Source organism: Kitasatospora sp. NPDC032121, from assembly GCF_055580145.1.
In genome coordinates this window covers 354705-411715 of record NZ_JBVILX010000004.1, presented here as the reverse complement: position 1 = coordinate 411715, position 57011 = coordinate 354705, and the positions used below count along the sequence as shown (strand labels likewise).

The window sequence follows — 57011 nt, the reverse complement described above, 5'->3', positions numbered from 1 at the left end:
GGGCGTAGCGCAGCGCGGTGTCCACGGCCAGCCCGGCCTGGGTGGCGAGGTGCGCCGCGGTCGCGGTGTCCGCGGCGTCGAAGACCGGGCGGCCGCTGCGTTCGGGAGGGCGGCGGATCAGTATCAACAGCCCGAGCACCGCCTTGCGGCCGCGCAGCGGCAGGGCGAGGACGGAGGTGCCGGCGGCCAGCCGGGCCACCCCGCGGGTGCCGTACAGCTCGCGCAGCAGCGTCTCGGCGCGCTCGGCGGAGGGCGTGCCCAGGACGGCGGCCTCGGCGGGGCGGCGGCTCAGCAGGGCATGGGCGAGCGCCCCGCCGCGGGTCACCGGGGTGGCCGGGCCGCCGTCGGCGGTCGAGCGGGCGCCGTAACGGGAGCGGCGCCGGTCGTCCAGGCCGCTCGGGCGGCCGCGGCGGCCGATCCGGGTGCCGGTGCTGTGGTGTATCCGCAGCTCCTCCGGGAATCCGGGTTCGCGTTCGACGTTGGGCAGCGGGTCGCGCAGGTGGACGACGGCGGCGTCGGCGAGCGTCGGGACGAGCACCCGGCCGATGTTGCGCAGCGTCGCGGCGAGGTCGAGGGCGGTGTTGATCCGCCGGGTCGCCGAGTCGAGGTATGCCAGGCGGTCCGCCATCTCGGCGCGCTCCGGCCGTGCGCCCGTCCGTCGGGCCGGGGCCGGGGCCACCGGGGCCGGGGCGGTCGGGGCCGGGGCCGAGGTCGGTGGCGCGGCCGGGACCTGGCGGCGCTGGCCCGGGACGGCGGGCGGCTGCTCCGCCTCGGTCTTGAGCTGGTCGCGCACGGCTGCCTGTCCTGGATTCGGTGTGGTGGGTGAGCTGTTCTGTTGCGCCGGCCGCGGGTACGGCCGGTCCTGTCCCGGTTCGATCAGCCGACGCGTCGACAGCACAGGAACAGCTGTTCCTCCGGCGGCAGCGAGGTACTGGCCGGTGCGTACGGATGCCCCGAGCACTCCTCGACGGCGAAGCCGGCCGAGACCAGAACCCGCTCCAGATCCTCCCTCAGATACCCACTGATCCGCAGCTCTCTGCCAAGGAACGGAAGCGGAACGTGATCCAGGTCCGCCTCGACCATACCGAGCGCCAGCAGTCCCCCCGGACGCAGGAGTTCGCGCAGCCGCCCGAGCACGGTCGGGATCTCGTCCTGCGGCAGCAGGATCAGCGAGAAGAACGCGGTGACCGCGGCGAAGCGGCCCCGCCCGTCCGGCCCCAGTTCGGGGGCGTTCCAGACCCGGTCCGCACGCTCGGTGGCCAGATCGTACAGGTCGATCCGATGGAAGACTGGCGCAAAGACGCCGGGGAGAGCGGTTCGCCGGGCCAGGGTGAGCATCCCGTCGGAGAGGTCCGCGCCGATCACCCGCAGACCGGCCGCGGCCAGCTGCCGGACGGTCGGGTCGCCGGTGCCGCAGCCGACGTCCAGCACCCGGGCACCGGGTTCCAGCCCGGCGAGCAGCCGCCGGACGCAGGCCAGCTGGCCGTCCTTGGCCGGGAAGGCCTCGCCGTACCCGGCGCCGATGGTGTCGAAGGCGACCGCCTGCAGCGCCCGGGCCGCCCGCCGCCGTCGTACCTCGGGATCGTCGTCGCCCGCGTCCTCGCCGACGGGGAACGGGTCGGATATCTGTCCGGTCGTCACGTTGCGAGACACCCTTCCACCCGTGGCCTCCGGTGGCTCCTCCCGCGGCCCAGCGGGCCGCTGCCGGTGGCGGTACGTCACGCTCTGCGCACCACACGGACGGACTGCGCCCCGATGGGCATCCGGCAGACACTCGTGTGCGTACTGGCATCTGAGAATATGCGTGATCACTGCGCCATGGGGTCCCTTTCCGGCCAACTCGCCGTGCTTGGACCGTTGTGGCCCGGGTTGCGGAAGCACGAGGGTGTGGGCGGGGTTGTGCGCGAGGCCCCGCGCGCCGGACCACGCGCCAGGCTGACGTCGGTGACCTGCGGTTTTGCCGATCCGCAGGCTGACTATCGGACGTTTATCGAACGTCAATCGGCGCGGTGCAGAGTGGAGTCCAGCGCCGGGGAAGCGTTGAGGGCGCTCCCGCAGCCGGGGGGCTGCGGGAGCGCCGACGCGCGGAACGGGGGAGGTCTTCCGTGGGGGAGCGGAGGCCTTACGGCGCGGGGGGAGAGAAGGGCTCGGTGTGCTGCTGGGAGATGAGGTCCGCCACGGGGGAGGCCTCGGGCACACCGAGCCGGATGAAGATCGCATGTGCCTCCTGGAGGCAGGCGAGCCCACGGGCCGGCTGGGCGAGCGCCAGCAGCGCCTCGCCGAGCGCGGCGTTCGCCAGGCCCTGGCAGTAGGCGGAGTCCAGCTCCTGGGCGATCGCGAGCGACTCGCCGGCCGCCTCGGCGGCCTCGGTGGGCTGCCCGGCCGCGAGCAGGGCGGTGGCGAGGCGGGCCAGGGTGTAACCCCCCCACAGGGCGTTCTGCTGCGACTGGTACAGCCCGTGCGCCTCCCTCAGGTGCGGGACGGCCTCGGCGCCGGAGAGCACCACACCGAGCTGGTAGAGCGTCTGCGCGAGCAGCGGGCCGTTCTTGGACTCCCGAGCGGCGGCGACACCCTCGCCGGCGGACCGGATCGCCGTCTCCGTCATGCCGAGCCGGTGCTGCGCCCGGGCCATGTTGCTGACCACCCGCGCCTCGGCCGTCGGTGCGCCGACGGCCTGGCTGGTGGCGCGGGCCTGTGCGTAGAACGACAGGGCCTCGGCCGGACGGTTGCCGACGTTCAGCATCACGCCCAGCATGTTGGCCGTGGCGAGGAGCAGGAAGGTCGGGTCGTCCGCCTGGTGGTCCAGGCTCCGGCGGAAGGACTGTTCGGCCCCCTGGAAGTCACTGGTGTCGGACTGCAGGGTGCCGCGGGCGAAGTGCACCCGGGCGAGCGCGGCCGAGTCGTCACGACGACCCGCGTCCGCACCGATGGCCTCCAGGGTCCGGAGTGCTCGGGGGCCGCGGGTCGGGTCCGGGTCGATGCTGATCAGGTAGTTCAACAGGTCGACGGCTGCGCGTTGCAGGGCGCCGGGGCCGCTCGCGGCGGCCTCGACGGTGCTGAGCAACAGGCCGCCCTCGGTACGCAGCCAGTCCTGTGCGGCCTGACTCGTGGGCAGGCCGATTCCCGGCGACGTGGATGCGGTCAGCTGTTCGATCACGGGTTCGTCCGGCTCGATCACCTGGGCCGCGTTCCGCACGGTTGGGATCAGCAGGTCGAGCAGCCGGAGCACCGCCTGCTCCTGCTCGCCGGTGTCTCCTGTCCGCTCGTTCTGCCGCTGGGCGTAGAGCCGGAGCAGGTCGTGGTAGCGGTAGCGGCCGGGGGCGAAGCACTCCAGCATGTTCGCCTCGACCAGGGCCTCGGCGAGGTCCTCGGCGGTGTACTCGTCCACGCCGAGCAGTGCCGCGGCGGCCGCCAGGGGGATGTCGGGGGAGTCGATCAGCGCGAGCAGCCGAAAGGCGCGGGCCTCGGTCGCGGACAGCTGTCCGTAGCCGAGCCCGATGGTGGTCTCCACCGCGAGGTTGCCGAGCTGGAGTTCGTCCAGCCGTCGGCGTTGGTCGGCTAACCGACGGGCCAGGTCGGAGACGCTCCATCGCGGACGGCTGGCCAGTCGGGCGGCGGCGATGCGTACGGCCAGCGGCAGGAAGCCGCAGGCGGTGACCACCTTCATGGCGGCCTCGGGCTCGGCGGCGACCCGCTGCTCGCCGACGACGGCCGAGAACAGCGCCAGCGCCTCGTCGGGGGTCAGCTCCTCGACGTCGAACAGCTGGGCGCCGGGGATGTCGGCCAGCCGGGACCGGCTGGTGGCGAGCACGGCACAGCCGGAGACGCCGGGGATGAGCGGCCGGATCTGCTCCGCGTCGCGCGCGTTGTCCAGCAGGATCAGCATGCGGCGGTTCGCGAGCAGTGAGCGGTAGAGGGCGGCACGCTGTTCGAGCGACTCGGGGTTGTCGGCGACACCGAGCGCGTGCAGGAAGTCGCCCAGGACGACCGCCGGGTCGGCGGGCGAGACGCCGGCTCCGCGCAGGTCGACGTACAGCTGCCCGTCCGGAAACTCGGCGCGGACCCGGTGGGCGACGTGAACCGCGAGGGTGGTCTTGCCGACGCCGCCGATGCCGGCCAGCGAGGTCACGACCACGGCCTGACCGGTGGCGTTCATCAGGGCCGCCGAGAGGTCGACCGCCAGTTCCGACCGTCCGCTGAAGTCGGATACGTCGGCTGGGAGTTGGGCCGGAGCGGGGGGTGCGGCCGGGCCGTCCTCGCGGACGGTGGGGCCGGGGGCGGGGGCGACCGGGACGGCGAGCGCCGGGTCGGCCGCGAGGATGCGGGTGTGCATCGCGGACAGGCCCGCGCCCGGTTCGACCCCGAGCTCCTCGATCAGCAGCTTGCGGGTGTCGGTGTAGACGCCGAGTGCCTCGGCCTGGCGTCCGCAGCGGTACAGCGCCAGCATCAGCAGTTCGCGCAGGCGCTCGCGCAGTGGGTGCTCGGTCGTCAGGTTGTTGAGCTCGCCGACGATCTCGGCGTGCAGGCCGATGTCGAGCGCGGCGGCGCACAGCTCCTCGGTCGCCGCCACCTGGCGCTCGGCCAGCCGCCCGCGCTGGGCGTCGGCGTACGGGCCGGGGACGCCGGTCAGCGGACGTCCGCTGAACAGGTCCAGCGCCTGCGTCAGCAGCCGGTGCGCCGTGTGCTTGTCGCCCGAGGTGCGGGCGGTGGCGGCCTCGGCGGAGAGCCGCTCGAAGACCGTCAGGTCGAGGGCCTCGCCCGGGATGCGCAGCGCGTAGCCGTCGGCGACCGAGACCAGCAGTTCGGCGGGCCGGCGCACCTCGCGCCGGGGCTCGATGACGGAGCGCAGGCGGGAGATGTAGGTGCGCAGCGCGGCCACGGCCTGGGTGGGGGGCCGGTCGCCCCAGAGGGCGTCGACCAGGTCCTGGGTGGTGACCGGGCGTCCGGAGTGCAGCAGGAGGGTGGTGAGCACCGCTTGCTGCTGGGGCGATCCGAGGGAGAGGGGCTTGCCGTCGAGCCAGGCCTGGACCGGACCGAGGACTTGGAAGCGCAGCGCAGGGTTCTGCGGCGTCTCCAGAAACTCCATGAAGTCCCCCGATGGCCTGTGGTGTCGATTCCGTGAAAGGGCGCTCGGCGGTCCGCCGCGAGGCTTCAGCTTAGGCGGACGCCCGACTCTGCCGGACGGCGCCGCAAGTCGCACGATGTTTATCGGACATTTAATCAACCCTACGATACTGTCCGCGCGCCCGCGCCACAGAGGTCGGGCTGAACACATTTGATGACCGAAAGGCGGCCGCCCAATGGCCAATGACCAGAGCGAGACCCCGGTGCTGTCGACGCCCGAGAACGCGGCGCAGACCGGCACCCCGGCCGCCGCTGTGGAGGCGGGCAAGGCTGTGGAGGGCGCGGTGACCGCGGCCTCGGACCCGACGGGGTACACCGCGCCGACCGACGCGGAGAAGAACGCGTTCGAGAACGGCTCCTTCGGTGACGAGGGCCAGTACATCGAGGAGCCCGCCGGCGAGCCGGGCGGCCCGTACCGGCCGGAGAACGCGGTCGGAGGCAACCCGTAAGCCGTTGTGGCCGAGTGCCCCCGCGCCCTGTCCGGGCGCGGGGGCGCCGTCGGTTATGCGCGCCAATTCGTGTGCGAGTGCACCGTGGTGGCCGATTTCGGTCCCTGGTGCACGCATGGTGACCGGTGCTATCCGTAACGTGCCGGTCGTGGGGCGTCCGGCGTTCCGGAATTCCGGATTCACCGGGGGATTGCCGAGTCCTGAATGCTGCGATTTGCGTGGATTTTGCCGCAATTACCGCAAATGATCCCATTCAGTCGAATCGCGGGGCCCGGGAACGGGTGAGACCTGGTGCGGTTCGGCGGTCCATTCCCGGCCGCCGCCCTCGGGGCGCAGGTAGTGCTCGCCGCCGAGGGTGTCCATGTAGATGCCGGTGCGTCCGGTCCTCCGGTCGAGGACGAGTTCACCCGTGTGTGGCCGGTAGGCCGAGGTGTCGCGCTGTCGGGTGCTCACCGCCTGCTCCTTTCGGCGTGTGCCCAGCATCTCTAGAGAAGCTAATATCTCTAGAGATGTCAACGGTCCGTCGTATCTCCTTACCGGCGGCCGCGGGCGCGCCTACGATTTGTCCGAGGCAGAGGGAGAGCGGCGATGACCGGTAGCAGTGGCGACAAGCGGCCCAAGTACCAGCGGATCGCCGAAGCGCTGAAGGCGGCCATCGCCGCCGGCCGGTACCGCGCGGGCGACCGCCTGCCCGGCGAGAACGACCTCATGGACGAGTACGGCGTGGCCCGGATGACGGCACGTCAGGCGCTCGGCGTGCTGCAGAGCGAGGGCATCGCCGAGGCGCGCCGCGGCGCCGGGGTGTTCGTCCGGGACTTCCGGCCGCTGCGCCGGCGCGGCATCCAGCGGCTGGCGCAGGGGCAGTGGGGGTCCGGCCGGTCGATATGGTCGGCGGACATCGACAACCGCAGCCTGGTGGTCGACCAGGTGACCGTCGCCGAGCAGGGCGCGCCCGAGCACGTGGCGCGGGTGCTCGGGGTCGACCCGGGCGCCCCGATGTGCGTGCGGCAGCGCCGCTTCGTGCTGGACGGCAAGCCGGTGCTGCTCTCCACCTCCTACCTGCCCGCCGGGCTGGTCGCGGGCACCGCCATCACCCGCGAGGACACCGGCCCCGGCGGCATCTTCGCCCGGCTCGCCGAGGTCGGCGCCAAGCCCGTGCACTTCCGCGAGGAGGTCCGCTCCCGGATGCCCAGCGCGGAGGAGTCCACCCGCCTGGAACTGTCCGCCGGCACCCCGGTCATCCTGATCTGCCGCACCGCCTTCGCCGACGAGGGGCAGGTCGTCGAACTCAACGAGATGACCCTGGACGCCGCCTCCTACGTCCTGGAGTACGACTTCGACGCCTGAGCGCGGATCGGCCGGTCCGGCGCGGGCACGGACGCGGAACCGCCCCGGCGCGGGCTGGGGTTCCAGCGGCCGGGGCGGTTCGGGGGGTGCTGCGGGGGCGTGCGGGGACGGCCCCGGGCGGGGCTACTCCTTGGAGCGGACGCGCAGGTTGGTGATCAGCGGGCCCTCGGTGGTCTCGCGGAAGAAGTCGTTGCCCTTGTCGTCGACGACGATGAAGGCCGGGAAGTCCTCGACCTCGATGCGCCAGACCGCCTCCATGCCGAGCTCGGCGTACTCCAGCACCTCGACCTTCTTGATGCAGTCCTGGGCGAGACGGGCGGCCGGGCCGCCGATCGAGCCGAGATAGAAGCCGCCGTGCGCGGCGCAGGCGTCGGTGACCTGCTTGCTGCGGTTGCCCTTGGCGAGCATGACCATCGAGCCGCCGGCCGCCTGGAACTGGTCGACGTAGGAGTCCATCCGGCCGGCCGTGGTCGGGCCGAAGGAGCCGGAGGCGTAGCCCTCGGGGGTCTTGGCCGGGCCCGCGTAGTAGACCGGGTGGTCCTGGAGGTACTTGGGCATGCCCTCGCCGGCGTCCAGGCGCTCCTTGATCTTGGCGTGGGCGATGTCGCGGGCGACCACGAGCGTGCCGGTGAGCGACAGTCGGGTCTTCACCGGGTACTTGGACAGCTCGGCGCGGATCGCGGACATCGGCTGGTCGAGGTCGACGCGCACCACGTCGTCGTCGAGGTGCTCGTCGGTGGTGTCCGGCAGGTACTTCGCCGGGTCGGTCTCCAGCTGCTCCAGGAACACGCCCTCGGCGGTGATCTTGCCGAGCGCCTGGCGGTCGGCGGAGCAGGAGACGGCCATCGCGACCGGCAGCGAGGCGCCGTGCCGCGGCAGGCGCACCACGCGCACGTCGTGGCAGAAGTACTTGCCGCCGAACTGGGCGCCGATGCCGATCTTCTGGGTCAGCTCGGTGACCTTGGCCTCCAGCTCCAGGTCGCGGAAGCCGTGGCCGGTCTTGGCGTTGCCCGAGGTCGGCAGGTTGTCCAGGTAGTGCGCCGAGGCGTACTTGGCGGTCTTCAGCGCGAACTCGGCGCTGGTGCCGCCGATCACGATGGCCAGGTGGTACGGCGGGCAGGCCGCGGTGCCCAGCGAGCGGATCTTCTGCTCCAGGAACGAGAGCATGCTCGCCTCGTTCAGGATGGCCTTGGTCTCCTGGTACAGGTACGACTTGTTGGCGGAGCCGCCGCCCTTGGCCATGAACAGGAACTTGTACGCGTCCCCGTCGGTGGCGTACAGCTCGATCTGGGCCGGCAGGTTGTTGCCGGTGTTCTTCTCGTCCCAGGTGGTCACCGGGGCCATCTGGGAGTAGCGCAGGTTGAGCTTGGTGTACGCGTCGAACACGCCGCGCGCGATGGCGGACTCGTCGCCGCCCTCGGTCAGCACGTTCTGACCGCGCTTGCCCATGACGATCGCGGTGCCGGTGTCCTGGCACATCGGGAGGATGCCGCCGGCCGAGATGTTGACGTTCTTCAGCAGGTCGAGCGCGACGAAGCGGTCGTTGGGGCTGGCCTCCGGGTCGTCCAGGATGCGGCGCAGCTGGGCGAGGTGGGCGGGGCGCAGGTAGTGCGAGATGTCGTGCATCGCCTCGGCCGTCAGCAGCCGCAGCGCCTCGGGCTCGACCTGGAGGAAGGTGCGACCGCCGGCCTCGAAGGTGGAGACACCCTCGGAGGTGAGCTTGCGGTACGGGGTCGGGTCAGCGCCCAGGGGGAGCAGGTCGCTGTACTCGAAGTCTGGCGTGGGAGCCATGGGGGCGGTCCTTAGCTGTCCAGTTGGTCCGGCTGCGTCGGCGAAGCACCATCAAGGGTAGGACCCGTCGGAAGTCGGCATGCGGACAGGGCAGCCTTGCGTGACCGGGCTCACTCGCTCGGGAGTGCGAGCGACTAGTCTGATCCCGTGGACAACTCGCCGTCGCACGACGACCCGGGGCAGCCGCCGGTGCCGGCGCCCGTACCGATGACCAAGCCCGAGAGCAGGGCGCAGGCCGCGCCGCGCCCGCACGCGCCGGCCGCAGAAGCGGAGTTGCGCGTCTCCGATGCCGACCGCGAGAAGGTCGCGGAACTGCTGCGGGACGCCTACGCCGAGGGCCGCCTGGACGCGGACGAGCACGCCGAGCGGATCGAGGCCGCCTACGCCGCGAAGACCTTCGGCGACCTCGCGCCGCTGACCCGGGACCTGCCGGCCCGTCCGCTGTCCTTCGAGAAGCCGCCGCCGGCCGCCCCGCAGCCGTCGTCGCCGCCGCAGCCGCCCGCGCGCCTGGAGTCCCCCACGGTGGTGGCCATCTTCGGCGGCGCCGCCCGCAAGGGCCGCTGGCGGGTGGGCTCGCACCTGAGCGCCTTCGCCGCGTTCGGCGGGGTGGACATCGACCTGACCGACGCCGTGTTCGAGTCCCCCGAGGTGGAGATCACCGTGACGGCGATCTTCGGCGGGGTCCAGGTCCGGGTCCCGGAGAACGTCACCCTGCAGGGCTCCGGCATCGGCATCTTCGGCGGTTTCGACGTCCGGGAGACGACCGCGGCGGACCCGTACGCTCCGGTTGTCCGGATCAAGGGCCTTGCGCTGTTCGGCGGTTGTGAGGCGAAGCCGCGCCGGGGCAAGAAGCTGAAGGAGTGGGTGCGCCGCCAACTCGGCGTCGACTGACCGCCATTGACCTGCGAAGCGCCCGGCTGTGGATCAACTCCCGGCCGGGCGCTCGGCGTTGCGGCCAGTGCGCTGCGTAGTCGATTGCGTGCAGTGTGCATGAATCGCGGCCGGGCGGGGTAGTTCCTTCCGCACATCGCTTCTTGGACGGCTGCGCACCGGAGGCGGCCGAGCGGCCGTGCCGGGTTGGACAGCGGGGGCTCGCGGCCGGCGGGGGAGCGAGGGATCCCCGTGTCCGAGAGCCTCGTCAGGAGTACGGCCGTGCTGCATCCGATCGAGTCCCGCACCACCTCGCCAGTCGCCGCCGCGCAGGTCCTGGAGCGCCGCCCCGGTGTCCGGCCGCAGCCGCAGCCCCAGGGCGGCCGGGCGGGTGCCCCCGCGGGCGAGGACAACCCCTGGCACACCGGTGCCGCGTGTCGGCGGGACGAGGCGGGGCTGTTCTTCGCGCCCTCCAAGGAGCCCACGGCGGCCCGGCTGTCGCGCGAGGAGCAGGCCAAGCAGGTGTGCGCCCGCTGTCCGGTGCTGCTGGAGTGCCGCGAGCACGCGCTGGCCCAGCCGGAGCCGTACGGGGTCTGGGGCGGGCTGACGGCCGCCGAGCGGCGGGTGGTGCTGGCCCGGCGCCGCCGCCGGGACGCGGAGCTGCGCGAGGCGGCTCGGGCGACGGCGGCCGCGCGGCGCCGGATAGCCGGGTGACGGCGGGCCCGAGAGCGGGACGGCGACGCGCCGCGGCCCCGGCGGAGGGGGATTCCGCCGGGGCCGCGGTGCCGCGTTCTCCGGGCCTCAGTTGGCGCGGTCGAAGTCGATCGCGCTGTACGCCCGCAGCTTCGAGAGCTTGTGGGTGGAGTTGATCTCGCGGATGGTGCCGCTCTTGGAGCGCATCACCAGCGAGCTGGTGGTGGCGGTCTCCGAGCGGTAGTGCACGCCGCGCAGCAGCTCGCCGTCGGTGATGCCGGTGGCGACGAAGAACACGTTCTCGCCGCTGACGAGGTCGTCCGTGGTGAGCACCCGGTCCAGGTCGTGGCCGGCGTCCAGGGCCTTCTGCCGCTCGGCCTCGTCCTTGGGCCACAGCCGGCCCTGGATCACGCCGCCCATGCACTTCATCGCGCAGGCCGCGATGATGCCCTCGGGGGTGCCGCCGACGCCCATCAGCAGGTCGACGCCGGTGCCCTCGCGGGCGGCCATGATGGCGCCGGCCACGTCGCCGTCCGAGATGAACTTGATCCGGGCGCCCGCCTCGCGGATCTCCCGGACCAGGCCGTCGTGGCGCGGGCGGTCGAGCACGACGACGGTGACGTCCTCGACGGCGCTGCCCTTGGCCTTGGCGACCCGGCGGATGTTGACCGCGGCCGGGGCGGTGATGTCGACGAACTCGGCGGCCTCCGGGCCGGCCACCAGCTTGTCCATGTAGAACACGGCGCTGGGGTCGAACATGGTGCCGCGGTCGGCGACGGCCAGCACGGCCACCGCGTTGTTCATGCCCTTGGCGGTCAGCGTGGTGCCGTCCACCGGGTCGACCGCGACGTCGCACTCGGCGCCGGTGCCGTCGCCGACCCGCTCGCCGTTGTAGAGCATCGGGGCTTCGTCCTTCTCGCCCTCGCCGATGACGACCACGCCGTTCATCGACACGGTCGAGACGAGGGTGCGCATCGCCTTCACGGCGGCACCGTCCGCGCCGTTCTTGTCGCCACGTCCGACCCACCGGCCGGCGGCCATCGCGGCCGCCTCGGTGACCCGGACGAGCTCGAGCGCGAGGTTCCGGTCGGGAGCCTCGGGCGCGACCTCCAGGGCACTGGGAAGGTGGTGCGGGTACTGCGTGGTCATCGTCGTTACCTCTCTGTACGCGACGGCCAGTGAGCGCCCGACTACTGCCAGGTCGAACGCCGTGGTGAGGGTATTGCGATCGTATCTGCCCATGAGATGACTGTCTGTGGCGCGGGTCGCTGCTCTGTGGCGGAAAACACCGGTTCGACCCCTTTCATCCGTACGTGGACACCCCTGGTGGCCGTCCCGGTGTGTGGATGAGTCACCATGTGGGGGTGGCAGCAGACAGCAAGGGCATGAGGGGTCGGCAGACCGTACGGGACATGGTCCTGTCGATGCTGGCGGTCGGTTTCATCGTCTGGATCGGGTACCTGTTCCTCCCGCACGACGCCAACGGCGACCCGGTGCACGTGGTCGAGTACAAGGTCGCGGCGGCCTCCGCCAAGCGCGCCGCGCCGTACCCGCTGCTCGCCCCGGAGGGGCTGCCGGAGAAGTGGCGGGCCACCTCGGTCGCCTACCGGCCGGCCGACCAGAACAACGGCAAGGGCAACGCCTGGCACCTGGGCTTCGTGACTCCCTCCGGCCAGTACGCGGCGGTCGAGCAGAGCGACGTCTCGCGCGACTCCCTGGTGTCGGACTACGTCAAGGGCGCCAAGGCGGACGGCACCTCCGAGGTGGCCGGCCGCACCTGGGACCGGCTGCAGGGCGAGAAGGACCGCGCCCTGGCCGCGCAGACCGGCGTCGGGACCACCCTGCTCACCGGCACCGCCTCCTACGAGGAGCTGGCCGAGCTGGCGCAGGCGCTCAAGTAGTCCGCCCCCGCACCCGCTTCCGCGCACCCGCTTCCGCGCGCACGCCGAAGGGCCCCGCACCGGACGAACCGGTGCGGGGCCCTTCGGCGTGCGCGGGGTGGATCAGACCGTGGTGACGACCTCGTCGTAGGCCAGGCGCGGCGAACGCGGGAACCAGGCGTCCTCGCCCGGCTGGCCGATGTTGACCACGGCCAGCACCGAGTGCTCGCCGTCCTCGAAGAACTCCTTGTTGATGCCGTCGGCGTCGAAGCCGGTCATCGGGCCGGCGGCCAGGCCGGCGGCGCGCACGCCGACGATGAAGTAGGCGGCCTGCAGGGCGCCGTTCAGCGTGGCGGACTGCTCGCGGACGCTGCGCTCCGAGAAGAACAGGTCCTTGGCCTGCGGGAAGTGCGGGAGCTGGGTCGGCAGCTCCTCGTGGAACTCGTTGTCCACGGCCAGGATGGCGACCAGCGGGGCGGCGGCGGTCTTCTCCTTGTTGCCGTCCGCCATCTGCCGGACGAGGCGCTCGCGGCCCTCGGCCGAGCGGACCAGGACGACGCGCAGCGGCTGCTGGTTGAAGGCGGTCGGGCCGAACTTGACCAGCTCGTAGATGGCCCGGATCTGCTCCTCGGAGACCGGCTCGTCGGTGAAGGTGTTCGCGGTGCGGGCCTCGCGGAACAGCAGGTCCTGGGCGGCGGCGTCGAGTACCAGGGCGTCGGTGGTCATGCTTGTGCACCTCATGCGGAAAGGAGTTCGTCGGTGTGACCGGCCGCGGCCGATCACTTCCTCCAACATAGGTGAAGTTTCAACGATTCCCCAAGCAGGTGTGAGCTGCTTCACTCCCGCCCGGTTTCCAGCCGCCGCGCGGCCTCACTCCCCGCCCGGGCTCGCGCCCTCCTCGGCGGCCAGCGCGGCGTCCAGCCGGGCCCGGGCGCCGTCCAACCAGCGCTGGCACACCTTCGCCAGCTGCTCGCCGCGCTCCCACAGGGCCAGCGACTCCTCCAGCGAGGTTCCGCCGTTCTCCAGCTGCCGGACGACGTCCAGCAGCGCGTCCCGGGCGTGCTCGTAGCCCAGCGCGTCGTCCGGGTTCGGCGCCGCCGCGTCCTGCTGTTCCTGCTGCTCTGCCATGCGTGCCAGCGTAGGGGCTCGGGCCGACACTCCCCAGCCTCGTCCGGCCGTGGTCAGGGCCTGCCTACCGGGGGTCCACGGTGACGTCGAGGCCGCCGCCCGCCACCCGGGCGTGCAGCCCCTCGCCGGGCGCGACCTGCGCCGGGTCGGTCACCACCGTGCCGTCCGCCCGCTGGAGCACCGCGTAGCCGCGCTCCAGGGTGGCCGCGGGGGAGAGCGCGACCACCCGGGCCAGGGTGTGCCCGAGGTCGCTCTGCGCGTGGTCCAGCCGGTGCCGCAGGGTGCGCCGGGCCCGCTCCAGCAGGCCGTCCACCTCCTGCCCGCGCCCGTCCAGCATCCGGTGCGGGGCGGCCAGCGCAGGACGGCTGCGGACCCCGTCCAGCCCGTGCTGCTCGCGCTCGACCCGGGACAGCACGTGCCGGCGGGCGCGGTCGCGCAGCTGGCGGATCTTCGCCAGCTCCTCGCCGACGTCCGGAACCACCCGTTTGGCCGCGTCGGTCGGGGTGGAGGCGCGCAGGTCGGCCACGAAGTCCAGCAGCGGCTGGTCCGGCTCGTGCCCGATCGCGCTCACCACCGGCGTACGGGCGGCCGCGACCAGCCGCACCAGCCCCTCGTCCGAGAACGGCAGCAGGTCCTCCACGCTGCCGCCGCCGCGGGCCACGACGATCACGTCGACCTCGGGGTGCTCGTCCAGCTCCCGCACGGCCGCGCACACCCGCTCCACCGCGCTGACCCCCTGCACCGGGACGTTGCGCACCTCGAAGCGGACGGCAGGCCAGCGCCGCCGGGCGTTCTCCAGGACGTCCCGCTCGGCGGCCGAACCGCGCCCGGTGACCAGCCCGACGCACTGCGGCAGGAACGGCAGCGGCTTCTTGCGCTCGGCCGCGAACAGGCCCTCCCCGGCGAGCCGCCGCTTCAGCTGCTCCAGCCGGGCCAGCAGCTCGCCCAGGCCCACCGGCCGGATCTCGGAGGCGCGCATCGACAGCTGCCCGCGCGCCGCGTACCACTCCGGCTTGGCGTGCACGACGACTCGCGCGCCCTCCTGCACCACGTCCGCGACCTGGTCGAACACCGAGCGGAAGCAGGTCACCGTGAGCGACACGTCGGCCTGGGGGTCACGCAGGGTCAGGAACACCACGCCCGCGCCGGGGCGGCGGCTGAGCTGGGTGATCTGCCCCTCCACCCAGACCGCGCCGAGCCGGTCGATCCAGCCGCCGATCAGCGCGGAGACCTTGCCGACCGGGAGCGGCGCTTCGGGGGAGCTGGTGTTGGCCATGCGTACGAGGCTAACGGCGCCGGCCGACACGGCTACGTCCGCCGCAACGGCGACAGTCCGCGTCTACGGCCGTCGGCGCCCGCCGGCCCGGCCGGGGCCGCCGCTTCGGCCGCCCGCCCCCTGGACGGCGAGCACCACCAGGCCGACCGCCAGCCAGACCAGCCCGACCAGCTGCGCGGTGGACGAGGCCTCGTACACCACCGCCCCGATCACCGCGATCCCCAGCACCGGCACGACCAGGTGCCGCAGCCACCGCCGCGAGCGGTGCCGCACCGCGTACCAGCCGATCACCGAGGCGTGCAGCAGCGCGAAGGCGGTCAGCGCGCCCACGTTCACCACCGAGGTGAGCTGGTCCAGCCCGTCGTCCCGGTCGGCCGCCCAGACCGCCGCTGCCATCGTGATCACCGCGGCCGTCAGCAGTGCCCGGCGCGGCACCGCGCTGGCCGGGTCGACCGAGCCGAGCACCCGCGGCAGCCGGCCGTCCCGGGCCATCGCGAAGACCAGCCGGCCGGCCGCGGCCTGCCCGGCCAGGGCGGCGAAGGCCGCGCCGATCGCCTTGCCGGCCGCCACCAGCACGTGCAGCCAGTGCCCGACCCCGTTCTCCACGGTGTCGTAGAAGGCCGAGCCCTGGGCCGCCGGGTCCGCCGCGAGCTGCTGCGGGCCGGTCGGCTCCAGCAGCGCCGCCAGGTAGGTCTGGACGACGAACAGCACCCCGGCCAGCGCCAGGCACCAGAGCACCGCCCTGGCCACCGCCGCGGACGCGCCGACCGCCTCCTCCACGAAGGTGGCGATCGCGTCGAAGCCCAGGTAGGAGAGCACCGCGACGGACACCGCCGAGATCACCGCGGTCGGCGAGAACGCCCCGACGGCGGTGAACGGGGTGTCCCAGCCGCGCCGGGCGCCGTCCTGGGCCAGCGCCACCACGGCCGCGGCCGTGAACACCAGCAGCACCGCGATCTCCATCGCGAGCACCGCGAACCCGACCGCCGCCGCCGTCCGCACCCCGACCAGGTTGAGCGCGGTGGTCACCACCACCGCGAGCGCCGTCCAGACCCAGCGGGAGACGTCCGGCACCAGGGAGTTCAGCGCGATCCCGGAGAACAGGTAGGCCACCGCGGGGATCAGGAGGTAGTCGAGCATCGCCATCCACCCGGCGACGAAGCCCGGGCCCTCGCCCAGGCCGGCCCGCGCGTAGGCGAACACCGAGCCGGTCTGCGGCACCGCGCGCACCATCTCGGCGTACGAGAAGGCGGTGAAGCCCATCGCCACCGTCGCGGCCAGGTACACGGCGGCGACGGCTCCGTGGCTCCTGGCGTCCAGCACGCCGAACACGCCGACCGGGGCCATCGGGGCGATGAACAGCAGTCCGTAGACCATCAGATCGCGCACGCCCAGGCTGCGGCGCAGGCCGCTCGGCGTCGCCTGCTCGCTCACAGAGCTCATAGACACCACATTTTGAGCGGTATCGACCGAGTCCGCACGGAAAGCGTCCACGGTTGGCGCGGCTCCCCGGCCGGGGCGGCGGGACCCGCCACCGCCCGTACGATGGAGCCATGTCCAAGACCGCGCAGCGCCGTGTCCTGCTCGCCGCCCCCCGGGGCTACTGCGCGGGAGTCGACCGCGCCGTGATCGCCGTGGAGAAGGCCCTGGAGCAGTACGGGGCGCCCATCTACGTCCGCAAGCAGATCGTCCACAACAAGTACGTGGTGCAGACCCTGGAGAAGAAGGGCGCGATCTTCGTCGACGAGACGGAGGAGGTGCCGCAGGGCGCGATCGTCGTCTTCTCCGCGCACGGCGTCGCCCCGTCCGTCCACGACGAGGCGCGGGCCGGGAAGCTCGCCACCATCGACGCGACCTGCCCGCTCGTCACCAAGGTGCACAAGGAGGCCGTGCGCTTCGCCGACGAGGGCTTCGACATCCTCCTGGTGGGCCACGAGGGCCACGAGGAGGTCATCGGCACCATGGGCGAGGCCCCGGACCGGATCCACCTGGTGGACGGTGCCGAGGACGTCGCCAACGTGCGGGTCCGGGACGAGTCCAAGGTCGTCTGGCTGTCCCAGACCACCCTGTCCGTGGACGAGACCATGGCCACCGTCGGCGAGCTGAAGAAGCGCTTCCCCGCGCTGGTCAGCCCGCCCAGCGACGACATCTGCTACGCCACCCAGAACCGCCAGGTCGCGGTCAAGCAGCTGGCCGCGGAGACCGACCTGCTGATCGTGGTCGGCTCCAGGAACTCCTCCAACTCCGTCCGCCTGGTCGAGGTCGGCCTGGAGTACGGCGCCAAGGCCGCCCACCTGGTGGACTTCGCCGAGGAGATCCGCGAGGAGTGGCTGGAGGGCGTCACCACGGTCGGCCTGACCAGCGGCGCCTCGGTGCCGGAGATCCTGGTCGACGGCGTGCTGGAGTTCCTGGCCGCGCGCGGTTACGACACGGTCGAGACGGTCAAGACCGCCGAGGAGCACCTGACCTTCTCGCTGCCCAAGGAGCTGCGCCGCGACCTGCGCGCCGAGGCGGCGGGCAAGCTCTGACCCCACCCGGAAGGCCCGGCACCCCCGACTCGGGGCGCCGGGCCTTCCGCTGTGCGTGCCCCGGCGCGCTCTCGTAGCTTTGTGCACAGGGCTGTGGACAATCCACCGGCCGCGGACCGACCCGGTCCGCGGCCGACGGCGGAGGGCGGACGTGATGACGGCGGTATTCGGCGTGGACATCGGCGGCTCGGGGATCAAGGGGGCGCCCGTCGACCTCGCCCGGGGCGAGCTCGTCGAGGAGCGCCACAAGGTGCTCACCCCGCAGCCGTCCGCGCCCGAGGCCGTGGTCGCCGCCGTCTGCGAGGTGGTCCGCCACTTCGACCACCACGGCCCGGTCGGGCTGACCTTCCCCGGCGTGGTGGTCGACGGCCGCACCAGAACGGCGGCCAACGTGGACAAGGGCTGGATCGGCCTGGACGCGGCGGGCCTCTTCCGCGAGGCACTGGGGATGCCCGCGACCGTCCTGAACGACGCGGACGCGGCCGGCCTGGCCGAGCTGACGCACGGCGCCGGCCGGGGCGAGCCGGGCGTGGTCCTGGTGCTCACCTTCGGCACCGGCATCGGCAGCGCCCTGTTCGTGGACGGCACGCTGGTGCCCAACACCGAGCTGGGCCACCTGGAGCTGCGCGGCAAGGACGCCGAGCGCCGGGCCTCCTCGGCCGCCAAGGATCGGCACGGGCTGAGCTGGGAGCAGTGGGCCGGGCGGGTGGACGACTACCTGGACCTGGTGGAGAGGCTGTTCTCGCCGCACCTGATCGTGATCGGCGGCGGGGTGAGCCGCAAGCACGAGAGGTTCCTGCCGCTGCTGAGGGACCGCGAGGCGCGCGTGGTGCCGGCGGAGCTGCGCAACGACGCGGGCATCGTCGGGGCCGCCATGGCGGCGGCCCGGGCGGAGGGCTGAGCGGGCCGGGCCCCGGGCTCGGCACTCGGTCCTCGGCTCAGGCCTCGGTGGGCGTCAGCGGGAGCGGTGGATCCGGCGCTGGGCGACGAACCGCGCGAGCACGACCAGCGCGGCCAGCCCGGTGCCGGAGAACAGCCAGCCGGCCCGCAGCGCCAGCCCGGTCGCCAGCGAGACCACCTGGGCGGTGACGCCCGGGGAGCTCACCGGCTCGAGCAGCAGCAGCGCGAGGGCGAAGGCGATCGGCCCGCTGATCGGTGCGGCCAGCAGGTCGACGTAGCGCACCCGGACGGCCAGCTGGAAGCAGACCACCAGGTAGCCGAGGCCGAACACCCAGCCCAGGCCGTCGAACAGCAGCCGGTCCACGCCGGCCACCGCGAGCGTCGCCAGGACGGCGACCACCCCGGTGCCGACGGCCGTCAGCCGGGCCCGCCGGCCGGTGCGCCGCCGCCCGTCCGACGGTTCGTCGCCGCGCTGCCCGCCCAACGGCACGCGCAGGCGCAGCCGGGGGCCGGCCGGGCTCTCGGTGGCCACCGGGCGCGGCCGGGAGCCGCGCCCGGCGGGGGCCCCGGCGCTCTCGGGGGCCCGGCCCGGGCCGGGGACGGCGGCTGTGGCCCGGCCGGTCGGCGGACGGCGTCTGGGCCCTGGCGGCTGGGTACGGATGCTCTGCTCCACCCGCCCAACGTACGGTCCGATCATCGCCACACTGTGTAATGGACCGTTCAGGTCTTGCCCCGTGTCTTTGGACGGAGTAGTGATGTGATCGTCATTCAGGTCGGCTGACCTGCTCGGACGAGCCGACGAGCGGTGACCACCGGATCCGTACACGGGCTTCCCGCGGGGGGACAACATGACCGATTTCACGTTCGAACGGCTCGATCACGTCCAGCTCGACATCCCGGCCGGCGCCGAGGACGAGTGCAGGGCGTTCTGGTCCGGCGTGCTCGGCATGACCGAACTGCCGAAGCCGCCGGTGCTGGCCGCCCGGGGAGGCTGCTGGTTCCGGGGCGGCGGCGTCGAGGTGCACCTGGGCGTGACCCCGGACTTCCGCCCGTCCCGCAAGGGGCACCCGGGAATCCTGGTCCACTCGCTGGACGCGCTCGCCGACCGCCTCACCGCGCACGGCCACCCGGTGGCCTGGGACGACAACCTGCCCGGCCACCGGCGCTTCTACGCCGACGACGCGCTGGGCAACCGGCTGGAGTTCCTGGAGCCCAGGGCGGCGGCGACCGAGGAGTGAGGCGCGGCGGGGGCTGCCCGTAGACTTGGGGGTCGGCCCGTACGGTGCCGACCCAACTCCTCCAAGCCCACGGGACTGCGCTTCATGTCGCTCACGATCGGAATCGTCGGCCTGCCGAACGTCGGCAAGTCGACCCTGTTCAACGCCCTGACCAAGAACGACGTGCTGGCGGCCAACTACCCGTTCGCCACCATCGAGCCGAACGTCGGCGTGGTCGGCGTCCCGGACGAGCGGCTGACCAAGCTCGCCGAGATCTTCGGCTCCCAGCGCATCCTCCCGGCGACCGTCGACTTCGTCGACATCGCCGGCATCGTGCGCGGCGCCAGCGAGGGTGAGGGCCTGGGCAACAAGTTCCTCGCCAACATCCGCGAGTCGGACGCGATCTGCCAGGTCGTGCGCGCCTTCACCGACCCGGACGTGGTGCACGTGGACGGCAAGGTGTCGCCCAAGGACGACATCGAGACCATCCACACCGAGCTGATCCTGGCCGACCTCCAGACCATCGAGAAGGTCCTGCCGCGACTCCAGAAGGAGGCGCGCCTCAAGAAGGACACCGCCCCCGTGCTGGCCGCCGCCGAGGCCGCGCAGGCGATCCTGGAGACCGGCAAGACCCTCTTCGAGGCGGGCTTCGACACCGCCCCGATCCGCGAGCTCCACCTGCTGACCGCCAAGCCCTTCCTCTACGTCTTCAACGTGGACGAGGACGAGCTGGCCGACGAGGACTTCAAGAAGGCCCAGCGCGAGCTGGTCGCCCCGGCCGAGGCGATCTTCCTCAACGCCAAGATCGAGTCCGAGCTGATCGAGCTGGACGACGCCGAGGCCCTGGAGCTGCTCCAGTCCATGGGCCAGGAGGAGCCCGGCCTCGCCACCCTCGCCCGGGTCGGCTTCGACACCCTCGGCCTCCAGACCTACCTGACGGCCGGCCCGAAGGAAGCCCGCGCCTGGACCATCAAGAAGGGCGCCACCGCCCCCGAGGCCGCCGGAGTCATCCACACCGACTTCCAGAAGGGCTTCATCAAGGCCGAGGTCATCTCCTTCGCCGACCTGGTCGAGACCGGCTCCATCGCCGAGGCCCGCTCCAAGGGCAAGGCCCGCATCGAGGGCAAGGAGTACGTCATGCAGGACGGCGACGTCGTGGAGTTCCGCTTCAACGTGTGATCGCCTGATTGCTTTGAGATGACTCGACCTGTCAACTGTGCAGGTCAGACGGGGCCCGCCTCCCTTGAGGCGGGCCCCGATTCCTTTTCCGTGCCGACTTGGTGCCGACTTGTTCGGTTCGTCGCATCCCACTTGAGTGGTACGTTATGTGGTACTAGTCGTGGAGGGAGTTCAGTCGATGTCGATCACTGCCAGCGAGGCGCGCAAGGCTCTCTTCCCGTTGATCAAGAAGGTCAACGACGATCACGAGGCCATTGAGATCGTCTCCAAGCACGGAAATGCCGTACTCGTCTCGGCCGAGGACTATGCCGCCTTGCGTGAAGGCTCCTACCTGTTGCGCTCGCCGGTGAACGCCCGCCGCTTGCTCAAGGCGTACGAGAACGCCCTTGGCGGCATAGGGCTCTCCGAGCGGGAGCTCATCGACCCTGATGCGGCGGATGGCGAGAAGGGTGCCGCGTGAGGCTCGTCTTCGAGGAGACCGGCTGGGAGGACTACACCTCCTCGCTCAAGAGCGACCGCAAGATGCTCGCCCGGATCAACAAGCTCATCGAGGACGTGTTGCGCGACCCGTTCACTGGCATTGGCAAGCCCGAGCCCCTGAAGTACCACTTGCCCGGGGCCTGGTCGCGGCGGATCGACGACGAGCACCGTCTCGTCTACTTGGTGACGGACCGGGAGATCATCATCCTGGCAGCCCGCTACCACTACTGATTGCCGGTCGGGTTGCATCGCCGTACCCGCGTCGGGTCGGATCTGCTCGGTGAGCGCGCCGACCTCGCGGGTCAGTCGGGCGAGGTGGGCGTCGAATTCGGGCCCTGAGGGCGGTTCGGCGTGGTCTGGGGGATCGGTTCGTCGAACGAGTAGTGGAACCACGTGAAGCGACGTCTTCATCGCCAGGGTCAAGCCGCGGCCACCAGCCTTCTCCTGGTGACGAGGCGGACGCGTGGTGACGGTCGCAGTGGGGAGGTGACTTCGCATGCTGAACGTTCTCGCTCTGCAGGAGCTGGACGAGGAGGTCGTGGTCGAGGCCCCGATCAGCACCGTGAGCATCGTCGTCTGCCACTGAGGCGCCGATAATTGGGCAAGACCCGTTCCGAAGAAGCGAGTTCGGGGAGGCCGCGGTCAGTGTGGCCGCCCCGGCTCCTTCCGGCTCACGCTCCGACGGAGGTCAGCAAACGTGTCCGCTCCTTCCAGCCCTCTCGCCGGTCCGACGAGCATGCGCCGGCTGTTCGCCGCCGAGGTCCGGGCCTACCCCGGCAGAGTGGTGGGCGCGGCCCTGGCATGCGCCGTGACGGCCGCCGGGGTGGGCGCCGGCGCGCTGCTCTTCATCGGGGCCGGCCTCCCGGAGTACGAGAAGGACTCGGCGGCCTGGGCCGCCGCGCAGGACGCGCGGAACCTCCTGTCACTCCTGATGTCCATGCTGCTGATGTGCGCGGTGATGGTCATCGGATCCACCGTCTCGCTGTGGACGGGCCAACGGCTCTCCCAGTTCGCCGTGCTGCGCGCCCTGGGGGTCAGCGCGAACCGGTTGCGTGGGCTCGTCGCCTTCGACGTCGCGCGGCTCGGCCTGGTCTCGGCGGCGGTGGGCGCGGCCCTGGGCATGGTTCCGCTGGCGGGACTCGGCCGGAGCGTCCTCCTGGACCGTGGGCTGTTCCCGGCGGAGGCCTCGCTTCCCGCCTCGGACCGGACGGTGTGGACGGCGGTGGCCGTCTGCCTCGCCACGGCGGGCGTGGGGGTGCTCGCGGCCCTGTCGAGCGTGCTGGCCGCGGGACGGGTCAGCCCCGGCACCCTGTTGCGGGACGCGGAGCTGTCCGTGGCCTCCTCCCGGCGCACGGCGCGCCTGGTGACCGGCCTGCTGCTGCTGGTGACCCTGTGCGCCCCACTGCTGTTCGTCATGGCCTTCATGGACCTGCCCGCGACGCTCCGCGCCGCGATGGCACCCGGCGTCGCGCTGGTGGTGATCCCCGTGCTGGCCGTGCTGGCTCCCTGGATCGTGCCGCCGCTCATCCGTCCGGCCACCGTGCTGATGCGCCTGTTCGACCGCCGGGTGGGCCGCCTCGCCGCCGTGGGCCTGCGGGCCACACCCGCGCGGACGACGGCGATGGCGGTGCCGGTGCTCCTGTCGGTGGGCATCGCCGTGTCGCTGCTCGGGGCCGGGGCCACCATCTGGCAGGCGAAGCACCGGCAGGCCGAGGAGGGCCTGCGCGCGGCGGCGGTCGTCACGGCCGAGCCCGGGGCCCGGCTCCCGGTCGCGGCGCCGCCGGTCTCCGGCGGGACGGCGGTCCCGCTGGTGGCCACCGAGGTCACGCCTCCGCCCACCTGGTACGACGACCAGCCGGCGGCCACCAGCGCATGGGGGGCCGACGGCGGCCCCCTGGCCGAGGTCCTGGACCTCAAGGTGCGGGAAGGCCGCATCTCCGACCTGCGGCAGGGCACCTTCGCCGCCGGTGCCATGCAGACCGACGGGCATCACTGGCGCCTGGGCCAGGAGGTGACGTTCGTCCTGGCGGACGGCTCCTCGCAGCCGCTGACCCTGGCCGCCGTCTACGAACGGGACCTGGCCTTCCCGGAGTTGGTGATTTCGCGGTCGACGGCGCTGGAACACACGCCGTCCGCCCACGCCGATCGGATCCTGCTCACCGGCGGCGCGGACAGCTGGCCGCGCGCGCAGGGCCAGAAGGTCGCCTCCCGCGCCGACCACCTCGCCGACCTCGGCTCGCGCAACGCCGCCGACGACCTGGCCGTCCGGCTCATCGTGGCCGTCGTCGCGGGCTATGCGCTGTTGGCCGCCGCCAACACCAGCTCCCTCGCCCAGCGCGACCGGCGGACGCAACGAGCGCACCTGCGGGCCCTGGGCCTCGGCCGGTTCCAGATGCTGCGCTGCGTGGTGTACGAGGCCGCGGGGGTGACGATCGTCGGTACGGCCCTCGCCGCCGTCACGGCGATCGTCTGCCTGGTCCCGTTGGCCCTGGTCCTGGGCGCCGGTGCGATGCCGGCCTTCGACGTGCCCTGGACCGTGGGCGTGACCGTCGCCGCGGCTCTGGCGGTGGCCGTCCCCGCGGTCATGACGGCCCATCCGATGTCCGACGTCCAACGGCAGTTCGCGAGGAGGCTGACATGAGGGTCCCTGGGCATCGTGCTCGCCCGACTGCCGGCCGGCGTGCTCGCGGACCGCTACGAGCGCAGGACCCTTGATCCCACGGCCGGAGCACGCCGCCGCGTCCGGCTGCCGTGAGGCCTCGGCCGGGTGCGCCCGGACGCTGCGGACCGACTCGACGGCCGGGCGCGTACCCGGCCCGGCCCGGTCCGTACCCGGGCCGGTACGGCGTTGCCGGGGTCAGGAGACCGTGACGGTGAGGAGGCCGTCGGGGGTGGTGGTGACGGTGACGGCGGTGAGGGTGTCGGCGTGGGCGTCCGGGTGGTGGGGGAGGGCGCGCGGGCCGATGCCGATGACGCGGACGCCGGCGGCCCTGGCGGCGGCGATGCCGGCGCCGGAGTCCTCGAAGGCGAGGCAGTCGGAGGGGGCGAAGCCGAGGGCGGCGGCGCCCTTGAGGAAGCCCTCGGGGTCGGGCTTGCTCGCGCCGACGGACTCGGCGGTGATCAGGACGGGCGGCAGCGGCAGGCCGGCGGCGGCCATCCGGACCCGGGCGAGCCGCTGGTCGGCGGAGGTGACCAGGGCGTGCGGGAGCCCGGCCAGCGAGGCGAGGAAGGCGGCGGCGCCGGGCACCGGGACGACGCCCTCGGTGTCGGCGCGCTCCTCGTCGAGCATCCGCTCGTTGTCGGCCAGGTTGAGCTCGGCCGGGCGCTCGGGCAGCAGGGCGGCCATGGTCGCGTGGCCCTGGCGGCCGTGGGCGACGGCGAGCACCTCGGCGGGGTCCAGGCCGTGCCGTCCGGCCCAGCGGCTCCAGCAGCGCTCGACCACGGCGTCGGAGTCGACGAGCGTCCCGTCCATGTCGAGGAGGACGGCGCGGGCGGTCAGGCGGACGGGGGTGGCGGGCACGGGGCGGCTCCTCGGGGAGTGCGGCGACGGGAGAGCCGGAGGACGCGAGCTCTTTGTTTCGAAATGACAAAAGATCAGCCGAGCAGGTGGGCGTTGACCGCCCGGGCCTCCTCGGCCAGCTCCGGCAGCTCCACCACCTCGACCCCGGCCGCCGTCAGCAGCGCGGTGCCCTGGCAGTCGGTGACGAACAGGTCCGGCTCGCGCCAGGCGACCACCACCCGCGGCACGCCCGCCGCGACGAGCAGCCGGGCGCACGGCACCGGCCGCGAGGCGCGCTGCCCGCAGGGCTCCAGCGAGCTGTAGACGGTCGCCCCGCGCAGCCGCGGGTCGCCCGCGGGGAGCTTGGCCAGGGCCGCCTCCTCGGCGTGGTCGTGCGGGTCCGTCTCCCGGCTGTAGCCCTCCGCCAGCACCGTGCCGTCGGCGCCGACGATCACCGCGCCGACCGAGAAGGCCGTCTCCGACGGCGGGCAGCGGCGGGAGAGCTCGACGGCCCGGCGCAGGTGGTCGAGGTCGGTGGACGCGGACTGGGTCACGGCGCGGGCTCCTTCGGGGCGTACCTGAGCAGGACGACGTCGCCCACGGTACGTGCCTCCAGCAGTCGCATCCGCCGGGCCGGCCCGCCCGGGAACGCGGCCGGACGGACGAACCGCGGCGCCTCGGCCTGACCGACCAACAGCGGGGCGAAGGCCAGCTGGAGTTCGTCCGCCAGGCCCCGGGCCAGGAACTGGGTGTGCACGCCCCCGCCGCCCTCGACCATCAGCCGGCGCACCCCGCGGGCGCCCAGGTCGTCCAGCACCGCGCCGAGGTCCACCGTCTCGCCCAGCGCGACCACCTCGGCCAGCCCGTCCAGCCGGGGCCGGAGCGCCGCCGCCCCGCGGTCCGTGGTGTACGCGAGCCGGGCGCCGCCGGTGTGCCAGAACCGCAGGCCGGCGTCGAGGTCGCCGCTCGCGCTGAGGGTCACCTTCAGCGGGTACTCGGGCCGGCCCGCCGCCAGCCGGGCCTCCCGGCGCCCGGGGTCGTCGACGAGCAGTCGGGGGTTGTCGACGCGCAGGGTGTTGCCGCCGACCAGGATCGCGTCGGCGGCAGCGCGCTCCTCGTCGACCCGGTCGAAGTCGGCGGCGTTGGAGAGCAGCAGCCGGTCGGGGGAGGCGTCGTCGAGGTGGCCGTCGAGCGAGACGGCGGCGCTCAGCAGGACGTAGGGGCGCGGGCCGGGCATGGGCGGGGACCGTTCTGTCGGGGGCGCCTCCACGGTACGGCGGCCGGGAGCCGGTCGGGCGGACCGGGCCCGTGGGGGGTCGAAATATGAGACGGATCTTCTCGCGATGCGGGACTGGGAGTAGCGTCGGGGAGCACCGGGACCGACCACACCCAGGGGGATCTCATGACCGGACCGCGGCCCGCCGCCGTCTACACCCATGGCCACCAGGAGGCCGTGCTGCGCTCGCACCGCTCCCGCACCGCCGCCGACTCGGCCGGCTATCTGCTGCCCGAACTGCGGCCCGGGCAGGCCCTGTTGGACGTCGGCTGCGGGCCCGGCACGATCACCGCGGACCTGGCCGGGCTGGTCGGCCCGCAGGGGCGGGTGGTGGCCGTGGACACCTCCGCCGAGGTGCTGGAGCAGGCCGCCGGACACGCCGCCGGGCGGGGCCTGGCCAACGTCGTCTTCGAGCGCGCCGACGTTCATCGACTGCCGTACCGGGACGGTGAGTTCGACGTGGTGCACGCCCACCAGGTGCTCCAGCACGTGGCCGACCCGGTGGCCGCGCTGCGCGAGCTGCGGCGGGTGACGGCGCCGGGCGGCGTGGTCGCGGTCCGCGACGTCGACTACGCCTCGATGACCTGGTTCCCGGAGGTCCCCGCGCTGGACCGGTGGCTGGAGCTGTACCGACGGGCCGCCCGCGCCAACGGCGGCGAGCCGGACGCCGGCCGACGGCTGCTGTCCTGGGCCCGCGCGGCCGGTTTCACCGAGGTCACCGCGAGCGCCTCCACCTGGACGTTCGCGACGCCCGAGCAGCGCGCCTGGTGGGGCGGGATGTGGGCGGACCGGGTGACGGGCACCGCGCTGGGCCGGACGGCCGTCGGGCTGGGCCTCGCGGACCGGGAGGAGCTGGACCGGATCGCGGACGGCTGGCGGGAGTGGAGCGCCGCCGGGGACGGCTGGTTCTCGATGCTGCACGGCGAGGTCCTGGCCCGCGGCTGAGCCGGCGGAGGGCGGGCCGGAAAGAGTGGACGGACGTTCGGAAAGATCGGGTAAAGTCGCGCGACCGTTCAGATTCGGGCCCGTTCGGGTCCGAGCCATGGTGCCGAGCGCCGAGCCGATGCCCGTTCCGGCGGGGTGGGGAGTCCACGTGTCCAAGCCTGAGTCCGAGCCGCCCGTCCCGGGGCCGGAGGCGGAGACTGCAGTGGCGGCGGAAACGGGATCGGAAACGGAAACGGCGGCGGCGCCGGAGACGCCGGCAGCCGGCCAGGACCCGCGGGTGGACTTCCGCAAGGACACCGCCGAGCCCGCGCGGCCCGCCGAGTCCGGTGCCGAGCCCGTCCCGGCCGGTGCCGAGTCCGTCCCGGCCGGAGCCGAGCCCGCGCGACCCGCCGCCCCCTGGGCCGCACCCGACCTCTCCGCCGGCCCGCCCGCGACCCCGCCCACCGCCACCGCCCCCGGCCCGGGCCCGACCGAGGCATCGACCGCGGCCCCGGCCCCGCAGGCCGTCCCGCCGTCGGCCGCCCCGCCCCAGCCGCCGCACCCGCTGCCCGCCGGCGGCTGGGCCTCCGTCACCCCCGCCGCCCAGTCCGGCTTCCAGCCGGGCAACCCGTACGCCCCGACCCACGGCCCGGCCCCGGCCGGAGCCCCCCTCCCCGGATTCGCCCCGGGGTTCGCGCCCGGTCCCGGCCCCGCCCCCACCAACGGCTTCGCCGTCGGCTCCCTGGTCACCGGCCTGCTCCTGGTGGCCCCGGTGGCCCTGGTGTTCGGCATCCTCGCGCTGGTCCAGATCAACCGCCGCAAGGAGCGCGGCACCGGCATGGCGGTGACCGGCCTGGTGCTGGGCACGGTCGGCACGGTGCTGCTGGCCCTCATGCTCGGTGCGGCCGACTTCAGCTCGGCGCGGGCCGGCCGCTACGGCCAGGCCCCGAAGGCGCCGGCCGGCTCGGTGCACTGGTCGGACCTCAAGGCCGGCGACTGCTACGACTCGCCCGAGGACGGTTCGACGGTCGACGGGAACGGCGACGCGAAGGTGTACTGGGTGAACCGGGTGGCCTGTGCCAAGCCGCACCACGGCGAGGTGGCGGGCACCGCCGACCTCCTGGACAAGGCCGGCCCGTACCCGGGCGAGGACGTGGTCCGCAAGATGTCCGTCCGGCTGTGCCGCACGGTGCTGGACTCCTACGCGCTCGACCAGTGGGCCGTCCCGGACGGCATGGACGACGTCTACCTCTACCCGACCGCGAAGAACTGGGCGGCCGGCGACCGGTACGTCACCTGCGCCTTCGAGGACGCCGAGGACCGGCACCAGGGGACGGTCCGCACCGACCGGAGTCGCCTGACCGCGGCGCAGCTGGCCTACCTGGAGGCCGCCCGGAGCTTCAACGACGACTACCTGGACGAGCCGGAGCGGGACGTCTCCGAGGCCGAGGCCGACTACCGGGCCTGGGCCCGCCGGGTGGCCTCCGCCTCCCGGACCCAGGCAGCGGTGCTGGGCCGGACGGGGGTGGCCTGGCCGCTCGACGTCCAGCCGATGATCGCCAAGCTGGCCGAGGCCAAGGCGCAGGCGGCCGCCGCCTGGGACGCCGCGGCCTCCGGCACCGACCTGGCGGGTGACCTCCGCCGGGCCAGGGCGGCGGAGGCCAGGTCGGCCCCGACGATCCTGGAGATCCGCCGCGGGCTGGGCCTGTCGACCGGCGAGCAGGCGCCCGACCTGCGGGTCTGAGCGGCCGCCTGTCCGGTTACCGGGCGTTGACCTCGCCCGTACCCGCCGGTAACCCGCCGGCCGTACGGTCGTGAGCGCGTCCCCGGCCCGACCCCCACGCGAGCCGGGGACCGTCCCGTCCCGGGACGGTCCCGGTACCCTCCCGCCATGGGCACCCACCGGGTCATGCGGCAGGACGACAACGGCAACCGCTTCGTGGTCGCCAAGGGCCTCGACCCGGCCGAGGCCCGACGGCTGGCCGCCGAGTTCGAGGCCCGCGGCCACAAGCAGATGTACTGGGTCGAAGCGGACGGGGAGGCCCGGCCGGAAGCGGCGGACGGGACGGTCCGCAACGCCTGAACCCGTAGGGTCGGGGCCATGGACGCGACCCACGCCAGTCACCCCGCTCCCGACGGCTCCGACACCCCCGCCACCCCCGCCGCGCCCCGGATCGTGGTCGGCGGCGCGCTGGTGCGCGGCGGCCGGGTGCTCGCCGCCCGGCGCAGCGCGCCCGAGTCGGTGGCCGGCCGGTGGGAGTTCCCCGGCGGGAAGGCCGAGCCCGGTGAGACCGAGGCGCAGGCGCTGGAGCGGGAGCTGCTGGAGGAGCTCGGCGTCCGGGCGCGCGCGCTGACCCGGCTGCCGGGCGCGTGGGCCGTGCGCCCCGGCCTGGAGCTGCACTTCTGGGCCGCCGAATTGCTGGCCGGCGAGCCGAGCGCACTGGAGGACCACGACGCGCTGCGCTGGCTGGGCCCGGAGGAGCTGGACGCCGTGGACTGGATCGACCACGACCGTGACGTGCTGCCGCACGTCGCACGGCTGCTCACGGGTGCCCCGGCGCGGGCCGTGGGCGGCGTGTCGGCGGTCGGCGACGCGCCGTCCGCCGGGTAGGTCAATCGGACAAGACGACCTAGGCGCCGGGATAGCCTGGGTGTCGCTGGGTATGTCACTTTTCGGCACTATTCGTCACCATCGGTGAGCCGTCCCCAGCCGGCGACGCCGATCCCGACCAGAGCCGGAGGCCCCGTCGGTGTCGAGTTCCGGGAACGGCGGCGGGGGAGAGCGACGGGCAGGCTCCGCGGGGAGCGCCGCCGCCCGCGCCCGACTGCGCCGCGCCGCCCGTCCTGCCGCCCCCCGGCCTCCGGCCGGCCGCCGCCGCGGCGGCACCGTCGAGGCCGCCGGCACCGCCACCCCCACCGCCGCGCGGCCCCACCAGCCGACCCCGACCCTGGCGGTGGCCGAGCCGCTTCCCCGGCCCGGCGGCCTGCGCAGCCGTCCCGGACGGCCGTTCCCCGGCGGGTCCGCCGACACCCCGGGGGGCTCCGGCACGTCGGCCGAGGGCCTGCTGGACATGCTCAAGGTCGCCATCGCGATCCTGGACACCGCGGGCCGGGTGGTGCTCTGGAGCCCGGCCGCCGAGGAACTGCTCGGTTGGCCGAACGAGCTGCTGGTCGGCCGCCGGATCGACGAGCTGATCCCCGACCGGGAGCAGGTCGCCCGGATCCGGGCCGCGATCCAGTCCACCCTGCGGGAGGGCCGCTGGGCCGGCCACGCCGAACTGCTCGACCGGGACGGCCTGGCCGTCGCCATGGACGCCCGGATCTCCCTCCTGGTGGACGGCGATGGCACCCCGTTCCTCCAGGTCAGCATGGCCGAGGCGGCCGCCGTCCGGGCCGTCGAGCGGGACCTCGCGGTGCGCGACGCGCTGTTCGAACAGTCCCCGCTGGGCATCGCCATCATGGACACCGACCTGCGCTACACCGCCGTCAACCGGACCCTCGCCGAGATGAACGGCGTCGCCCCGGACGACCACGTCGGCCGGACCACCGGCGAGACCCTGCCGGAGCGGGCGGCCGACGAGATCACCGCCATCCAGCGCCAGGTACTGGCCACCGGCGAGCCGGTCATCGACGTCACCCTGGCCTCTCCGGTCACCACCCGGGCCGGCTACCGCTCGATCTCCTACAGCCGGATGACCGACCGCTCCGGCCGGGTGCTCGGCATCTCCGGCACCGTGATGGACGTGACCGAGCGTTACCGGGCGGTGGCCAAGGTCGAGCACGCCCGGCGCCGGCTCTCGCTGCTCAACGAGTTCGGCTCCCGGGTCGGCGACCTGCTGGACGCCTCCCGGATCGCCCAGGAGCTGGCCGGCTCGGTCGTCCCCCGGCTGTCCGACCACTCGGCGGTGATCCTGCTCCAGGCCGTCGCGCACGGTGACGACCTGCCCCGGCACGGCCACGACCGGCGCACCTCGCTGCTCCAGCTCGGCACCGCCTCCGTCCAGGACGGCCCCGAGGTGGACGTGATGCTGCGCCGCGGCGCCCGGATCACCTTCGCCGAGGACTCCGTCTGCGGCCGGGTGCTGCGCACCGGCGTGCCCGAGCTGGTCTCCGGCGCCGACCAGCTGGACGACGTCACCTACCCGGGCGACCCGAAGATGCAGGCCGCCCGGGACCTCGGCGTGCACTCGATGCTGGTCGTGCCGCTGCGCGCCCGCGGCATCGTGATCGGCCTGCTGCTGGTCAGCCGGGCCGGCTACCGCGAGGGCTTCGACCGGGACGACCTGGCCTTCACCGTCGAGCTGGCCGACCGGGCCGGCAGCTCACTGGACAACGCCCGCCTCTACGCCCGCGAGCGCACCGCCGCGCTCACCCTCCAGCGCACCCTGCTCCCGCAGCAGGTCCCGCAGCCCACCGGCGTCGAGGTCGCCTACCGGTACGTGCCCGGCAGCAGCGGCACCGAGGTCGGCGGCGACTGGTTCGACGTCATCCCGCTGCCCGGCGACCGCACCGCGCTGGTGGTCGGCGACGTGATGGGCCACGGCCTGCGGGCCGCCGCCACGATGGGGCGGCTGCGCACCGCCGTCCGGGTGCTGGCCGCCCTCGACCTGCCGCCGGACGTCCTGCTGCGGCACGTCCACGAGCTGGCCGACGACCTCGCCCAGGGCCCGGACGAGGCGCTGCTGGCGACCTGCGTCTACGCGGTGTTCGACCCGGCGACGGCCCGGCTCACCGTCGCCAAGGCCGGCCACATCCCGCCGGTGCTGGTGGTGCCGGGCAGGGACGCCGCGGAGCCGACCCGCACCGGCGGCCCGCTGCTCGGCGGCGCCGGCCGCATCCTCGACCTGCCCTCCGGCGCCCCGCTCGGGGTGGGCGGAGTCCCGTTCGAGTCGGTCGAACTGAAGATCCCCGAGGGCAGCCTGCTGGCGCTGTGCACCGACGGCCTGGTGGAGTCCCGGGACAAGGACCTGGACGTCGGCCTCGGCCGGTTGGTCACCGTGCTCCAGGAGCCGCACGCCTCCATCCAGGCCGCCTGCGAGGCGGTGCTGGACACCGTGGAGCAGGGCCGGGAGCCGGATGACGTCGCCCTGCTGCTGGCCCGGCTCGGCCACGGCCAGGCCGGCACCCCGACGGCGGGCTGGACCCTCCCGGCCGAGCCCACCGCCGTCTCCCGGGCCCGCCGGCTGGTCCGCGCCACGCTCCTCGAGTGGGGCGTCGAGGAGCTCACCGACATCGCCGAGCTGCTGGTCAGCGAGCTGGTCACGAACGCCGTCCGGTACGCCAGCGCCCCCATCGGGGTGCGGCTGACGCTCGGTGAGACGCTGCTGGCCGAGATCTCCGACCCACTGCCCGACCCGCCCCGGGAGCGGCACGCGGCCGTTGCCGACGAGGGCGGGCGCGGCATCGAACTGGTCCACCGGCTGGCACTGCGCTGGGGCGCCCGGGCCGAGGGCATCGGCAAGGTGGTCTGGTTCGAGCAGGCGCTGCCGGGTAGTGAGCCGGATGGATCGTGATCGGAGCGAACAGCAGGGGAGCGGTGTCGAACATGCCATCGGGCGCTCGGGGGGAGCGCGCGCTCCGGAAGGGGGCGCGAGCGTGGCATTGTGGTTGCGCGGGCGGTAGGACAAAAACCTTCGCCCGATCTGATGTTGTGATGTTGAGGGCGTGTGAACGTACCCCTCGATGATGAATACTCGGTCTTCTCGACATCCGGACGGTCGCGGGTTGGAGGGGTCGGTCCGTTGAACAGCACTCCGGCGCGGAGCGCATCGCCGAGCAGCAGCGGTCATGCCGCCGTGCCCGGACAGGCCGGGTCCGCGCACCTGCCCGTACGGGACGGCGCGGCCGCGGGCCGCGGCCACCGCCCCGCCGACCGGGACCGGTCCTGGGGCGCCAACGACCCCGGCTCGATCTACGACTACATCAGGGTCGCCACCTTCGCGATCGGCCCCGACGGGCTGATCAGCCAGTGGAGCGAGCGCGCCGCCGAGTTCTTCGGCGTCCCGGCCGCCGAGGCCGTCGGAGCCGACCCGATCGCCACCTTCGTCCCCCGCGAGCTCTGGCAGCGCGGCCGAGCCCGGCTGGAGCGCACCCTGGCGGGCGAGGAGTGGGTCGGCACCACCCCGTACCGGGACGCCGACGGCGGCGAGGGCCTCGCCGAGCTCTACCTGATGCCGGACAGCTCGCTGCCCACCGCGGGCGCCACCTGTCTGGCCGTCGACCTCGGGCGGCTGCGCCGGATCGAGACCGACCTGGCCGCCTCCGAGGCCGTCTTCGGGCAGACGCCCACCGGCTTCGTGCTGTTCGACGACCGGCTGCGGCTGCAGCGGGTCAACGACGCCTTCGCCTCCGGGATGGGCCTGGTCCCCACCGACCTGGAGGGCCTCACCCCGCACGACCTCTTCCCGCAGTCCGAGGCCGACCGGCTCACCGCCGCCCTGCGCAAGGTCCTGGCCACCGGCGAGCCCGTCTTCGACCTGCGCTTCCACGGCGCCGTCCCGACCCGCGAGGGCAACCGGCTCTGGGCCGTCTCGCTGTACCGCCTGAACGGCTCCGCCGGGCAGACCATGGGCGTCGCCGGGCAGGTCTCCGACGTCACCAGCCGGCACGTCGCCGAGCGCGAGGCCGACGGCGTGCGCCGCAACCTGGCCCTGCTCAACGAGGCCAGCGCGCACATCGGCTCCACGCTCGACCTGGAGACCACTGCCAAGGAGCTGCTGGACGTCGTCGTCCCGCCGTTCTGCGACCTCGCCACCGTCGACCTGTACACCGCGCTGCTCTCCGGCGAGACCGTGCCCAGCGCGGGCCGGCTCGGCGACACCGTGCTCACCGACGGCAGCGGCGAACTGCGCCGGGTCGCCGTCTCCAGCGTGCTCGGCGGCGCCTCCTCGGTGCTCGGCTCGGTCACCGGCCTGCCGATCGCCGAGGCCGGCGGCACCCTCTGCTACCCGCGCCGCTCCCCGCACGCCCGGGCGCTGCGCACCGGCCGCAGCGTCGTCCCCGAGCCCGGGCGCGACCCGCTGCTGCGCTCCACCCTGATCGTCCCGCTGGTCGCCCGCGACCAGGTGCTCGGCCTCGTCCAGCTCTCCCGGGCGATCGGCAGCGAGCCCTTCGACGCCCGCGACGTCGCGATCGCCGAGGAGCTGGTCGCCCGCGCCGCCGTCTGCATCGACAACGCCCGGCTCTACCGGCGCGAGCACGAGCGGGCGCTGATCCTCCAGCGCAGCCTGCTGCCCCCGGGCAACCCGGCCGCCAGCGGCCTGGAGATCGCCTGCCGCTACCTGCCCAGCAACAACAACACCGAGGTCGGCGGCGACTGGTTCGACGTCATCCCGCTGCCCGGAAACCGCACCGCGCTGGTCATCGGCGACGTGATGGGCCGCGGTCTGCGCGCCGCCGTCGCGATGGGCCAACTGCGCACCGCCGTCCGCACCCTGGCGATGCTCGACCTCGACCCGGCCGAGGTGCTCACCGCCCTGGACGAGATCGCCCGCGGCCTCGGCGACGACTCGGTCCCGGCCGGCCCGCCCACCCCGTACGGGCGGCTCACCTCGACCGCCGACGAGGAGGCCCGCGAGGTCTACCTCGCGACCTGCGTCTACGCGGTCTACGACGCCGTCACCCGCCGCTGCCTGTTCGCCAACGCCGGCCACCTGCCGCCCGTGCTGCTCAGTCCCGGCGAGGGCTCCCGGATGCTCGACGTGCCGCCCGGCCTGCCGCTCGGCGTCGGCGGCGAGCCCTTCGAGGAGGTCGAGCTGACCCTCCCGGACGGCGCCGTGCTCGCCCTCTACACCGACGGCCTGGTGGAGAGCCGCAAGCACCAGCTGGACGAGGGCCTGCGGGCCTTCCGCTCCGCGCTCTCCGACGAGGGCAAGGGGCTGGAGGACCTCTGCGACCACGTGCTCGGCGAGCTCAACCCGCACCACGGCGAGGACGACATCGCCCTGCTGATGGCCAAGGTGCACGCCTTCCCCGACGACGCCGTCGGCAACTGGTTCCTGCCGCCCGAGCCCACCTCGGTGGCCAAGGCCCGGGAGCTGGCGTGCAGCTGGCTGCTCTCCCGGGGGCTGGAGGAGCTGGTCGACACCACCGAGCTGCTGGTCAGCGAGCTGGTCACCAACGCGCTCAAGCACGGCCGGGGCGAGATCCGGCTGCGGCTGCTGCGCGAGCGCGGCCTGGTCTGCGAGGTCTGGGACGACGGCTACGCCCAGCCCCGGCAGCGGCGCGCCCAGGAGACCGACGAGGGCGGGCGCGGCCTGCAGCTGGTCAGCCTGCTGGCCGAGCGCTGGGGCAGCCGGCGCACGCCCAAGGGCAAGATCGTCTGGTTCGAGCTGGCGCTGTAGTCGCCGGAAACGGTGGGCCGGACGGGTGCAGTCGCCCGGCGGCCCGCCGTGTCGGCACGGTCCCAGGGCCCCGGGCGGCGTTCGATGGCCGCCATGCGCGTCCGCCAGCTCACCGCCGCAGCCGCCGCGCTGCTGCTCGCCGCCGGTCTCGGCGGCTGCTCCGACGACTCGGGGCCCGCCCACACACCCGCCCCCGTGCCCGTCCCGGCCGATCCCACCGCCACCACCGGGGACGTCCGGCCCGCCGACCGCGCCGCCGTCCGGGACGGCGGCACGCTGCGCTGGGCGGTGGACGGCGTCCCGGCCACGCTGAACGTCTACCAGGGCGCGGCCAACGCCGACTCGGCGCTGCTCGCCCACGCCCTGTACCCCTCGCTGTTCCGGCCCGACGAGCACGGCCGGCTCGTCCCCGACCCGGACTACCTGGCCGGAGCCGAGTCCACCCCGCCCGGGCCGGGCCCGCAGGTGGTGACGTACCGGCTCAACCCGAACGCCGTCTGGAGCGACGGCACCCCGGTCTCGGCCGCCGACCTCGACGCCCAGCGGACCGCGCTGTCCGGCCTGGACCCGGCGTACGGGGGCGCGCGGGCGGTCGGGTACGACGCCATCGACTCGGTCACCCAGGGCGCCGACCCGTCCGAGGTGCGGGTGACCTTCCGGCGGCCGTACGCCGACTGGCGCTCGCTGTTCGGCCCGCTCTACCCGGCCGCCGAGACGGCCACCCCGGCCGCGTTCGGCCGACCGCTGACCGGAGGCGGGCCGAGCGCCGGGCCGTACACCGTCGCCCGGTACGACGCCGAGGACGGGACGGTCAGTGTGGTGCGCAGCCCGCTCTGGTGGGGCGACCCGCCGAAGGCCGACCGGATCGACTTCCTCGCCGCGCCGCCCGAGCAACGGCTGGACGCGCTGGACGAGGACCGGCTGGACATCGCCCCGCTCACCGCGGCCGTGGACCGGGCGGTCCCGGTCCCGGCCGCCGACGCCCCCGCCGCCTCGGCCTCCCCCTCCGTCGCGCCGCCGCCCGCGGCCGCGCCCGAGGCGGCGGCACTGGCACTGCACCGGGCCGAATCGCTGCCCGGCGTCACCGTGCACCGGGCCGCCGCGGCCTCGCTCACCCAGCTCACCCTCAACGCCGCGCGCGGCCCGCTGACCGACCCGCTGGTGCGCCGCGCCCTCACCCGGGCCGTCGACCGGCAGCGGATCGCCGACGCCGCGCTCACCCCGCTCGGCCTGCCCGCCGCGCCGCTGGGCAGCCACCTGCTCGCGGGCGACCAGGAGGGCTACCGGGACAACAGCGGCGCGGCCGGTCAGGGGGACCCGGGCCGGCTGCTGGACGAGGCGGGCTGGACGCGGCCCGGCGGCGGGGGCACCCGGACCAAGGGCGGCAAGCCACTCGCCCTCTCGATGCTCGTCCCGGCCGGTTCGGCGACCGCCAAGCGCACCGCCGACGCGCTCACCGCCGGCCTAGCGGACGCCGGGATCGCGGTGCAGCAGGTGCCCGCGCCCGCCGACTCCTTCGTCGGGGAGCACCTGGCCGCCGGGGACTACGACCTCGCGCTGCTCACCTGGCCGGCCGGCCCCAGCCCGGCGATCGAACAGCGGCCCGCCTACGCCAAGCCCCGGCCCGACCCCGACGGGGTGCCCGAGCCGGGCGGCAACTTCGGCCGCAGCGGCACCGAGGAGATCGACCGACTGTTCGAGCGGGCGGCCACCGAGCCGGACCAGGCGGCCCGGCTGGACCTGCTCCAGCAGGCGGACGTACGGATCTGGGAGCTCGGGCACTCGGTGCCGCTCTACCAGCGGCCGGAGCTGGTCGGGGTCAGGACCGGGGTGCTCGGCGCGGGCGCGTACGGCTTCGGGTGGCCGCGCTTCCAGGACGTGGGCTGGAGCGCACTGGAGAGCGCGCAGGACTAGACCTGCGGCCGCAGCTCCCGGGCGAAGCGGCGCAGGGCGTCGGTGAAGGCCTCCGGGGCGTCGAAGTTGGCGAGGTGCCGGGCCCGGGGTACCAGCTCGATCCGGGCCCGTCCGTGCGGGTGGGCGGCGGCGAAGGCGCGCTCGCCGGAGCGGAAGGCCGGGTCCTTCTCCCCGTTCAGGATCAGCACCGGGGCCTCGACCCGGCGCAGGACGCCGGGCTCGAAGCGGCCCACCACCGAGGCCCAGGCGGCGGGCAGGGCCTCGAAGCCGTACCCGGCGCGGATCGTCTCCGCGACCACCTGCGCCGGGTAGAGCCGGCGCAGCAGCCCGTCGTTCCAGCGGGACAGCCGCGCGGCCGGGACCCGCGGCACCAGCGCGCCGACCGCCCGGTACGGGACCGCCCAGCGCCCCCGGGTGTCGGCGCTCGCGCCGGCCAGCACCAGCCCGCGCAGCAGCTCGGGCCTGCGCAGGGCGAACTCCAGCGCGACGTACCCGCCCAGCGAGTGCCCGACCACCAGCGCGGGCCCGCCGCCCAGTTCCTCCACCCCCGCGGCGACGCTCGCGCAGGCGGCCGTCAGGCTCCACGGCTCGCCGCGTCGGGTGCCGTGCCCCGGCAGGTCGACGGCCACCACCGGGAACTCCTCCCGCAGCGCTGCCAACTGCGGGCTCCACTGCCCCGCGCTGAAGCGGGTGCCGTGCACCAGGACGATCGGGACACTCATCGGGCCACCTCCGCGGGCTCCGGCATGCGTTCGGCATCGGCGATCCGGCGCCGCCGGGCCCCGGGCTGTCGGATCACGAACGGAAGACTGTCGGAGCACGGCCGGTCGGTGAAGGGCGTGTGACCCACCTGTGATCTTGATCCCGCCGGACCGGCTCGTTTCCGCCCACCTCCGCCCTTCCCCGTACGATAGGAGGAAGCCGCGGCATGGCCATGTGCCCGGCGGGTGGACCGGTAGTAGCAGGCGGAACGGGCGGCGGCGATCGACAGGGATCGCAAGTGCGCGTCACGCAGCCGGGCGCCGCAACCCACGATTCCGGGAGAATCCGCAAGGCATGCCCACGCGCAACGACATCCGTAACGTCGCCATCGTCGCCCACGTCGACCACGGCAAGACCACGCTGGTCGACGCCATGCTCAAGCAGGCCGGCGCCTTCGCCGCCCACCAGCAGCTCGATGACCGGATGATGGACTCCAACGACCTGGAGCGCGAGAAGGGCATCACCATTCTCGCGAAGAACACCGCGGTCAAGTACCACCCCAAGGATGGTGGCGCGCCGATCACCATCAACATCATCGACACCCCGGGCCACGCCGACTTCGGTGGCGAGGTCGAGCGCGGTCTGTCGATGGTGGACGCGGTCGTCCTGCTGGTCGACGCCTCCGAGGGCCCGCTGCCGCAGACCCGCTTCGTGCTGCGCAAGGCGCTCTCCCAGCGCCTGCCCGTCATCCTCTGCATCAACAAGACCGACCGTCCGGACTCCCGGATCGACGAGGTCATCAACGAGACCTACGACCTGTTCCTGGACCTGGACGCGGACGAGGAGCAGATCGAGTTCCCGATCGTCTACGCCTGCGCGCGTGACGGCGTCGCCTCGCTGACCAAGCCGGAGAACGGCACCGTTCCCGCGGACAGCACCAACCTGGAGCCGTTCTTCTCCACCCTGCTGGAGCACGTCCCGGCCCCCAGCTACGACGAGGACGCCCCGCTCCAGGCCCACGTCACCAACCTGGACGCCGACAACTTCCTCGGCCGCATCGCGCTGCTCCGCGTCGAGCAGGGCGAGCTGCGCAAGGGCCAGACCGTGGCCTGGATCAAGCGCGACGGCTCGATCCAGAACGTCCGCATCTCCGAGCTGCTGATGACCGAGGCGCTCACCCGCAAGCCGGCCGAGGTGGCCGGCCCCGGTGACATCTGCGCCGTCGCCGGCATCTCCGACATCATGATCGGCGAGACCCTGGCCGACCCGGAGAACCCGATCGCGCTGCCGCTGATCACGGTGGACGAGCCGGCCATCTCGATGACCATCGGCACCAACACCTCCCCGCTGGTCGGCCGTGGCGGCAGCGGCAAGGGCGCCGACGCCAAGTCCGGCGTCAAGGTGGACCGCAAGGTCACCGCCCGCCAGGTGAAGGACCGCCTGGACCGCGAGCTGATCGGTAACGTCTCGCTGCGCGTGCTGGACACCGAGCGTCCGGACGCCTGGGAGGTGCAGGGCCGCGGTGAGCTGGCGCTGGCCATCCTGATCGAGACCATGCGCCGCGAGGGCTTCGAGCTGACCGTCGGCAAGCCGCAGGTGGTCACCAAGGAGGTCAACGGCAAGACCCACGAGCCGGTCGAGCGCCTCACCGTGGACGTGCCCGAGGAGCACATGGGTGCCGTCACCCAGCTCATGGGCGTCCGCAAGGGCCGGATGGACAACATGTCCAACCACGGCTCGGGCTGGGTCCGGATGGAGTTCGTCGTCCCGTCCCGCGGCCTGATCGGCTTCCGGACCGAGTTCCTCACCAACACCCGCGGCACCGGCATCGCCCACTCGATCCACGAGGGCCACGAGCCGTGGTTCGGCCAGCTGACCACCCGCAACAACGGCTCCCTGGTCGCCGACCGGGCCGGCGTGGTGACCGCCTTCGCGATGACCAACCTCCAGGAGCGCGGCGTGCTCTTCTGCGAGCCGGGCACCGAGGTGTACGAGGGCATGATCGTCGGTGAGAACTCGCGCTCCGACGACATGGACGTGAACATCACCAAGGAGAAGAAGCTCACCAACATGCGGTCCTCGACCGCCGACGTGGCCGAGTCGATCGTCCCGCCGCGCAAGCTCTCGCTGGAGCAGTCGCTGGAGTTCTGCCGCGAGGACGAGTGCATCGAGGTGACCCCGGAGACGGTTCGCATCCGTAAGGTCGTTCTCGACGCGAAGGACCGCGGTCGCACCGCCTCGCGCGCCAAGAAGGCGTGATCCGGACGCACTGAACGGCCATTGGCCGGAATGATTCGCCCCCCTTTCCCATGGAGAGGGGGGCGAACTTTTTCAACTACTCCAAGTTGTCGGGGCCGCTATTCACGGAATAGCGCTCATCACACCTGAGTGTCCGCTGAGCGGACGTGACAGTTCGTCATCCGTGACGACTGTCCGTTTGGTGCCTGTCTGGCTATGTCTCAAATGTCCGGTTTTCGAAACTTACCGACTGTTCATGTGACCTAATTGAGATCGTCACTGGTCACTTTCGTGTCCGTGCGTGACGGATAGTGGGTGCAGTCAGGCTCGGGTCAAGGGTGAACGCGCAGGGGTGCGCGCCGAAACCACGAGCGCGGACGGCACAGCGGGCCCGGTGACCACCGTTCCGCGATGCCTTCCTCGTTGCAACGTCGAATTCAGGAGGCACACCGATGCGCGGTGCGAGCCAGGCCAAGTGGGTTGTCGCAGCTGTTGCTGTCGCCCTCGCTGCGACTGCGTGCAGCAGCAGCGACTCCTCCGGGGGTAGCTCCGAGGGTGGTGCGGTCAACGCCGCCGCCAGCTTCAGCTACCAGAGCGGTGAGCCGCAGCGTCCGCTCCAGCCGGCCAACGCCAATGAGAACATCGGCGGCCGTATCGTCAAGGTGCTCTTCAAGGGCCTGGTCGACTACGACCCCGCGACCGGTGCGCTGCGCAACCAGGTGGCCGACAAGATCGAGACCACCGACGCCAAGAACTACACCGTCACGCTGAAGCCCGGCTGGACCTTCCACGACGGCAGCGCGGTCACCGCCGCGTCCTTCGTCAAGGCCTGGAACTGGTCGGCCAACACGAAGAACAACCAGATCAACTCGTCCTGGTTCTCCGACATCGTCGGCTACGACGCCGTCCACCCGGAGAAGGGTGACCCGACCGCGACCGAGATGTCCGGCCTGAAGATCGTCGACGACACCCACTTCACCATCGAACTGACCAGCCCCGTCTCGTACTTCACGTACAAGCTCGGCTACACGGCCTTCTCCCCGCTGCCCGAGGGCTTCTTCGCCGACCCGGCCGGCTTCGGCCAGAAGCCGGTCGGCAACGGCCCCTACAAGTTCGTCTCGTGGGAGCACAACAAGGCCGTCACCGTCCAGGCCTACGACAAGTACGCCGGCTCGGACAAGCCGAAGAACGGCGGCATCGTCTTCCGGAACTACAGCTCCGGTGAGGCCGCGTACAAGGACCTGATGTCCGACACCCTGGACGTCCTGGACCAGGTCGACTCGACCGACCTCCCGAAGTACAAGGACGACCTGGGCAAGCGCGCCGTCGACCAGGCCCAGGGCGCCATCCAGAACGTCGGCTTCGCGCTGTACCAGGGCGACTGGAACGCCCCGGGCAAGGAGAAGGTCCGTCAGGGCATCTCCATGGCGATCGACCGCGACACCATCACCAAGACCGTGCTGAACGGCAACCGCATCCCCGCCGACTCGTGGGTCGCCCCGGGCGTCATGGGCTACAAGGCCGACACCTGCGGTGAGTTCTGCAAGTTCAACCCGGAGAAGGCCAAGCAGCTCATCGCCGAGGGCGGCGGCGTCCCCGGCGGCAAGGTCACCATCCTGTACAACGCCGACGGCAGCCACAAGGAGTGGGTGGACGCGGTCTGCAACTCCATCCGCCAGTCGACCGGCGTGGACTGCACCGGTGACCCGAAGCCGGACTTCAAGTCCGTCCGTGACGTCGTCACCAACAAGCAGGTCCAGAGCATGATGCGTACCGGCTGGGTGCAGGACTACCCGCTGAACGCCAACTTCCTGCGTGACGTCTACGGCACCGGCGCCTCGTCGAACGACAACCAGTACTCCAGCACGGAGTTCGACCGCCTGGCCAAGGAGGCGGACGCCGCCACCTCGGTCGAGAAGACCGCCGAGCTGTACCAGCAGGCCGAGGCCCAGCTGGCCAAGGACATGCCGTCCATCCCGCTCTGGTACTACAAGACCAGCTCCGGCTACTCCAAGAACGTCCAGAGCGTGAAGTTCGACTCCTTCGGCGACCCGGTCTTCACCGACGTCGAGGTCAAGAAGAAGTAATCGGTCGGCACCGCCTGACCCGGTGACAACGGCCGGTGCCCGTCCATCCCCACAAGGGCGAGGACTGGCACCGGCCGTTGGCACGCCGACTTATCTCTTGCCGGGTTGACGGGCCCGGCAGAGTCATACATGGAGGCACGATGGGGCGCTTTGTCGCGAGGCGACTGCTCCAGATGATCCCGGTCTTCTTCGGAACGACCTTGCTCATCTTTTTGATGGTGCACGCGCTGCCGGGTGACCCGGTGGCCGCGATGTGGGGCGACAAGGCGCCGGATCCGGCGCAGGTCGAGGCCCTGAAGCACTCGATGGGTCTCGACAAGTCGCTGCCCCAGCAGTACCTCGACTACATGGGGAACCTGCTGACCGGTGACTTCGGAAAGACTCTGGCCCAGCGACCGGTGCTCGACGTGATCACCGAGGCGCTGCCGGTCACGGTCCGGTTGGCGCTGTTCGCGTTCGCCATCGAGATCGTGCTGGGCATCGGCATCGGCCTGTTCGCCGGTCTGCGCCGGGGCAAGGCGTTCGACAAGGGCGCCCTGATCTTCACCCTGCTGCTGATCTCGATCCCGATCCCGGTGCTCGGCTTCATCTTCCAGACGATCTTCGCGGACGACCTGAAGTGGGTCACGCCGACCGTCCAGGACTCGAACGACATCACCCAGCTGGTGCTGCCGGCCATCGTGCTCGGCTCGGTGTCGCTGGCCTTCGTGGCGCGTCTCACCCGCACCTCCATAGCCGAGAACATCAAGGCCGACTACGTCCGCACCGCGGTGGCCAAGGGCCTGCCGCGGCGCAAGGTGATCGGCACCCACCTGCTGCGCAACTCGCTGATCCCGGTGGTCACGTTCCTCGGCACCGACCTGGGCGCCCTGATGGGCGGCGCGATCGTCACCGAAGGCATCTTCAACGTCAAGGGCGTCGGCAACGCGCTCTTCCACGCGATCAACCTGAAGGAGGGCTCGACGGTCTCCGGCTTCGTCGCCTTCCTGGTGATCGTGTACCTGGTTGCCGGCCTGATCGTCGACCTGCTTTACGCGGTCCTGGACCCGAGGATCCGTTATGCCTGACCTGACCGAGAAGAAGACGGCCGGGCAGACCCCGGCCCCGGCCGCTGCCGCCGCCGCGGTCGCCAAGCCGGAGAAGGCGCGCAGCCTCGGCTCCGACGCCTGGCACGACCTGCGCCGCAAGCCGATCTTCGTGATCTCCGCGCTGCTCATCCTGCTGCTGATCGTCATCGCGATCGCGCCGGGCCTGTTCACCTCGGTGGACCCGCGGGCCGGCGACCTGCGCAACCACTACCTGTCGAAGCCGAACTACAGTCACTTCTTCCAGCCCGACTGGTTCGGCTACGACCTCCAGGGCCGCAGCATCTACGCCCGCGTCATCTACGGCGCCCGCGCCTCGGTCGTGGTCGGCATCTGCGTCACGCTGGGCGTGACCATCATCGGCGGCATCGCCGGTATGCTCGCCGGTTACTTCGGCGGCTGGATCGACACGATCATCTCCCGGGTCACCGACATCTTCTTCGGCATCCCGCTGCTGCTCGGCTCGCTGGTGGTCCTGAACGCCTTCACCTCGCGCACCGTGTGGAGCGTGGTCTTCGCGCTGGTCGCCCTGGGCTGGACCCAGATGACCCGTGTCATGCGCGGCTCGGTGATCACGGTCAAGCAGGCCGACTTCGTGACGGCGGCCAGGGCCCTCGGCGCCGGCACCACCCGGATCATGTTCAAGCACATCCTGCCGAACGCGATCGCTCCGGTGATCGTGGTCGCGACCATCGCCCTCGGCGGCTACATCGCCACCGAGGCGACGCTGAGCTTCCTCGGCATCGGTCTGCAGGACCCGACCATCTCCTGGGGCATCGACATCAACTCGGCCCAGAAGGTGATCCGTACGGCGCCGTTCGCCCTGTTCTTCCCGGCCGGAATGCTGAGCCTCACCGTGCTGGCGTTCATCATGCTCGGCGACGCGGTGCGCGACGCCCTCGACCCGAAGCTCCGCTGAGAGAAGAGGTGACGACCCGATGACCACCGTGATCGAGAACAACCAGAAGAACGATCGTCTCGAAGTTGGCACCCCTCTCCTGGAGGTGAAGGACCTCCACGTGGAGTTCCACACCCGGGACGGGATCGCCAAGGCCGTGAACGGCGTCAACTACTCCGTCGCGGCCGGCGAGACGCTCGCCGTGCTCGGCGAGTCCGGCTCCGGCAAGTCCGTGACGGCGCAGACCATCATGGGCATCCTGGACATGCCCCCGGGCAAGGTGACGCAGGGCGAGATCCTGTACCGGGGCAAGGACATGCTCAAGATGAGCAACGAGGAGCGGCGGCAGGTCCGCGGCCGGAAGATCGCGATGATCTTCCAGGACGCGCTGTCCGCGCTGAACCCGGTGCTCAGCGTCGGCTACCAGCTCGGCGAGATGTTCCGCGTGCACCAGGGCGCCTCCAAGAAGGAGGCGAAGGAGAAGGCCATCGAGCTGATGGACCGGGTGCGCATCCCCGCCGCCCGGCAGCGGGTGGACGACTACCCGCACCAGTTCTCCGGCGGCATGCGCCAGCGCATCATGATCGCCATGGCGCTGGCCCTCCAGCCCGACCTGATCATCGCGGACGAGCCCACCACCGCCCTGGACGTGACCGTCCAGGCCCAGGTGATGGACCTCCTCGCGGAGCTGCAGGCCGAGTACAACATGGGCCTGATCCTGATCACCCACGACCTCGGCGTGGTCGCCGACGTCGCGGACAAGATCGCCGTGATGTACGCGGGCCGGATCGTGGAGACCGCCCCGGTGCACGAGCTGTACGCGAACCCCGCGCACCCGTACACCAAGGGCCTGCTCCGCTCCATCCCGCGCCTGGACCAGAAGGGCCAGGAGCTGTACGCGATCAAGGGCCTGCCCCCGAACCTGCTGAAGGTTCCGACCGGCTGCGCGTTCAACCCCCGCTGCGACGTCGCCACCGACCTGTGCCGCACCGAGATCCCGGCGCTGCACCACGTGACGGACAAGGACGGCAAGGAGCTCGCCGGCCGCCGCAGCGCGTGCCACCTCTGGAAGGAGACCCTCCATGGCTGAGAACATCCTGGAGGTCAAGGACCTGCACAAGCACTACCCGCTGACCCAGGGCATCCTCTTCAAGAAGCAGGTCGGTGCGGTCAAGGCGGTCGACGGCATCTCCTTCGAGCTGAAGAAGGGCGAGACCCTCGGCATCGTCGGTGAGTCCGGCTGTGGCAAGTCCACGCTGGCCAAGGTGCTGATGAACCTGGAGCGGGCCACCTCCGGCCAGGTGCTGTTCAAGGGCGAGGACATCTCCCGGCTGTCCGGCGCGGCGCTCAAGTCCGTCCGCCGCAACATCCAGATGGTGTTCCAGGACCCGTACACCTCGCTCAACCCGCGCATGACGGTCGGCGACATCATCGGCGAGCCGTTCGAGATCCACCCCGAGGTGGCGCCCAAGGGCGACCGCCGCAAGGCCGTCCAGGACCTGCTGGACGTCGTGGGCCTGAACCCGGAGTACATCAACCGGTACCCGCACCAGTTCTCCGGCGGCCAGCGCCAGCGCATCGGCATCGCCCGCGGCCTCGCGCTCAAGCCCGAGATCATCATCTGCGACGAGCCGGTCTCCGCCCTGGACGTGTCCGTCCAGGCGCAGGTGATCAACCTGCTGGAGCAGCTGCAGGGCGAGTTCGGCCTCTCCTACATGTTCATCGCGCACGACCTCTCCATCGTCCGGCACATCTCCGACCGCGTCGGCGTGATGTACCTGGGCAAGATGGTCGAGATCGGCTCGGACGAGGAGATCTACGAGAACGCCACCCACCCGTACACCCAGGCGCTGCTCTCCGCGGTGCCGGTGCCGGACCCGACGGCGCGCGAATCCCGCGAGCGGATCATCCTCAGCGGTGACATCCCCTCGCCGGCCAACCCGCCGTCCGGCTGCCGCTTCCGCACCCGCTGCTGGAAGGCGGAGGAGAAGTGCTCCGAGGAGATCCCGCTGCTCGCGGTCCCCTCGCTGCTGAAGGGCCCGGCCGCGCACGAGTCGGCCTGCCACTTCCCCGAGGTCAGGGAGCAGGCCGCAGCGGCCTGATCCCCCGGTGGTCCCAGGAAGGGCCCGTGGCGTTCGCGCCGCGGGCCCTTCCGGCGTTCCGGCGCCGCGTCAACTCGGCGGGAGGTCACCGCACCCGTCCGGGTGTTGCTGACGCGCGCCGTCGCCGGGGCGCGCTTCTCATGGGGTGTGATGCGACAACACCCTGAGGAGGAACCTCCATGCCCGTAGCCGCCCGTGCTCGCTGGGTCCTCGCCGTCGCGACGTCCGTGGCCCTGGTGGCCACCGGGTGCAGCAACAACGGCAGCGGAGGAGGCAGCGGCTCGTCGGACGCCAGCAAGTCCTTCAGCTACCAGAGCAACGAGCCGCAGAACCCGCTGCAGCCCGCCAACGCGAACGAGGTCGGCGGCGGTCGCATCATCCAGAACCTCTTCAAGGGGCTGGTCGACTACGACCCGAGCAACGCCCGGATCCGGATGCAGGTCGCCGAGAAGGTCGACACCAGTGACTCGCAGACCTTCGAGATCACGCTGAAGGACGGCTGGAAGTTCCACGACGGCACCCCGGTGCACGCCCGGAACTTCGTCGACGCCTGGAACTGGGGGGCCAACCCCGCCAACAACCAGATCAACAGCTCCTGGTTCTCCGACATCGAGGGCTACGAGGACGTCCACCCGGCCTCCGGCCGGCCCGCCTCGGACAAGATGTCCGGGCTGACCGTCACCGACGACCTCCACTTCACCGTCAAGCTCAGCCACAAGGTCTCGTACTTCGAGTACAAGCTCGGCTACATCGCCTTCTCGCCACTGCCCGATGGCTTCTACTCCGACCCGGCCGGCTACGGGCAGAAGCCGGTGGGCAACGGCCCGTACCAGTTCGTCAGCTGGTCGCACAACAGCAACGTGACCACCAAGGCCTTCCCCGACTACCAGGGTGTGGACAAGCCGAAGAACGGCGGCATCGTCTTCAAGATGTACACCACGTCCGAGGCCGCCTACGCCGACCTCCAGTCCAACAACCTGGACGTGATGGACCAGGTGCCGCCGTCCGCGCTGGCCACGTACAAGAGCGACCTCGGCGACCGCGCGGTGGACGAGCCGCAGGGCGCCATCCAGAACATCGGCTTCACGCTCTACCAGGCCGGCTGGGCCGCGCCGGAGAAGGCCAAGGTGCGCCAGGGACTGTCGATGGCGATCGACCGCGCCACCATCACCAAGACGGTGCTCCAGGGCTCCCGCAAGCCCGCCACCGCCTGGGTGGCCGAGGGTGTCGAGGGCTACAAGTCCGGTACCTGCGGCGACTTCTGCACGTTCGACGCGACCAAGGCCAAGCAGCTGATCCAGGAGGGCGGCGGCGTCCCCGGCAACAAGCTGATGATCACCTACAACGCGGACGGCGGCCACAAGGAGTGGGTGGACGCGGTCTGCAACTCGATCCGGCAGAGCACCGGGGTCGACTGCCTGGGCGACCCGAAGCCCGACTTCAAGACCGCGCGGGCCGCGATCACCGGGCACACCGTCAACGGCGCCTTCCGCACCGGCTGGGTGCAGGACTACCCGCTGAACGCCAACTTCCTGGCCGACGTGTACCGCACCGGCGCCGCGTCCAACGACTTCGGCTACAGCAACCCGCAGTTCGACGAGGCGGCCACCCGGGCCGACGAGGCCGCCGGCGTCGCCGACACGGTGACGGGCTACCAGCAGGCCGAAGCGGTGCTGCCGAGCGGGATGCCGGCCATCCCGCTCTGGTACTACCGCACCAACTCGGGCTACTCGAGCAAGGTGCAGAACGTGAAGTTCGACTCCTTCGGCAACCCGGCCTGGACCCAGGTCGAGGTCAAGGGCTGAGCCCGGACTCCTCGCACCGGCCCCGCCCTCCCCGCACGGAGGGCGGGGCGCGGTCTCTCGGCCGACCGGCCCGGTCGGCCGGGCACCCCGACCGGACAGCCGGTCGGATACCCGGCCGGACACCCGGTCGGAACCCGCTCGGACACCTAGGAAGGAGGCTCGGATGGGCAGTTACGTGCTGCGGCGGGTGCTGCAGATGATCCCGGTGTTCTTCGGCACCACGCTGCTGATCTTCCTGATGGTCTACACGCTGCCGGGCGACCCGGTCGCGGCGCTGTTCGGCGAGAAGGCCGCCGACCCGGCCGTGGTTGCCAGCATCAAGCACACGTACTACCTGGACCAGCCGATCTGGAAGCAGTACCTGCACTACATGGGGAACCTCTTCCAGGGGGACTTCGGCACCAGCTTCACCGGCCGTCCGGTCACCGACATCATGGCGGACGCCTTCCCGGTCACCATCCGGCTCGCCCTGATGGCGTTCGTCTTCGAGATGGTCGTGGGCCTCGCCCTGGGCCTGGTCTCCGGACTGCGGCGCGGCAGCATCCCGGACACCCTGGTGCTGATCCTGACCCTGGTGGTCATCTCGATCCCGGTCTTCGTGCTGGCCTACATCGCCCAGACGGTGTTCGCCACCAACCTGGGATGGGTCACGCCGACGGTGCAGGACAGCTACGACCTGACCCAGCTGATCCTGCCGGCGATCGTGCTGGGCTCGCTCTCGCTCGCGTACGTCGCCCGGCTCACCCGGACGTCGATCGGCGAGAACCTGCGGGCCGACTACATGCGCACCGCGGTCGCCAAGGGCCTGCCCCGACGCACCATCACCTCCCGCCACCTGCTGCGCAACTCGCTGATCCCGGTGGTCACCTTCCTCGGCACCGACCTCGGCGCGCTGATGGGCGGGGCCATCGTCACCGAGGGCATCTTCAACGTGCAGGGCATCGGCAACGTCCTGTACCGGGCGATCAACCAGAAGGAGGGCCCCACCGTGGTCGGCATCGTGACCGTCCTGGTGATCGTCTACCTGGTCGCCAGCCTGCTCGTCGACCTGCTCTACGCGGTCCTGGACCCGAGGATCCGCTATGCCTGAGCCCGACATCCACGACGAGGAGTCGTACGAACCGCACCCCAAGCCGGGGGTCGTGCGCCTCGACTACGCGGGCGAGCAGGGCATGGCCGTCGAGCAGGAGACTTTAGTCGAACCCGACGTGGAGAAGCGCGAGGCGGCCCGCAGCCTGTGGGGCGACGCCTGGCGGGACCTGCGCCGGCGGCCGATCTTCCTGCTCTCGGCGCTGCTGATCCTGCTGCTGGTGATCATGGCGATCTTCCCCGGGGCGTTCACCGACGCGGACCCGCGCGCGGCCGACCTGGTGAACAACTACCTCAGGCGCCCGGACTGGAGCGACGTCTTCGGGGCCGGCTGGTTCGGCTACGACGCGCAGGGCCGCTCCATCTACGCCCGGGTGGTGTACGGCGCCCGGGCCTCGATCACCGTCGGCATCTTCGTGACTGCCGCCGTCACCCTGCTCGGCGGGCTGACCGGGATGGCGGCCGGCTACTTCGGCGGCTGGATCGACGCGCTGCTCTCCCGGATCACCGACATCTTCTTCGGCATCCCGCTGCTGCTCGGCGCGCTGGTGCTGCTGAACGCCTTCGCCACCCGCACGGTGTGGACCGTGGTCGTCGCGCTGGGCGTGCTCGGCTGGACCCAGATCGCCCGCGTCATGCGCGGAGCGGTGCTGACCGTCAAGCAGTCCGACTACGTGGTGGCGGGCCGGGCGCTCGGGGCCGGGACGGGCCGGCTGATGTTCCGGCACATCCTGCCGAACGCGATCGCTCCGGTGATCGTGGTGGCGACCATCGCCCTCGGCGGCTACATCGCCACCGAGGCGACGCTGAGCTTCCTCGGCATCGGTCTGCAGGACCCCACCATCTCCTGGGGCATCGACATCGCCTCCGCCCAGAAGGTGATCCGGACCGCGCCGTACGTGCTGTTCTTCCCGGCCACGGCGCTCTCGGTCACCGTGCTGGCCTTCATCATGCTGGGCGACGCGGTGCGCGACGCCCTCGATCCGAAGCTTCGCTGAGCGAGGGGAGCGCATCGTGAGTACAGCGGTGGACACCGCCGGGCGCGAGCAGGAGGCGCCGTACCAGGGGCCGCTGCTCGACGTCCGCGACCTGCACGTCGAGTTCGTCACCCGGGACGGCGTCGCCCGGGCGGTGAACGGGGTGAGCTACTCCGTCGCGGCGGGGGAGACGCTGGCGGTGCTGGGGGAGTCCGGTTCGGGCAAGTCGGTGACGGCGCAGGCGATCATGGGCATCCTGGACATGCCGCCCGCCCGAATCCCGCGCGGCGAGATCCTCTACCGGGGCCGGGACATGCTCAAGCTGGGCAAGGAGGAGCGGCGGCGGATCCGCGGCCAGAAGATCGCGATGATCTTCCAGGACGCGCTGTCCGCGCTGAACCCGGTGCTCAGCGTGGGCTACCAGCTCGGCGAGATGTTCCGCTCGCACCGGGGCGTCTCCCGCAAGGAGGCCAAGGAGAAGGCCGTCGAGCTGATGGACCGGGTGCGCATCCCCGCCGCCCGGCAGCGGGTGGACGACTACCCGCACCAGTTCTCCGGCGGCATGCGCCAGCGCATCATGATCGCCATGGCGCTGGCCCTCCAGCCCGACCTGATCATCGCGGACGAGCCCACCACCGCCCTGGACGTGACCGTCCAGGCCCAGGTGATGGACCTCCTCGCGGAGCTGCAGGCCGAGTACAACATGGGCCTGATCCTGATCACCCACGACCTCGGCGTGGTCGCCGACGTCGCGGACAAGATCGCCGTGATGTACGCGGGCCGGATCGTGGAGACCGCCCCGGTGCACGAGCTGTACGCGAACCCCGCGCACCCGTACACCAGGGGGCTGCTGGACTCGATCCCCCGGCTGGACCAGAAGGGCCAGGAGCTCTACGCCATCAAGGGGCTGCCGCCCAACCTGCTGCGCATCCCCAAGGGCTGCGCCTTCAACCCGCGGTGCCCGCGCGCCCAGGACGTCTGCCGGGTCGAGGTGCCGGAGCTGTTCCCGGTCACCGAGGAGGACGGGACGCCGCTGGAGGGGCGCGGCAGCGCCTGCTTCTTCTGGAAGGAGACCCTCCATGACCACGACCGCTGACGGGGCCGGCGCACTGGGCGCGGCGCTGCCGGAGGAGGTCGTCTTCGCGCAGGAGGTGCCGCGCGGCGAGCCGATCCTCGAAGTCCGGGACCTGGTCAAGCACTTCCCGCTCACCCAGGGCGTCCTGTTCAGGAAGCAGGTCGGCGCGGTGAAGGCGGTCGACGGGGTCAGCTTCGACCTGATGCAGGGCGAGACGCTCGGGGTCGTCGGCGAGTCCGGCTGCGGGAAGTCCACGCTGGCCAAGGTGCTGATGAACCTGGAGCCGGCCACCTCGGGATCGGTCCGCTACAAGGGGGAGGAGATCTCCCGGCTGTCCGGGGCGGGGCTGAGGGCCGTCCGGCGGAACATCCAGATGGTGTTCCAGGACCCGTACACCTCGCTCAACCCGCGCATGACGGTCGGCGACATCATCGGCGAGCCGTTCGAGATCCACCCCGAGGTGGCGCCCAGGGGCGACCGCCGCAAGGCCGTCCAGGACCTGCTGGACGTGGTCGGACTCAACCCCGAGTACATCAACCGCTATCCGCACCAGTTCTCCGGCGGCCAGCGCCAACGCATCGGCATCGCCCGGGGGTTGGCGCTCAAGCCGGAGATCATCATCTGCGACGAGCCGGTCTCGGCGCTGGACGTCTCGGTTCAGGCGCAGGTGATCAACCTGCTGGAGCAGCTGCAGGGCGAGTTCAACCTGTCGTACATGTTCATCGCGCACGACCTCTCCATCGTCCGGCACATCTCCGACCGGGTCGGGGTGATGTACCTCGGGAAGGTGGTCGAGATCGGCAGCGACGCGGAGATCTACGACCACGCGACGCACCCGTACACCCAGGCGCTGCTCTCGGCGGTGCCGGTGCCGGACCCGAGGGCGCGGGAGACGCGCGACCGGATCGTGCTCACCGGCGACGTGCCCTCGCCGGCCAACCCGCCGTCCGGCTGCCGGTTCCGGACCCGCTGCTGGAAGGCGCAGCAGCGGTGCGAGGTCGAGGAGCCGCTGCTGGCCGCGCCGTCCTGGCTGGACGGGGCGGCGCGGCACGACTCGGCGTGCCACTTCGCGGCGGAGCGGGGGGCCGGGCAGGCGGAGGCGGGGGCGGACGGGCAGGGCTCCGGCTGACCCGGGTCCGACGCCAGGGCGCGTCCCCGCCGGTGGGGGCGCGCCCTTTCTCGTGACGGAAAAGAGATCTGCCGCAGGCTCGCCAAGTGCGGCCCGGTCCTTGATAGTTGCTCTGCGCCCGGCGGTGGACGCGGGGGCGCCGAGGAGGGCTGCGCTGATGGACGCGGTGGAGGTGATCGGCGGCGGTCGGGGGAGTCTGGAGCCCGGGACGCCGCTGCTGGAGGTCGACGACCTGCACGTGGAGTTCCACACCCGGGACGGCGTCGCCAAGGCCGTCAACGGGGTGAGCTACTCCGTCGCGGCGGGGGAGACGCTGGCGGTGCTGGGGGAGTCCGGTTCGGGCAAGTCGGTGACGGCGCAGGCGATCATGGGCATCCTGGACATGCCGCCGGGGCGGATCGCCTCGGGACGGATCCTGTTCCGCGGCGAGGACCTGCTGACCATGGGCGGCGATGCCCGGCGGTCCATCCGGGGCCGGCACATCGCGATGATCTTCCAGGACGCGCTGTCCGCGCTGAACCCGGTGCTCAGCGTGGGCTACCAGCTGGGCGAGATGTTCCGCTCGCACCGGGGCGTCTCCCGCAGGGAGGCGAAGGAGAAGGCGGTCGAGCTGATGGAGCGGGTGCGCATCCCGGCCGCGAAGCAGCGCGTCGGGGACTTTCCGCACCAGTTCTCCGGCGGCATGCGGCAGCGGATCATGATCGCGATGGCGCTGGCCCTGGAGCCGGACCTGATCATCGCCGACGAGCCCACCACCGCCCTGGACGTGACCGTCCAGGCGCAGGTGATGGACCTGCTGGCGGAGCTGCAGGCCGAGTTCAACATGGGGCTGATCCTGATCACCCACGACCTGGGCGTGGTCGCGGACGTCGCGGACAAGATCGCCGTGATGTACGCGGGGCGGATCGTGGAGACCGCCCCGGTGCACGAGCTGTACGCGCGGCCCGCGCATCCGTACACCAGGGGGCTGCTGGACTCGATCCCCCGGCTGGACCAGAAGGGCCAGGACCTGCACGCCATCAAGGGGCTGCCGCCGAGCCTGCTGAGCCTCCCGGAGGGCTGCGCGTTCAACCCGCGCTGCAACCGAGTCCAGGACCGCTGCCGTACCGAACTCCCGCCGCTGACACCGGTCACCGGCGAGCACGGGACGGAGTTGGCGGGCCGGCGCAGCGCCTGCCACTACTGGCGCGAGACGCTGCACGGCTGAGGCCCGCCCCGGGCCCGCCCCGCGCCGGCGGGCGGCTACTTCACGAAGCCGACGTTCTCCCAGACGACGTCGGACAGGCCCGGCGCGCCGATGTTGGCGAGGTCGGCGCGGGCCCCGAACAGCTGCGGGCGCTGGTAGAGCGGCAGGACGCCGGCCACCTTCCAGAGCTCGCCGTCGGCCTGGTTGATCGCCTCGGAGGCGGTGGCGGCGTCGCTCGCGGCGGCGGCCCGGTCGAGCGCGGCGTCCACCGCCGGGCTGCCCGCGCCGACGTGGTTGGTGCCGCCGCTCTGGACGAAGTTGGCGCGGTTGCCGCTGGCCGGGAAGGGGGTGCCGATCAGCGAGTAGGCGGCGATGTCGAAGTCGTTGCGGTTGACGTACTTCTCGAAGAACTCGTTGGCGGGGGCGGTCACCGTGGTGACCTTGATGCCGACGTCCTTGAGCATCCTGGTGGTGTTGGCGGCCTCGGCCTGGGCCGGGGTGACGCCGGCCGGGACGACCATCCGCAGGTTCAGCTCCCGGCCGTCCTTCTTCCGTACGTCGCCGTCCAGCTTCCAGCCCGCCGAGTCCAGCTTGCGGGCGGCCTCGGCGGGGTCGTAGCGGGCCAGGCCCAGGGAGTTGTCGCGGTAGCCGTTCTGGTTGGTGACCAGCAGGTGGTTGTTGAGGGGGACGGCCGGCCAGTCCAGGCCGCTGAGGTCGGAGCGGATCACCACGTCCCGGTTGATCGCCTGGAAGACGGCCTGGCGGACGGTCGCGTCGCTGAGCGCGGGGGTGCGGGCGTTCAGGGTGAGCTGGCGGAAGTCGGGCCCGCCGGCGCGGCGCACCACGGCGCCCCTGGTGTTCTTGACGGCCTGGTAACCGGCCACGTCCGGGCCGATGTTGACGAGGTCGATCCCGCCCTTGGCGAAGGCGGCGGCCATCGCGTCGGGCAGCATCGCGTGGAAGACGATCCGGTCCAGCATGGGCTTGTCGCCCCACCAGGCGGGATCGGCGACCAGGGTGACGGTCTGGGCGGCGCGGTCCAGCTGCTCGACCTTGAACGGGCCGGCGGTGACCGGGAACCCGTCCAGGTAGGAGGTGTTGAAGAGCTCCGGGGTGGAGATCCGGCTCGCGGGCAGCAGCGGGGCGTTGCCGGCGCTGTTGAACATCGACTGCCACTCGGAGAACGGGCGGTCGAAGGTCATCACGGCCTGGTAGTCGTCCTTGCCGCGCTCGACCGCGGAGACCAGCTCGAAACCGGTGCTGCTGGAGGACTTGTAGGCCGGGTCCTTCCCGTTCAGCGCTCGCCAGTTGGCCTCGATGTCGCGCCAGGTGATCGGGGTGCCGTCGGACCAGTGGGCCTTCGGGTTGAGCGTCCAGGTGACCACCTGCCGGCCGTCCCTGAACTCGGCGTGCGCCTCCTGCAGGTAGGCGGGGTTGGGGGTCTGGGTGCCGGCCGCGTCCGAGCGGAAGAAGGTCGGCAGCAGCGGCTTGCTGACCATGACGGTCGAGGAGTCGCTGCCGTCCGCGTGGATCGGCGACCACTGGCGGGAGAACTGGGCGGCCGCCAGGTTGAGGGTGCCGCCCTGGCGCAGCTGGGCCCGGTCGTGGGGGTTGATGTCGATCGAGGTCAGCTTGGGCGAGGCGAGGGCGGACGGCAGGGCGTCGGCGGCGGTGCCGTCCTGGCCAGTGGTGCAGGAGCAGAGTGCCAGCGAGAGCGTGAGGGCGGTGAGACCGGCGAGCAGGGCCGTCCCGTGGTGCTGGAGGCGGCGGCGCATCGGCGTGCTCCCCGGGGTGGATGTGGCGGATGGTGTGGCGTCACATCTTGCTGACCGGGAGGGGGCGTTGTCGAGGGGCGGGCCCGGATGGGGCCCACCCCTCGGGGCGCGGGTTCGTCGGACGCCACGGCGTCCGGCCGCGACGGGTTCCGACAGCGAACGTGCCAGACCGCGAAGGTGTCAGACGGCGAAGGTGTCAGACCGCGAACTTGAAGGTGCGGTCCTTGTCGCCGGTCTTGTCGAACACCGAGGTGATGCCGTCCGCGACGTCCTGCGGGGTGATCGCGGCGAGCTGGCCGTTCTTCTTGACCTTCACCTTGTCGAACGCGGTGCCCAGCTGGGCGGTGAGCGCGTCGAGGTCCCACTTGGGCACGATCTTGCCGGAGGCGTCCGGGACGAGGGTGAGCGCCTTGGCGGCGGTCTTCGGGCCGAAGTCCCAGGTCTTGGCACCGGCCGTGACGTGCACCTTGCCGGCGGCCACCTGCTTGCCGAGGCTGTCGGCGGCGGCCTGGAGGGCCTGGGTGGAGATCTTCGGCTGGGCGGCCGTGACGGCCAGGGCGATCGGCTGGTCGGGCTTGCCGTCGGCGCGGCCGCGGTAGGCCTCCTCGATCGCGTCCAGGGCGCTCGCCGAGTCCACCGCCTGGCCGGCCCGGCCGGGCACGACGATCGGCTCGCCGTTGACGTCGCCGAACTTGACGTAGCCCTCCTGGAGGCCCTGGCCGGAGCCGGCCGCGAGGGAGTCGAGGGCGGCCTTGAGCTTGGCCCGGTCGACCTTGACCTCCGGGGCGACGGTCTTGGTGCCGCCCTTGAGCGACTTGATGACGTCGACCGGGTTGTAGCTGTGCTGGGCCAGGCCGTCCACGGTGGCGGTGGTGTCGAAGCTCAGCCCGGCGACCGCCGGGTCGAGGTCCACGGTCTGGTCGCCGATCTTCAGCTTGAGCGGCTGCTGGCCGGCCTTGCCGACGGACTCGTCCAGCTGGTGGATCGCCTGGTCACGGCTGCTGCCGCCGATCTCGGCGCCGAGCACCACGGTGCCCTTGGGGACGTCCGACTGGTTGAGCATCAGGCCGGTGCCGTAGGCGGCGGCGCCGAGGAAGAGCACCGCGGTGACGCCGTAGACGCCCAGCTTGACCAGCTTCTTGCCGGCTCCGCCGCGCTTGGCCTTGGCGGGGGCGGCGGGCTCGGCCTTCGCGGGGGCGGGGGCCGGAGCGGGCGCCGGGGTGGGGGCCGGAGCAGGGGCCGGGGCGGCCTTGTCGCCCTTGGCACCCTTGGGGCCCTTGTCGCCCTTGGGGGTCTTGCCCCCCTTGGCGTTCTTGGCGCCCTCGGGCCTCGGGCCGGGGGCCGGGGTCGGCAGCGGGGTGAGCGCGGTGGCCTCCTGGTCGCCGCCGGGCTGCGGGGCGGCACCGGGCGCGCCCGGGAAGAGGGCGCCGGGGCCCGCCGGGGTGGCCGCGTCCTGGCCGGGAGCGGTCGGGCGCTGGGTGGCGAACGGGTCGGTGCCGGTCGGGGCCGAGGCGAACAGGCCCGGCTGCGGACCGCCGTCGGCGCCGAGCGGGGCGCCGTTCAGGGGCAGACCGGGTATCGGGGCGGGCGGCGGGGTGTTGTCGCGGATCGGCGCGAAGCCTTCGACCGAAGTGTCCTCCGGGCTCGGCTCGGCGCCCGGCCCGGCCTGCGGGTGCGGCGCGGCGGCCGGGTGGCCGTTCGCCCGGAAGCCGTTCTGCGGGCCGGACTGCGGCCGGCCACCGGCCTGCTGCCCGCCCCGCTTCCCGCGGTTGCGCTGGGGGAGGCCGTTCTGCGCGTCGGCGTCGGGGACGGAGGTGCCGAACGGGTCGGCGACCGGGGCGAACGGGTCGGCGACCGGAGCGAAGGGGGCGGCGGGCTCGTACACGCCGGGCTCCTCCACCGGGGCCTCGGCGTGGAACGGCGCGGCGGGCGCGGCCGCGGCCTGCTGCTTGCCCTGGGCGGGCACCGGACGGCCGTTCGGGGCGCCGCCCCCACGGGCCGGCGGACGGGCACCCTGCGGGCGCGGTTCGGCGGTGGCGGGCGCGG

47 protein-coding genes and 1 pseudogene (2 of these 48 cut by a window edge) are annotated in these 57011 nt (G+C 72.4%); 32 read left to right on the top strand and 16 right to left on the bottom strand.

Annotated features, from left to right (window positions below; genetic code table 11):
* From ACZ5OX_RS15785 to ACZ5OX_RS15775, 3 genes are all read right to left on the bottom strand, one after another.
* Positions 1-628: the 5' end (the start) of a SpoIIE family protein phosphatase gene (locus tag ACZ5OX_RS15785; protein WP_465630400.1), read on the bottom strand. 1115 nt of this gene lie to the left of the window's left edge; only the first 628 of its 1743 coding nucleotides appear in the window; its start codon is at positions 626-628; its stop codon lies beyond the left edge, outside the window.
* Between the two features lie 248 nt (positions 629-876).
* Positions 877-1548 (bottom strand): class I SAM-dependent methyltransferase, encoded by a 672-nt coding sequence (locus ACZ5OX_RS15780; protein ID WP_465630399.1) that lies wholly within the window; start codon positions 1546-1548, stop codon positions 877-879.
* A 574-nt stretch (positions 1549-2122) separates the two neighbouring features.
* Positions 2123-5086, bottom strand: coding sequence for an AfsR/SARP family transcriptional regulator (locus ACZ5OX_RS15775; protein WP_465630339.1), 2964 nt, complete (start codon positions 5084-5086; stop codon positions 2123-2125).
* A 214-nt stretch (positions 5087-5300) separates the two neighbouring features.
* Here ACZ5OX_RS15775 and ACZ5OX_RS15770 point away from each other — a divergent pair, with 214 nt between their 5' ends.
* Entirely contained in the window at positions 5301-5573 is a 273-nt protein-coding gene (locus tag ACZ5OX_RS15770) for a hypothetical protein (protein WP_449791152.1), read from the top strand.
* A gap of 234 nt (positions 5574-5807) precedes the next feature.
* Here the strand turns inward: ACZ5OX_RS15770 and ACZ5OX_RS15765 are convergent, their stop codons facing one another.
* The gene (locus tag ACZ5OX_RS15765; protein ID WP_449791151.1) at positions 5808-6026 is read right to left on the bottom strand and encodes a hypothetical protein; all 219 of its coding nucleotides are present in this window, start codon (positions 6024-6026) and stop codon (positions 5808-5810) included.
* Positions 6027-6161: 135 nt separating this feature from the next.
* Between ACZ5OX_RS15765 and ACZ5OX_RS15760 the strand changes: the two genes are divergently transcribed.
* Positions 6162-6920 (top strand): GntR family transcriptional regulator, encoded by a 759-nt coding sequence (locus tag ACZ5OX_RS15760; RefSeq protein WP_465630338.1) that lies wholly within the window; start codon positions 6162-6164, stop codon positions 6918-6920.
* Positions 6921-7043: 123 nt separating this feature from the next.
* Here ACZ5OX_RS15760 and ACZ5OX_RS15755 read toward each other — a convergent pair whose 3' ends face one another.
* Positions 7044-8711, bottom strand: a complete 1668-nt coding sequence (locus ACZ5OX_RS15755; RefSeq protein WP_392873725.1) for a fumarate hydratase — start codon at positions 8709-8711, stop codon at positions 7044-7046.
* A 207-nt stretch (positions 8712-8918) separates the two neighbouring features.
* Here ACZ5OX_RS15755 and ACZ5OX_RS15750 point away from each other — a divergent pair, with 207 nt between their 5' ends.
* Positions 8919-9602 carry a DUF1707 SHOCT-like domain-containing protein gene (locus ACZ5OX_RS15750; RefSeq protein ID WP_465630398.1) on the top strand — a complete coding sequence of 228 codons (684 nt, stop codon included), beginning with the start codon at positions 8919-8921 and terminating at the stop codon, positions 9600-9602.
* A gap of 261 nt (positions 9603-9863) precedes the next feature.
* On the top strand, positions 9864-10295 hold the full coding sequence (locus ACZ5OX_RS15745) for a WhiB family transcriptional regulator (RefSeq protein WP_465630337.1): 432 nt from the start codon (positions 9864-9866) through the stop codon (positions 10293-10295).
* An 87-nt stretch (positions 10296-10382) separates the two neighbouring features.
* Here the strand turns inward: ACZ5OX_RS15745 and glpX are convergent, their stop codons facing one another.
* Positions 10383-11423: a class II fructose-bisphosphatase gene (gene glpX, locus ACZ5OX_RS15740; RefSeq protein WP_392873719.1), complete on the bottom strand. Its 1041-nt coding sequence runs from the start codon at positions 11421-11423 to the stop codon at positions 10383-10385.
* A gap of 215 nt (positions 11424-11638) precedes the next feature.
* Here glpX and ACZ5OX_RS15735 point away from each other — a divergent pair, with 215 nt between their 5' ends.
* Positions 11639-12175 (top strand): DUF4245 domain-containing protein, encoded by a 537-nt coding sequence (locus ACZ5OX_RS15735; RefSeq protein ID WP_449791147.1) that lies wholly within the window; start codon positions 11639-11641, stop codon positions 12173-12175.
* A 102-nt stretch (positions 12176-12277) separates the two neighbouring features.
* On the opposite strand, the gene ACZ5OX_RS15730 is transcribed toward ACZ5OX_RS15735, so the two are convergent.
* The 4 genes from ACZ5OX_RS15730 to ACZ5OX_RS15715 all read right to left on the bottom strand — a co-directional run bounded on the left by ACZ5OX_RS15730 (position 12278) and on the right by ACZ5OX_RS15715 (position 16001).
* Positions 12278-12880, bottom strand: coding sequence for a malonic semialdehyde reductase (locus ACZ5OX_RS15730; RefSeq protein ID WP_465630336.1), 603 nt, complete (start codon positions 12878-12880; stop codon positions 12278-12280).
* Between the two features lie 144 nt (positions 12881-13024).
* Entirely contained in the window at positions 13025-13282 is a 258-nt protein-coding gene (locus ACZ5OX_RS15725) for an exodeoxyribonuclease VII small subunit (protein WP_449791145.1), read from the bottom strand.
* A gap of 64 nt (positions 13283-13346) precedes the next feature.
* Positions 13347-14558 (bottom strand): exodeoxyribonuclease VII large subunit, encoded by a 1212-nt coding sequence (gene xseA / locus ACZ5OX_RS15720; protein WP_465630335.1) that lies wholly within the window; start codon positions 14556-14558, stop codon positions 13347-13349.
* 63 nt (positions 14559-14621) lie between these two features.
* A complete protein-coding gene (locus tag ACZ5OX_RS15715) occupies positions 14622-16001 on the bottom strand; it encodes an APC family permease (protein WP_465630334.1) in 1380 nt (459 codons plus the stop codon).
* 110 nt (positions 16002-16111) lie between these two features.
* On the opposite strand from ACZ5OX_RS15715, the gene ACZ5OX_RS15710 reads away from it, so the two are divergent.
* Positions 16112-17086: a 4-hydroxy-3-methylbut-2-enyl diphosphate reductase gene (locus ACZ5OX_RS15710; RefSeq protein WP_392873704.1), complete on the top strand. Its 975-nt coding sequence runs from the start codon at positions 16112-16114 to the stop codon at positions 17084-17086.
* Between the two features lie 154 nt (positions 17087-17240).
* Complete coding sequence (gene ppgK, locus ACZ5OX_RS15705) at positions 17241-17987, top strand: polyphosphate--glucose phosphotransferase (RefSeq protein WP_465630333.1); 747 nt, start codon at positions 17241-17243, stop codon at positions 17985-17987.
* A gap of 54 nt (positions 17988-18041) precedes the next feature.
* On the opposite strand, the gene ACZ5OX_RS15700 is transcribed toward ppgK, so the two are convergent.
* Positions 18042-18659 carry a DUF6542 domain-containing protein gene (locus ACZ5OX_RS15700; RefSeq protein ID WP_465630332.1) on the bottom strand — a complete coding sequence of 206 codons (618 nt, stop codon included), beginning with the start codon at positions 18657-18659 and terminating at the stop codon, positions 18042-18044.
* 175 nt (positions 18660-18834) lie between these two features.
* Between ACZ5OX_RS15700 and ACZ5OX_RS15695 the strand changes: the two genes are divergently transcribed.
* From ACZ5OX_RS15695 to ACZ5OX_RS15670, 6 genes are all read left to right on the top strand, one after another.
* Positions 18835-19224 (top strand): VOC family protein, encoded by a 390-nt coding sequence (locus ACZ5OX_RS15695; RefSeq protein WP_465630331.1) that lies wholly within the window; start codon positions 18835-18837, stop codon positions 19222-19224.
* Positions 19225-19308: 84 nt separating this feature from the next.
* The gene (ychF, locus tag ACZ5OX_RS15690) at positions 19309-20382 is read left to right on the top strand and encodes a redox-regulated ATPase YchF (protein ID WP_465630330.1); all 1074 of its coding nucleotides are present in this window, start codon (positions 19309-19311) and stop codon (positions 20380-20382) included.
* Between the two features lie 178 nt (positions 20383-20560).
* Positions 20561-20842 carry a type II toxin-antitoxin system Phd/YefM family antitoxin gene (locus ACZ5OX_RS15685; RefSeq protein ID WP_344325967.1) on the top strand — a complete coding sequence of 94 codons (282 nt, stop codon included), beginning with the start codon at positions 20561-20563 and terminating at the stop codon, positions 20840-20842.
* Positions 20839-21093: a Txe/YoeB family addiction module toxin gene (locus ACZ5OX_RS15680; protein WP_465630329.1), complete on the top strand. Its 255-nt coding sequence runs from the start codon at positions 20839-20841 to the stop codon at positions 21091-21093. Before ACZ5OX_RS15685 ends, ACZ5OX_RS15680 begins: the two co-directional genes overlap by 4 nt.
* 265 nt (positions 21094-21358) lie before the next feature.
* Positions 21359-21448 (top strand): class III lanthipeptide, encoded by a 90-nt coding sequence (locus ACZ5OX_RS15675; protein WP_465630328.1) that lies wholly within the window; start codon positions 21359-21361, stop codon positions 21446-21448.
* A gap of 111 nt (positions 21449-21559) precedes the next feature.
* Positions 21560-23503 (top strand): FtsX-like permease family protein, encoded by a 1944-nt coding sequence (locus ACZ5OX_RS15670; protein ID WP_465630327.1) that lies wholly within the window; start codon positions 21560-21562, stop codon positions 23501-23503.
* A gap of 216 nt (positions 23504-23719) precedes the next feature.
* Here the strand turns inward: ACZ5OX_RS15670 and ACZ5OX_RS15665 are convergent, their stop codons facing one another.
* Both ACZ5OX_RS15665 and ACZ5OX_RS15660 read right to left on the bottom strand, forming a co-directional pair.
* Positions 23720-24382, bottom strand: coding sequence for an HAD-IA family hydrolase (locus tag ACZ5OX_RS15665; protein ID WP_465630326.1), 663 nt, complete (start codon positions 24380-24382; stop codon positions 23720-23722).
* 74 nt (positions 24383-24456) lie between these two features.
* A pseudogene (locus tag ACZ5OX_RS15660) lies at positions 24457-25598 on the bottom strand (dihydrofolate reductase family protein).
* A gap of 165 nt (positions 25599-25763) precedes the next feature.
* Between ACZ5OX_RS15660 and ACZ5OX_RS15655 the strand changes: the two are divergent.
* The 7 genes from ACZ5OX_RS15655 to ACZ5OX_RS15625 all read left to right on the top strand — a co-directional run bounded on the left by ACZ5OX_RS15655 (position 25764) and on the right by ACZ5OX_RS15625 (position 36817).
* Positions 25764-26582 carry a methyltransferase domain-containing protein gene (locus tag ACZ5OX_RS15655; protein ID WP_465630325.1) on the top strand — a complete coding sequence of 273 codons (819 nt, stop codon included), beginning with the start codon at positions 25764-25766 and terminating at the stop codon, positions 26580-26582.
* A 277-nt stretch (positions 26583-26859) separates the two neighbouring features.
* On the top strand, positions 26860-28305 hold the full coding sequence (locus ACZ5OX_RS15650) for a DUF4190 domain-containing protein (protein ID WP_465630324.1): 1446 nt from the start codon (positions 26860-26862) through the stop codon (positions 28303-28305).
* Between the two features lie 147 nt (positions 28306-28452).
* A complete protein-coding gene (locus ACZ5OX_RS15645) occupies positions 28453-28644 on the top strand; it encodes an SPOR domain-containing protein (protein ID WP_465630323.1) in 192 nt (63 codons plus the stop codon).
* A gap of 18 nt (positions 28645-28662) precedes the next feature.
* A complete protein-coding gene (locus ACZ5OX_RS15640) occupies positions 28663-29172 on the top strand; it encodes an NUDIX domain-containing protein (protein WP_465630322.1) in 510 nt (169 codons plus the stop codon).
* A 139-nt stretch (positions 29173-29311) separates the two neighbouring features.
* On the top strand, positions 29312-32074 hold the full coding sequence (locus ACZ5OX_RS15635; RefSeq protein ID WP_465630321.1) for a SpoIIE family protein phosphatase: 2763 nt from the start codon (positions 29312-29314) through the stop codon (positions 32072-32074).
* 282 nt (positions 32075-32356) lie between these two features.
* On the top strand, positions 32357-34903 hold the full coding sequence (locus tag ACZ5OX_RS15630) for a SpoIIE family protein phosphatase (protein WP_465630320.1): 2547 nt from the start codon (positions 32357-32359) through the stop codon (positions 34901-34903).
* Between the two features lie 93 nt (positions 34904-34996).
* Positions 34997-36817: an ABC transporter family substrate-binding protein gene (locus ACZ5OX_RS15625; protein WP_465630397.1), complete on the top strand. Its 1821-nt coding sequence runs from the start codon at positions 34997-34999 to the stop codon at positions 36815-36817.
* On the opposite strand, the gene ACZ5OX_RS15620 is transcribed toward ACZ5OX_RS15625, so the two are convergent.
* Positions 36814-37539, bottom strand: a complete 726-nt coding sequence (locus tag ACZ5OX_RS15620) for an alpha/beta fold hydrolase (RefSeq protein WP_465630319.1) — start codon at positions 37537-37539, stop codon at positions 36814-36816. The genes ACZ5OX_RS15625 and ACZ5OX_RS15620 overlap by 4 nt on opposite strands.
* Positions 37540-37873: 334 nt before the next feature.
* Between ACZ5OX_RS15620 and typA the strand changes: the two genes are divergently transcribed.
* The 12 genes from typA (at position 37874) to ACZ5OX_RS15560 (ending at position 53211) form a co-directional block, all read left to right on the top strand.
* Positions 37874-39778, top strand: coding sequence for a translational GTPase TypA (typA, locus tag ACZ5OX_RS15615; protein WP_465630318.1), 1905 nt, complete (start codon positions 37874-37876; stop codon positions 39776-39778).
* A gap of 431 nt (positions 39779-40209) precedes the next feature.
* Positions 40210-41844 carry a peptide ABC transporter substrate-binding protein gene (locus ACZ5OX_RS15610; RefSeq protein WP_465630317.1) on the top strand — a complete coding sequence of 545 codons (1635 nt, stop codon included), beginning with the start codon at positions 40210-40212 and terminating at the stop codon, positions 41842-41844.
* Positions 41845-41984: 140 nt separating this feature from the next.
* On the top strand, positions 41985-42911 hold the full coding sequence (locus ACZ5OX_RS15605) for an ABC transporter permease (protein WP_465630316.1): 927 nt from the start codon (positions 41985-41987) through the stop codon (positions 42909-42911).
* Positions 42904-43848: an ABC transporter permease gene (locus tag ACZ5OX_RS15600; protein ID WP_465630315.1), complete on the top strand. Its 945-nt coding sequence runs from the start codon at positions 42904-42906 to the stop codon at positions 43846-43848. The genes ACZ5OX_RS15605 and ACZ5OX_RS15600 overlap by 8 nt, the downstream gene beginning before the upstream one ends.
* Before the next feature lie 19 nt (positions 43849-43867).
* Positions 43868-44917, top strand: a complete 1050-nt coding sequence (locus ACZ5OX_RS15595) for an ABC transporter ATP-binding protein (RefSeq protein ID WP_465630314.1) — start codon at positions 43868-43870, stop codon at positions 44915-44917.
* The gene (locus ACZ5OX_RS15590; protein ID WP_392873649.1) at positions 44910-45929 is read left to right on the top strand and encodes an ABC transporter ATP-binding protein; all 1020 of its coding nucleotides are present in this window, start codon (positions 44910-44912) and stop codon (positions 45927-45929) included. The genes ACZ5OX_RS15595 and ACZ5OX_RS15590 overlap by 8 nt, the downstream gene beginning before the upstream one ends.
* Positions 45930-46108: 179 nt before the next feature.
* A complete protein-coding gene (locus ACZ5OX_RS15585) occupies positions 46109-47734 on the top strand; it encodes a peptide ABC transporter substrate-binding protein (protein WP_465630313.1) in 1626 nt (541 codons plus the stop codon).
* 163 nt (positions 47735-47897) lie between these two features.
* The gene (locus ACZ5OX_RS15580) at positions 47898-48824 is read left to right on the top strand and encodes an ABC transporter permease (RefSeq protein WP_392873644.1); all 927 of its coding nucleotides are present in this window, start codon (positions 47898-47900) and stop codon (positions 48822-48824) included.
* Positions 48817-49821, top strand: coding sequence for an ABC transporter permease (locus ACZ5OX_RS15575; protein WP_449791120.1), 1005 nt, complete (start codon positions 48817-48819; stop codon positions 49819-49821). Before ACZ5OX_RS15580 ends, ACZ5OX_RS15575 begins: the two co-directional genes overlap by 8 nt.
* Positions 49822-49837: 16 nt before the next feature.
* On the top strand, positions 49838-50896 hold the full coding sequence (locus tag ACZ5OX_RS15570) for an ABC transporter ATP-binding protein (protein WP_465630312.1): 1059 nt from the start codon (positions 49838-49840) through the stop codon (positions 50894-50896).
* Positions 50880-52004 carry an ABC transporter ATP-binding protein gene (locus ACZ5OX_RS15565; protein WP_465630311.1) on the top strand — a complete coding sequence of 375 codons (1125 nt, stop codon included), beginning with the start codon at positions 50880-50882 and terminating at the stop codon, positions 52002-52004. Before ACZ5OX_RS15570 ends, ACZ5OX_RS15565 begins: the two co-directional genes overlap by 17 nt.
* A gap of 157 nt (positions 52005-52161) precedes the next feature.
* Positions 52162-53211 (top strand): ABC transporter ATP-binding protein, encoded by a 1050-nt coding sequence (locus ACZ5OX_RS15560; protein WP_465630310.1) that lies wholly within the window; start codon positions 52162-52164, stop codon positions 53209-53211.
* 35 nt (positions 53212-53246) lie between these two features.
* Here the strand turns inward: ACZ5OX_RS15560 and ACZ5OX_RS15555 are convergent, their stop codons facing one another.
* Positions 53247-54965 carry an ABC transporter family substrate-binding protein gene (locus ACZ5OX_RS15555; RefSeq protein WP_465630309.1) on the bottom strand — a complete coding sequence of 573 codons (1719 nt, stop codon included), beginning with the start codon at positions 54963-54965 and terminating at the stop codon, positions 53247-53249.
* A gap of 196 nt (positions 54966-55161) precedes the next feature.
* Positions 55162-57011 carry the 3' portion of a peptidoglycan binding domain-containing protein gene (locus tag ACZ5OX_RS15550; protein ID WP_465630308.1) on the bottom strand. It continues 538 nt past the right edge of the window, so only the last 1850 of its 2388 coding nucleotides appear in the window; the start codon falls outside the window, past its right edge; its stop codon occupies positions 55162-55164.

Excerpts from the sequence above, each read along its gene's own strand:
- ACZ5OX_RS15715 (WP_465630334.1), bottom strand. The coding sequence starts at position 16,001 with ATGAGCTCTGTGAGCGAGCAGGCGACGCCGAGCGGCCTGCGCCGCAGC.
- ACZ5OX_RS15605 (WP_465630316.1), top strand. The coding sequence starts at position 41,985 with ATGGGGCGCTTTGTCGCGAGGCGACTGCTCCAGATGATCCCGGTCTTC.
- xseA (WP_465630335.1), bottom strand. The coding sequence starts at position 14,558 with ATGGCCAACACCAGCTCCCCCGAAGCGCCGCTCCCGGTCGGCAAGGTC.
- ACZ5OX_RS15645 (WP_465630323.1), top strand. The coding sequence starts at position 28,453 with ATGGGCACCCACCGGGTCATGCGGCAGGACGACAACGGCAACCGCTTC.
- ACZ5OX_RS15655 (WP_465630325.1), top strand. The coding sequence starts at position 25,764 with ATGACCGGACCGCGGCCCGCCGCCGTCTACACCCATGGCCACCAGGAG.
- ACZ5OX_RS15730 (WP_465630336.1), bottom strand. The coding sequence starts at position 12,880 with ATGACCACCGACGCCCTGGTACTCGACGCCGCCGCCCAGGACCTGCTG.
- ACZ5OX_RS15750 (WP_465630398.1), top strand. The coding sequence starts at position 8,919 with ATGACCAAGCCCGAGAGCAGGGCGCAGGCCGCGCCGCGCCCGCACGCG.
- ACZ5OX_RS15580 (WP_392873644.1), top strand. The coding sequence starts at position 47,898 with ATGGGCAGTTACGTGCTGCGGCGGGTGCTGCAGATGATCCCGGTGTTC.
- ACZ5OX_RS15770 (WP_449791152.1), top strand. The coding sequence starts at position 5,301 with ATGGCCAATGACCAGAGCGAGACCCCGGTGCTGTCGACGCCCGAGAAC.
- ACZ5OX_RS15600 (WP_465630315.1), top strand. The coding sequence starts at position 42,904 with ATGCCTGACCTGACCGAGAAGAAGACGGCCGGGCAGACCCCGGCCCCG.
- ACZ5OX_RS15755 (WP_392873725.1), bottom strand. The coding sequence starts at position 8,711 with ATGGCTCCCACGCCAGACTTCGAGTACAGCGACCTGCTCCCCCTGGGC.
- ACZ5OX_RS15685 (WP_344325967.1), top strand. The coding sequence starts at position 20,561 with ATGTCGATCACTGCCAGCGAGGCGCGCAAGGCTCTCTTCCCGTTGATC.
- ppgK (WP_465630333.1), top strand. The coding sequence starts at position 17,241 with ATGACGGCGGTATTCGGCGTGGACATCGGCGGCTCGGGGATCAAGGGG.
- ACZ5OX_RS15575 (WP_449791120.1), top strand. The coding sequence starts at position 48,817 with ATGCCTGAGCCCGACATCCACGACGAGGAGTCGTACGAACCGCACCCC.
- typA (WP_465630318.1), top strand. The coding sequence starts at position 37,874 with ATGCCCACGCGCAACGACATCCGTAACGTCGCCATCGTCGCCCACGTC.
- ACZ5OX_RS15555 (WP_465630309.1), bottom strand. The coding sequence starts at position 54,965 with ATGCGCCGCCGCCTCCAGCACCACGGGACGGCCCTGCTCGCCGGTCTC.
- ACZ5OX_RS15725 (WP_449791145.1), bottom strand. The coding sequence starts at position 13,282 with ATGGCAGAGCAGCAGGAACAGCAGGACGCGGCGGCGCCGAACCCGGAC.
- ACZ5OX_RS15695 (WP_465630331.1), top strand. The coding sequence starts at position 18,835 with ATGACCGATTTCACGTTCGAACGGCTCGATCACGTCCAGCTCGACATC.
- ACZ5OX_RS15590 (WP_392873649.1), top strand. The coding sequence starts at position 44,910 with ATGGCTGAGAACATCCTGGAGGTCAAGGACCTGCACAAGCACTACCCG.
- ACZ5OX_RS15620 (WP_465630319.1), bottom strand. The coding sequence starts at position 37,539 with ATGAGTGTCCCGATCGTCCTGGTGCACGGCACCCGCTTCAGCGCGGGG.
- ACZ5OX_RS15775 (WP_465630339.1), bottom strand. The coding sequence starts at position 5,086 with ATGGAGTTTCTGGAGACGCCGCAGAACCCTGCGCTGCGCTTCCAAGTC.
- ACZ5OX_RS15565 (WP_465630311.1), top strand. The coding sequence starts at position 50,880 with ATGACCACGACCGCTGACGGGGCCGGCGCACTGGGCGCGGCGCTGCCG.
- ACZ5OX_RS15710 (WP_392873704.1), top strand. The coding sequence starts at position 16,112 with ATGTCCAAGACCGCGCAGCGCCGTGTCCTGCTCGCCGCCCCCCGGGGC.
- ACZ5OX_RS15610 (WP_465630317.1), top strand. The coding sequence starts at position 40,210 with ATGCGCGGTGCGAGCCAGGCCAAGTGGGTTGTCGCAGCTGTTGCTGTC.
- ACZ5OX_RS15760 (WP_465630338.1), top strand. The coding sequence starts at position 6,162 with ATGACCGGTAGCAGTGGCGACAAGCGGCCCAAGTACCAGCGGATCGCC.
- glpX (WP_392873719.1), bottom strand. The coding sequence starts at position 11,423 with ATGACCACGCAGTACCCGCACCACCTTCCCAGTGCCCTGGAGGTCGCG.
- ACZ5OX_RS15640 (WP_465630322.1), top strand. The coding sequence starts at position 28,663 with ATGGACGCGACCCACGCCAGTCACCCCGCTCCCGACGGCTCCGACACC.
- ACZ5OX_RS15585 (WP_465630313.1), top strand. The coding sequence starts at position 46,109 with ATGCCCGTAGCCGCCCGTGCTCGCTGGGTCCTCGCCGTCGCGACGTCC.
- ACZ5OX_RS15675 (WP_465630328.1), top strand. The coding sequence starts at position 21,359 with ATGCTGAACGTTCTCGCTCTGCAGGAGCTGGACGAGGAGGTCGTGGTC.
- ychF (WP_465630330.1), top strand. The coding sequence starts at position 19,309 with ATGTCGCTCACGATCGGAATCGTCGGCCTGCCGAACGTCGGCAAGTCG.
- ACZ5OX_RS15595 (WP_465630314.1), top strand. The coding sequence starts at position 43,868 with ATGACCACCGTGATCGAGAACAACCAGAAGAACGATCGTCTCGAAGTT.
- ACZ5OX_RS15625 (WP_465630397.1), top strand. The coding sequence starts at position 34,997 with ATGCGCGTCCGCCAGCTCACCGCCGCAGCCGCCGCGCTGCTGCTCGCC.
- ACZ5OX_RS15560 (WP_465630310.1), top strand. The coding sequence starts at position 52,162 with ATGGACGCGGTGGAGGTGATCGGCGGCGGTCGGGGGAGTCTGGAGCCC.